Origin of the sequence: Mesorhizobium sp. M1006 (assembly GCF_040318825.1) — a bacterium.
GTDB lineage: Bacteria > Pseudomonadota > Alphaproteobacteria > Rhizobiales > Rhizobiaceae > Mesorhizobium.
The window spans coordinates 1-53,914 of record NZ_JAMYMZ010000020.1 but is presented as its reverse complement, the minus strand read 5'-3'; the positions used below and the strand labels follow the sequence as shown (position 1 = coordinate 53,914).

The window sequence follows — 53,914 nt, the reverse complement described above, 5'->3', positions numbered from 1 at the left end:
GCTGCAATTGGCCGATCGCCACCCGCACCAGGCGCAGCACCTCGATATCGTAGGCGCCAAGCAGCCGGCGGATGTGGCGGTTGCGGCCCTCGTCGAGCACGATCTCCAGCCAGGCGGTGCTGGTGCCGCTTCCACTCGATCGAAAATCAATCGCCTGAATTGCTACAGCGCCCTGTCGCCGGTAATGCCACGGGACAATTTGTTTTGTATAGTCCTGATGCCACGTGGCCGACGATGGTTCGATGACTTGGGAAGGGAAGATCATGCGAAGCGGATTGGCGAAATTCGTCGTGGCGGGTTGCGTCGCCGCTCAGGTCGTCCTGCAAGCGGCGCAGCCGGCGTTTGCCGCGCCGTGCGGCTGGACGGCGAAACTGGAGGAAGAGGAGGGCGGCAAAGTGCTGATGGCGTCGGTCTGCGGCGGATCGAATGGCGGCGCCCAGCTGACGCTGGCCTGTTTCGGCAAGCCGACGCTGAGCTATGATTTGGGCGACAGCGGTCCGCAACTGGAACCCGGCATCGCTTCGTTCGCGTTCAAGGCCGGCGGCAAGGCGGTGACCAAGACGCTTCAACTCGAAGAAATGTACAACACCTTCACCGTGGAATTGAGCAGCACCGACCCGCTGTTGGCCCTGCTGCGCTCCAAGGGCGAGGTCACGGTCGCCTCGGGCAAATATGGCGAGAACAGCTTTCCGCTTGCCGGCTCATCCGCCGCCATCGGCAAGGTGCTGGCCCAGTGCGGCAAAGCCAAGGCTTCTGCCGACAATGACAACTGATGAACCCCTTACATTTCAATTTGAATCGCGCGAGACGTTGGTTGCGAAGATAGAGCGTGATCCCGCTAACCTCGATCCCTGGACAGGGCTTGTCGAACTGGAGGCCGAGGAAAGCAGCCTGGACACCGCGGTGTCGGTTCTCTTGCGGGCAATTGATGCTGTATCCGACAGGGAACAGCTTTGGCGATTTGTCGACAATTTTGTCTGGTTTTGCGGAGTTGCCGAAGGGCCGACTATGGCTTTGAGCGAAGCGAGCGTCCATGCCTTCTACGAGCGGTGGAAAATCGATACGCACCGTAGCGCGCAGACGAGCCTTTTCTTCGCTCAGCAGTTCAAGAAGCTCAATCTCCCTGACTTATGTGCCGAGAACGTTACGCGCGCAGAGGGCGAGGTGCACACCGGGCGGGACTATATCCTGCTTGCCTTGTTCCTGCGCGACAAAATGGAAACGCCGCAGCTGGCTTTGGCCGCCTTGCAACGGGGAATAGCCGCGCACCCGCGCAACGCGATCATCTGGGATTGCGTCGCCGACACGCATCGCATTGGTAACTCGGCGCGCGAGATAGCGGAATCCAGCTATCAGTCATTCAAGCAATGCCGCCTCGATGCAACCACAGAAGATGCCTGCCTCGCCTGGGCATCGTTTGGGCTAATGCTCGATGAAATCGGCAACTATTTGTCGGCTGAAAAGGCCTATCGCCGGGCAATAGAAATCGATCCACGCTACCGCTGGGCGACAGGGAAATTGTCGGGACTGCTCCGTCGCCGGTTCGCCCGCTACCATGAAGCTGAGAAACTTGCGCTGCGGTGCGTTGAAATCGATCCGGAGCACGCATGGTCGTGGTTCAATCTCGGCTTTGTTTATCATCATCATCTGGCCCGTTTCGCCGACGCCAAAACGGCGTATCAGCGCGCGATCAAACTCAAGCCGGACTATGTTAAGGTGTGGGAGAATTTGGCCGCTCTGATGGCGTTCGAAACAGACGCGCCCATAGAGGCTCAAAAGGTGTTCGACAAGGTGTTCGGACTCTCGGGTGTTTCAGCTTGGACCTATAATCAATACGGTATTTTTCTTCGCGAATTGACAGACCGGTACGACGAGTCAGAAAAGGCCTTGTTGCACGCAATTGAAATGGAGCCAGCAGACTGGTGCCATCGGTTGGCGTTGGCGGTTCTGTATGAGAAGCGCTTGCTGAGGTTCGAGGAGGCTCGCAAATTTCTGCTCGAAGCAAAGGAGCGTGGCGCTCCGATCGACAATATCGACTATCGCCTGGCCTTGATTGCACAACGCCGTCGCCCTCTGAAGGTAGTCAAGTAAAGGAACGGCCGTGAAACGTTCGGCGTGCTCGATTTTTGCAATCCTATTTGCCACATGGGCGCACGCCCATGTTCCGCCAACAGGCCCGGCTTATGCGAAGGATTTGTTCGCCAAGTTCGATGAACTTTTGCAGCAGCGCCGGATTGAAGGCAAATTGCCAAATCTTGAAGATCCAACGGACTGGGATCTACTGCACAAGATTTGGGACGGCGAGGCTTTGATAGGTTCGCCGCCATACGATGAGGGCGACCTGGAAGCACTGTCTTTCGTAATGGACAGAAGTGGGTCGCTACTCGCGCTCTATAGCCAAAATAGCCCATTGCCTCTGCAGGATGAAGCTACGCAGACATTCGCGCTTTTGATTCGGGCTGCTGCCGCTTCGCAGATAGCTTTCAATGATTTCCTAGCGCACCAACCTAACGCTGCCGAAATGTTGCGCGCCAACGGAGCCAAAGCTCGAGGAGGCATAGAGAAAATGTTTCGTGGCGCCTCAATCTTTCTGGCTGACCCGGCTCTGAAGGAGGGAAACAAGATAGTTCTTGTTGAATCGCTGAGAGCAGATGGTCCCTATCTCGCGCAGAGCATCTCTCCAGACCATCGCCGGGCTCTGATCGATTTGTTTGTTCCGTCGGTTGGCCAGCTTCCCATGCCTGCCCAAGAATCGCTCAAGATATTTATGCAGGAAATCAATGTCGCCGGCTGCGATCTGTTGTGTGCTGACGGAATGTAATACCGACAGAGATTGATATCGGTCGAACCGGTGTGAGCGGTCAGTTAGGAATATCCGCCAGGAGTCGAAAGCGACCCTTGTCCGCGCGCGCCGCTTGCTGCGTCACGTGGGCTTCGACTGGCAGTTGGCTGACTGTCGAGTCGCCGCCAGCAGTTCAGGCCTGAAGCAGCGCCTGCTCTTCCGCGCTCAGATGGCGTGCCTTGCCTTTGGCAAGGTCGCCGAGTTGCAGAGATCCGATCGCGATCCGTACCAGGCGCAGCACCTCGATATCGTGGGCGGCGAGCAGCCGGCGGATATGGCGGTTGCGGCCCTCGTCGAGCACGATCTCCAGCCAGGCGGTGCTGGTGCCGCCGCGCAGCAGCTCGATCGAGCGGGCTGTCAGCAATTCGCCGTCGACGGTCGCGCCGGCGCGCAACCGCGCCAGCATGGCCTCGTCGGGCAGCGCACCGATCTGCACGTGATAGGTCTTGGCGACGTGCGAGGCGGGGTCGAGCAGGCGCTGCGCGAAGCGCGTGTCGTTGGTCATCAACAGCAGGCCTTCGCTCGCCTTGTCGAGCCGGCCGACCGGCGAGACGAAAGGCAGGTCGAGGCCTGCCAGGCAGTCGTAGACGGTGCCGCGGTCCTGCGGGTCGTCGCGGGTGGTGACCAGCCCGCGCGGCTTGTTGAGCATCAGATAGACCTTGCGCTCGGCGGCGACGCGGCGGCCGTCGACCTCGATGCGATCGCGGCCTGGATCGACGCGCATCGAGCCGTTGCGCACGATCTTGCCGGCGACCCGCACACGCCCCTCGGCAACCAGAAGCTCGGCCTGCTTGCGCGAGCACAGGCCAAGCTTCGACAGCGCGCGACAGAGGCTGACGCCGGGAGGATTGGCTGCGGGGGCAGGGCGTTGCCGGGCAAGGTTCGGTCGTGGCGACATGGCGTTGTCTGTGGATTCTTGTATACGAGCATCCCACTATAGCCGGCCGCCGGCTATGTCCACGGAAGGGAACTGCATATCGTTTGCGTCGTGCGCAGCGGCTGCGAGGACTTGCATGAAAACAGCCGTTCGCCTTTGCCTGCTGCTCGCCTTCCTGCCGACATCGCCGGCGCATGCCGGCTGGCAGGCGGTCGAGAAGGTCGAGACCTATGCCATCTCAGGGCAATCCGGGCCGGAGCTCTATGCCTCGATCGGCGGGCGCGGGCCGCTGCTCGGCGAGCGCCGCGTCATCGCGCATACCAATTTCAAGCTGACCTGGGTGAGGGACTACCAGCCGCAAGGCGACGCCTGCGTGCTGGTGTCGGCGCGACCGAAGCTGATCATCACCTACACCTTGCCGAAGCCGGCCGCGCGGCTGCCGGGCGCAATCCAGAAGAACTGGGAGGTTTTCGCAGCCGGCCTCGCCGCCCACGAGAAGGTGCACGGCGCCAGCATCGTCGACATGGTGCACAAGATCGAGGCGGCCACCATTGGCCTGACCGTCGCCGATGACCGTGGCTGCAGCAAGATCAGGATCGAAGTGACGAGACGGCTCGCCGGAATCTCGCAGGCACAACGGCAGGCGAGCCGCGATTTCGACCGGGTCGACTTCGGCCCGGGCGGCAAGTTGCGGCAGCTTGTGTTCACGCTGATGACCGGCGGATGACGCTGCAGGGCTGCGGGGGCGGCGCAGGGTACCACCTTTGCGGCCCTCACGCCTGCTCGGTCGGATAGAGCGTCAGGATGTTGACGTTGACCCGTGGCGGCTGGCTCACCGCATACAGGATGGCGGCGGCGATATCCTCGCTTTCCAGCTGCTCCATGTCGTCCAGCCTTTGCTCGACCGCCTGGCGCACATCGGCACGCATATTCTGGGTGAACTCGGTCTTGACGGCGCCAGGCTCGATGCAGGTGACGCGGATGCCATCCTTGCCGATCTCGCGGCGCAGCGATTCCGCCATCGCGCTCACCGCGTGCTTGGTGCCGGAATAGACCACCGAAGGGTGGATGTAACGGCCGGTGCCGGACGAGACCACGACGATGTGGCCGGCGCCTTGCCGCTGCATCGACGGCAGTGCCGCATGGATCGGATAAAGCAGGCCCAGGATGTTGACGTCGACCATCCGGCGGTATTCTTCCGGCGTCGTGTTGCGGAACGGCGCGGCGACGCCGACCCCGGCAACCGCAAGCAGCATGTCGAGCCGGCCGTACTCCTGCTGGACCCGCTCGACCATCGCCGTGGCTTGCGCTTCGTCGGCGACGTCGACGGCAATCGGCAGTGCCGCGCTGCCGGTCTCACGGATCCGCTTCGCCAGATCGTCCAGCCGCTCGGCGCGCCGCGCGGCAATCGCCAGCGTGGCGCCCTCGGCCGCCAGCGCCAGGGCGGTGGCCTCGCCGATGCCGGAGGAGGCGCCAGTCACCAAGGCGATCTTGCCGCTCAGTTTTCCTGTCTGCATCTTTTTCTCCTGACGCTTTGGACCCGCCGTGAAGCTAGGGCGCCGGCTTTCTGGAACAATGCTGATCGAAAAACCGAATCCACCGTTAGGGTTTTGGCCCCAGCAAGCCCACGTCTGCGCACGAACGGGCCTTGACGCGACCGGAGGTGTTGCGTCTTGATATGGGGGCTGCGGGGCTTCGCATGAAAACAGCTGATCGACTACGTCTGCGGGTGGCTTGTTTGCATGCGACGCTTGCATGCACCTCCGCGATCCTCTCGCGACCGACAGGTCTGAGCGCCAGATGAAGGTCCTCGTCGTCCATTGCCATCCCTGCGCCGACAGCTTCAACGGCGCCGTGCGCGACACAGTGCTGGAGACGCTTGCCGAAAGCGGCCACCAGGTCCACCTGCTCGACCTCTATGCGGCCGGCTTCGATCCGGTCATGCGCACGCAGGAATGGCGCGGTTACCACGACAAGGCGGCGAACCTGCAACCGGTGCACGAACATGCGCAGGAGCTGCTCTGGGCGGAGGCGGTCGTCTTCATCTATCCGACCTGGTGGTATGGCCTTCCGGCGATGCTGAAAGGCTGGCTGGAGCGTGTGCTGGTGCCGGGCTTCGCTTTCGAGATGCCGACGGCACGACGCGGCCCGCGGCCCAAATTGCGGCACATACGCCGGGTGATGGCAATGACCACATGTGGCGCCACGCCGCTGATGTCGTGGATCATGGGACAGCCCGGCCGGCGGACCCTGCTGCGCGGCTTCCGCTCCGTCTGCCATCCGCTGTGCCGGACCAAATTCCTGGCGCTCTACCGGATGGACAGCGTCTCGGCCGCCGGACGTCAGGCGCATCTGCAGCGGGTCAGAAAAGCGGTTGCCGGCCTTGGTCGCGCTGATGCGGTCGCCGCCACAGTGCCTGGCTGATTTGGACCAGGCGAGCCGCCGCTGTCTCCGCCGAATGTCACGGGCGGGTGTCGGTTTGGCAAAGGTCAAAAAAATCAAGTCTCACCTTGACCCAAGAATGGTTGCAGTGTTGGGTTGCAAAGATCAAGGCCTTCTTGATCAAGCGCACTGCGATGCAAATAAACGACATGATCCGTGAGCCGATGATTCGAAAATGGCATAGGTCTTTTTGTCGGTCGCTGCTGCGTGGGCTCGTGGTCTTGTTTGCCCTGAGCGGCCCAGCTTTGGCTGCCAGCAGCGATTGTGTCGGGGACGACGAGGCCGATACGGCTCGGCGAATTGCCGCTTGTACACTCATGATAGAGGATGTGACGGAGCCCGCCAGCAGCCGTTTGACGGCCTATTTCAAGCGCGGCGTCGCCTGGGCGAGGCAGAATGATTATGATCGCGCTATTGCCGATTTCGATAAGGCGATCAGCCTCGATCCGGAAGATGCCAGTGCTTATTACTACCGAGGCATCACCTGGGCACTCAAGAGCGACGCTGATCGCGCTATCGCCGATTTCGACCAGGCGATCAGCCTCGACCCGAAGAGCGATGCATACCGCATCCGAGGCTCTGCCTGGCTCGACAAAGGCGACAACGACCGAGCTATTGTCGACTACGATCAGGCCATCAGTCTCGAGCCCCGGAATGCCGGAGCTTATGGCGACCGGGGCCTGGCCTGGGCACGCAAGGGCGACAACGACCGCGCTATCGCCGATTTCGGCCAAGCGATCAGCCTCGATCCCCGCGATGGCCGAACTTATAACAACCGAGGTCTCGTGTGGAAAAGGAAGCGGGACTACGACCGTGCCATCGCCGATTATGACCAGGCGATCAGCCTCGATCCGAAGGAAACCAGCGCCTACGACAATCGGGGCATGGCCTGGCTACTCAAGGGCGACTATGACCATGCCATTTCCGATTTCGGACAGGCGATCAGCCTCGATCCGAATGTCGCCGGAGTCCATCATCATCGAGGCATGGCCTGGTCACTCAGAGGCGATTCTGATTATGCCATTGCCGACTACGATCAGGAAATCAGCCTCAATCCGAAGAACGCCCGTGCCTACCTCGATAGAGGCCTGACTTGGACAATCAAAGGCGATTACAATCGTGCGATCGCCGACTACGACCAAGCGATAAGCCTCGACCCGAAAGACGCCAGTGCCTATGGCAATCGAAGCCGGGCCTGGAAATATAAGGGCGACTACGACCGCGCCATCGCCGACGCCGACCAGGCGATCAGTCTCGATCCGGAACGCGCCAGTGCCTTCTACAACAGAGGCAACGTTTGGGCTGACAAAGGCGACTATGACCGCGCCATCGCCGACTTTGACCAGGCGATCGGCCTCGATTCGAAAGACCCCAATGCTTACGACGATCGAGGTACGGCTTGGGCACACAAAGGCGATGACGACCGCGCGATTGCCGACTTCGATCAGGCAATCCTGCTCGACCCGAAACACGCCAGTGCCTACAGGAAGCGCGGCTGGATATGGGACAAGAATGGCGAATACGACCGCGCCCTCGAGGACTATGGCAAAGCAATTGGGCTCGATCCGAAATATGCCCATGCTTATCTCAGCAGAGGTCTCGTCTGGTCGATAAAAGGCGAATACGTACGTGCAACGGCAGATTACGACCAGGCAATCAGCCTCGATCCGACGATTGTCTACGCCTATTTGGGCCGGGGTATCGTCCATTTCTACTCCGGTGCGATGGAGAAAGCCCAAGCCGATTTCGCGCAAGCCGCCACAGTCAAACCAGAGGATGCGTATGTTGCGATCTGGCTCGATTTTGCCGAGCGTCGCAATGGCGCAGCAGGGCATTTGCAGGAAGCGACCAAGAAGCTCGACATGACGCGATGGCCGGCGCCGGCTGTTCGAATGCTGCTTGGCGAGCAGACTCTCGCCGCGACAATTGCAGAAGCCGACGACCCTGATGCGATAAAGAAACGCGGAAACCTGTGCGAGACAAATATGTTCAGCGCCGAGCTGAGCCGACTGCAGGGGCACAGCGATGAAGCTTTGCGGCTCTATCGGCTCGCCGCCAGCGATTGCCCCAAAAACTCCTACGAATTTGTTGCCGCCAACGCAGCCCTGCGCGAGCTGTCGCCTTAGCTGCCGCCGCTACGGACTTCCCCGCCTTCGGTGAGATTTCGTTGCTCAACACAGTCTTCGCGCGTTGACTCTATTCCCCATTTCTGGAAATCTGGAAACATGGACAAGACGCTCGCCCTTTCGGCACTTGCCGCGCTCGGCCAGGAGACCCGGCTGGACGTTTTTCGCCTTTTGGTGCGGGCCGGCGCCGAGGGCGTGGCTGCGGGCGAGATCGCCTCACGGCTCGCCGCGTTCCCGAATACGATGTCGGCCCATCTCAAGATCCTGTCGCATGCCGGCCTGGTGCGGACCGAACGAGAGGGCCGCAGCGTGCGCTACTTCGCCGACATGACCAGGTTTCGCGATCTGCTGGCCTATCTCATGGAGGATTGCTGCAATGGCGCGCCGGAACTTTGCCAGCCTGTCATCCAGGCTGTGACCTGCAACTGCTAGCCAGATGAGCTCCGGCAATCTTCCCCGCCGCCTTGTTGCCGAAGCCCTCGGCACGGCTCTTCTGGTCGCCACCGTGGTCGGTTCCGGTATCATGGCCGATAAGCTGACCAACGAGGTCGCACTCACCTTGCTCGGCAACACCTTGCCGACCGGGGCGATCCTGGTCGTGCTCATCACCATATTCGGGCCGATATCCGGAGCGCACTTCAACCCGGCGGTGACGCTGGTATTCGCGCTTCGACGCGAGATCGAAACGAACGCAGCGCTGGCTTACGTCGCCGCCCAGATTGCCGGCGGCATCGCTGGAACATTCCTGGCGCATGCAATGTTCGAATTGCCGATCCTGCAAGTGTCGGCGACGGTGCGGACCGGAAGCGGGCAATGGATTGCGGAGCTGTTCGCCGCCTTCGGGCTGGTCTTCACCATCCTCGCCGGCCTGCGTTCCCGTCCGGATTCGATCCCCTGGCTGGTCGGGCTCTATATCACCGCCGCCTACTGGTTCACCGCATCGACATCCTTCGCCAATCCGGCCGTCGCCATCGCCCGTGCGTTCTCCAACACTTTTGCCGGGATCCTTGGCAGGGTGGCTGCTCGCCCAACCGAAACCAGCCGGACAGATGAAGGCCGCGCAATGACGGTCACCATCTACCACAACCCCGATTGCGGCACCTCGCGCAACACGCTGGCCATCATCAGGCAGTCCGGCGAGGAGCCTGAGGTGGTCGAATATCTAAAAAATCCGCCGTCGCGCGAAAAGCTCGTCGAGCTGATCGCAGCGATGGGCATGACGCCGCGCCAATTGCTGCGCGAAAAGGGCACGCCCTATGCCGAACTTGGCCTGGGCGACCCGAAGTGGAGCGACGACGAGATCCTCGATTTCATGCTGGCGCATCCGATCCTGATCAACCGGCCGATCGTGGTGACGCCGCTCGGCACCATGCTCGCCCGACCCTCCGAAGCCGTGCTCGATATCCTGCCCAATCCGGATATCGGCCCGTTCACCAAGGAGGACGGCGAGGTGGTCATCGACGCCAGCGGCAAGCGCGTCGGCTAGATATCGTCTTATTTCGATCTTTGTCGAAATTCTCTTGACGTGCAGCGATTCTGGAAATAGCTTATTTCCATGAAACTCGAAAAAGCAGCCTCGCAACTTGAAGCCCTCGGCAGCCCGACGCGGTTGCAGCTCTATCGGACGCTGGTGCGGGCGGGCGATGAGGGGCTGCCGGTCGGGCGTATCCAGGACAGATTGGGCATCGCTGCCTCGACGCTGTCGCATCACCTCAAGCGGCTGGTCGACACCGGCCTGGTGACACAGGAGCGCCAGGCGACCACGCTGATCTGCCGGGCCAACTATCCCGCCATGAACGGGCTCATCGGATACCTCGCGGACGAATGCTGCGCCGATGCCACCTGTGCGCCGGCATCGGCGGAAGCGGCCGCCAAAACGGCGGCATGATTTTTTTGCCATTATAATTCGAAATTACCGGAAGGATGGAAGACATGGAGATGATCGAAAAACTCCCCGTTGCGGTGATCGGCGCCGGGCCGGTCGGTCTGGCGGCAGCGGTCCACCTGATCGCGCGGGGCATTCCTGTCAAAGTCTACGAAGCCGGCAATGCGGTTGCATCCAATCTCAGGGATTGGCGCCATGTCCGTGTGTTCACGCCCTGGCGCTATTGCGTCGATCAGGCGGCCAGAAACCTGCTCGAGGCGCATGGCTGGCGGATGCCTGAGCCCGAGGCATTCCCAACCGCGGACGACCTCGTCGCGGATTATCTCGAGCCGCTTGCAAAGCTTCCGCAATTGTCGCCGTCGATCGAAACCGGCGCCCGGGTCGTCGGCATTTCGCGCTGGGGCGCCGACAAGGTGCTGAGCAAGGGACGCGAGAACCGGCCGTTCATGCTGGCGGTCGAGACTGCCGATGGTACAAGGCGCGACGGCGCACGTGCCGTCATCGATGCTTCGGGAACCTGGCAGATGCCGAACCCGCTCGGCGCCGGCGGAATTCCTGCAGAAGGCGAGGCCGAATTTGCCGACCGCATCGCCTACGGCATCCCCGATATTCTCGGCCGCGACCGCAGCCTTTATGCGGGGAAGACGACGCTGGTCGCCGGCTCCGGCCATTCGGCCGCCAATGCGGTGCTGGATCTCGCCAGGCTGGCAAATGTGGAGGCCGGCACCGCTTTCATCTGGACAACGCGCGGCACCGACCTGGTGCGCATCTACCGTGGCGGTGATGCCGACCAATTGCCGGCACGCGGCGAACTCGGCGCCGAAGTGCGCGAACTGGTGGAAAGCGGCGGCGTCAGGCTGGTGACGGGCTTTGCGGCTGTTTCGATCCGCGATGCCAACGGCCGGCTGGTCGTCGAAGGCCAGACCAGGGACGGTTTGCAGGCGCTTGGCCCGGTCGACCGCATCATCGCCGCGACCGGGCAACGCCCGGATCTGTCGCTGACCCGTGAGCTTCGGCTCGAGCTCGATCCATGGCTGGAAAGCGTCAAGGCACTGGGACCGTTGATCGATCCCAACGAGCACTCCTGCGGCGACGTGCCGCCGCACGGCCACCGTGAGCTCAGCCATCCAGAGCAAGGGTTCTACACAGTCGGCATCAAGAGCTATGGCCGCGCACCGACCTTCCTGCTGCTGACCGGGTATGAGCAGGTCCGCTCGGTCGCGGCGGCGATCGCCGGAGACATGGTGGCGGCCGACAATGTCCAGCTCGTGCTGCCCGAGACCGGCGTCTGCACCGTGCCGCGGATCGGCATTGCCGACAAGGGGTGCTGCGGCGGTCCGGCGCCGGCGGCTTCGAGCGCCTGCTGTGTCGCCGACGCCAAGGCGAAGGCGGTCGGCAAAGGCGGCTGTGGCTGCAGCGTCGCGGCATGAGTCTTTCGCCGCCTTCGCCGGCCATCGTGCGCAGCCGCGGCGCGATCATCACCGCGCTTGGCCTGACGCAGATCATGGCGTGGGGGTCTTCCTACTATCTTCCCGCGGTCATCGCGCCGGCAGTCTCCTCCGATACCGGCTGGCCGCTGGCATGGGTTGTCGGCGGCCTGTCTCTCGGCTTGCTCACGGCAGGATTGATCTCTCCGCGCGTCGGCTCGTCGATCGAGCGGCATGGCGGCCGCAACGTTCTGGCGTTCAGCGCCGGATGCATCGGGCTCGGCCAGATCGGGCTGGCTCTTGCCCCTAATCTTGCGGCCTATATCGCGGCCTGGCTGGTCATCGGCCTGGGCATGGGGGCAGGGCTCTACGATGCCGCTTTCGCGACGCTTGGCCGCCACTACGGCCAGGGCGCGCGCTCCGCCATCACCATGCTGACGCTGTTCGGCGGCCTTGCGAGCACCATCTGCTGGCCGATCTCAGCCTTGCTGCTGGGGGAGGTCGGCTGGCGCGGCACCTGCCTGGTTTACGCCGCCTTTCAGCTGGCAATTGCGCTGCCGCTCTATCTGGTGATCCTGCCCCGGGAGCCGCCGCAACCGGCAGTCAAACCGGGAGTGAAGAAGGCGGCACCCATTCTCGACAACCAAGCCGATCCGTCGATCATGATCGTTCTGGCCGCGACCCTGACACTCGCAGCGGTGATCTCGTCGACACTATCGGTGCATCTGCTCACAATCCTGCAAGGCAGCGGCATGGCGCTTGCCGCAGCCGTCGGGCTCGGCGTGCTGGTTGGTCCATCACAGGTGGCGGCGCGCGCGATCGAGATGATGATCGCGCGCTACCACCATCCGATTTTCACCAAGTTTGCCTCGGTTACGTTTGTGGCGATCGGCGTTTCGACGCTCTGGGCCGGCATGCCGATCATCCCGCTGGCGCTGGGCTTCTACGGCGCAGGGATCGGCCTGGAATCCATCGCGCGGGGGACGTTGCCGCTCGCGCTGGTCGGCTCGAACGGCTATGCGAAACTGATGGGCCGCCTCGCCATGCCGAGCCTGATCGCCCAGGCGGCGGCACCCTCGGCCGGCGCATTGCTGCTGGAGCGCTTCGGCCCGCACGGGACGTTGGCCGCGCTTTCCGGCCTGGCGCTGGCCAACGTCATCCTCGCATGCGGCTTGGGCTGGCGGATGCTCCGCCGACGGCAATCGCAGGTTCAAACCCGATAGGATTTCGACCTGCGTTCGGCGCCTTCAACTGGAGAGCGGGAGATCTTCCAAGGGATCGACAAGGAAGGACGCGGCGATCAGATCGTCCGCATCGAGGCGCAGTGAGCCTTTGGCGCCGCCCATAATGGCGGCAACCTTTTGAAACGTCTTGATCTCATGCTCGGTAATCTGGGCACTTTGCATTCTGGATTTGAGGTCAGCGACGCGCAGCCCCAAACTGTGGGACATTCCGATTTTACGGTTCGACATGGTAAGATGCTCCTCCCCGGCCCATGTTTGTTTTGCCACCCGCCCTTATTCGTATTTCCTCCGCCTGCCTAAATATGAGGCATCGCGATACAGCGCCCGAACGCCCGATGCAAGGGAAGGTTCCGGCGCGCAGCGGTCACGAAATAATAATACGTAGGAAGCACGGCCGATGGTCCGGCCGGAGGTAGGACTTAGGTATGACGCCCCGCCGGACAGAGGGCTCCGGTGGCTTAGCGGCTGGCGAGGACCATGCGGTTGCCTTCGCTGTCGCGAAACTCCGCCACCGTGCGGCCCGGCTGCCACGGCGCCTCATGCGGCTCGGTGACGATCTCGACGCCGTCCTTCTTCAGCGCCGCGATCATTGCCCCGACATTTTCGTCGACCAGCACCAATACGGGCTCCGCTCCGGGAGCGTCGTCGGCGCGCCTGACAAAATGCAGGTTCGTCACGGCATGCGGAAATGCCAGCTCGATCCAGCGCCAGCCGCCATCACCCATCTTCTGGTCGGCCATGACCTGGCAGGCGAGATGCCTGGTGTAGAACGCCTTGGCGCGGTCCTGCTCGAACACCGGAAGCTCGGCAAACTGGATATGCATGATCGTCTCTCCTGCTTGATGGCTGCCGCGCAGCCGCCCACGCGGGAAAGACGATGCGGGCAACCGAAAAGATTCTTCGGCAAGGAGAATCTTTTCAGCGCAGCCGGTCGTCCTTCGTTCATACCAACCAGTCAGGAGACGACGATGGACTACGCGCTCATTCGGTACGGTGTGAACCAAGCCGACCTGGCAGATAACCGCGTGCTGGTCGAAAAAGTATTTGAAGCGCTGGGCGAGGCGGCACCGCCGACGGTGCGTTATCTCGTGCTCGAGCTGGACGACGGCTCGTTCGTCCACATCGTCGGCCAGGACGGCGATTCGTCGGCGCTGACCGGGCTTGCCGCCTTCAAGGCATTTGCGGAAAACCACGCCCAGCGCCGTTCGACCCCGGCAATGCGATCGCCTGTCAAAGTCATCGGCAACTATCGTATGCTGGCGGATCAGAAAGCCGGGTAGCGCCCGCCATGCCGCTCGCGCAGAAATGGGAAGCTACGCCGAAAATGAACAGGGCGACTTTGGAGGTGCTGCTCGTCGGGTTGCGGCCAAGGCTGCATCGCTACTGCGCGCGTATGGCCGGCTCGGTGATCGACGGCGAGGACATCGTCCAGGAGGTCCTGATCAAGGCGCTGCAGGCGATCGACGGGGGTGCGATCGTCGAACGGCCCGAGCAATGGCTGTTTCGCATAGCCCACAATGCCGCGCAGGATCATCTGCGGCGGCGCAATCGGGAAAGGTCGCGCATGACCGAGGCCGACATGAGCGTCATCGAGGATCCCTCCGGCAGCGCCGACAGCCGGCTCGCCGCCCAGACCGGCCTGCGCTCCTTCATGCAGCTTTCGGTGCCGCAGCGCAGCGCCGTGATCCTGGTCGACGTGCTCGGCCTCAGCCTGCATGAGACCTGCGAAGTCACCGGCGCGACGCTCGCCGCCACCAAGGCCGCGCTGCATCGCGGGCGGGCGCAGCTCAAGTTGCTGGCGCTGCAGCCCGAACAGGCGCTTGCGCCGAGGCTCGACGCCGATGACGAGCGCCGGCTGCGGCGCTATGTCGACCTGTTCAACGCGCGCGACTTCGACGCGGTCAGGGCACTGATCGCCGAGGACGTGCGGCTCGACGTCGTCAACCGCGTCCGCCTGCGCGGCAAGGCCGAGGTGTCGACCTATTTCGGCAATTATGCCCGTATCAGCGACTGGACATTGTCGCTCGGCTTCGTCGACGACAGGCCGGCGATCCTGATCCGCCACCCGCAAGCGGCCGACGGCGCGGTGCGCGGCTTCATGCTGGTCGAGTGGCGGAACGATCAGGTCATCCAGATCCGCGACTTCCGCTATGCGCCCTGGTGCCTGGTCGACGCGGAGATCAGGGCCGTGGAGGGGTGAGGAGAGCGCTGGAAATGGTGCGAAATGGCGATCAGGCAGCCTCCTGCTGTTTGACCTAAACGCAATTGCCACATGGCAGCACGTTCTTAGAGCGGTTCCGGTTCTCTTAGAACCGGTAACTCGCTCTAACTATCTGTTTTGCCGCATTTATGCGGACGCCACATGACTCCATTTGGCGGCAGAATCCTCTAGCCGATACGCACGCGGCGCGTCACTTGGCCATTGCTTTCCCAGTATGTGTGTTTCTTGGCTATCAAGGGATCGTCCATCGCCGGTTGAATTTGTCCTGTGGTGCTGACCGCGCGCGAGGTCACGGTGTGTTCTCCAGGAGAGGGATTTGCCCAAGCCAGGGACCATATTTTCCAAGCGTGTTCGGCCTCCTCACTGTGGTCAATGGTCGCTGGTGTCCAAGGCCCTTGATCGATTTGCACTTCGACCCGGTCGATCGGCGCCCCCCAGGCTGCCCCAACGATGCGGTAATCTGAATCTTTCCGGGTAACCTTCGCAGGCGCGGACTTTATCAGCGCTCGCCCGACTGACGTCTCGGCCCATACGGTCTCGCCGTTGTGGTCTTCCTCCCGGATGGTGACATAGTCACGGGCCATCAGAAGGCTCATGAACCGCGTATCGCGAACCTCGATGCGCTTTAGCCACTTGACGTTGGCGATCCCGTACCAGCCTGGCGCAATGAGCCGTACCGGGAAGCCATTGGGCGCCGGCAAGGCGGCCCCGTTCATTTCATAGCAGAGGAGATTGTCGGGGTTCATCGCGTCGGCGAGCGACATGCTGCGAGCGAAGTTCTGCTGCATCTTGACGTCGCGTATCGGGATCTCGCCTGTGTCGGTACCGAAAAAGACGACCTCGATGCCCTTCTCCAGAACGCCGGCTTCCTCAAGGATCGGGGCGAGCGGCGTCCCTGCCCAGCGAGCATTGCCGATGCCGCCGGTGAAAAAGGGAAACCCGTGGTTGCCCGAGCATTCCACCGTGAAAACGACCTCCTGCCGCGGTCGCGCCCTGATGTCGGCGAGCGTTAACTCGAGGGGCTTCTTGACCAGGCCTCCGATCTCCATCGACCATGTCTTCTCGTCGATCGTTGGTCGGTTGAAATGCGAGATGCTGAAGAACTTGTCGTTTGGCGTTATCCAGCTATCCAAGTCCTCCCAGACAAGCTGCTTCTGGATACCCACCGGATCGGGATTTTCGGTCGGCTGATCCAGCCATCGAATAACTTCCTCGTTCGGCCGTGTTGGAAAAGCGTAAGCCCGGCGCGAGGTATAGAGAGCAGCAATTGCGGCAAGAGCCGCGCTTCCTTGAACAAGAAGTTCTCTGCGCTGAAAATCAGGCATGTTGTTTACCTCCCAGTTGATCCGGAACGGGCTGCAACGTGCCTTAGCCGTAGCCTGATCACGGATAGGCGACACAATGTGAGGTCTGCCCACCCGGAAGTATCCGGGTAGGTCAGACAATCACCGACGCAAGTCAAGCATGTGAAGCATTGCACGAAACGTTAGCTCGCGTTTCGCACGCTAAGAGTGCGCCTTTGAGAAGGAACTGTCCACAACTTGGACGGGACATGATGATGATTGCAGCATTCCATGCCGATTTCCGGTCCTGCCAAAATCGTTGCTGCTCTGATCGCTGCCGAACGCCCGCTTCTGGGTCATTTCCGGACTTTCGCGGGTTCTCGTCGAACCGGTGTTTCCTGCCGGCCCATGGGTTGGCCGTGCGGCCGGCACCGCCCTGGTCGCTTGGGGCGGCGCAACGCTTTTGGTCTGACGACCAGGGCCGCCTCGAATGTCGCATTTGCAGGAGGAGGCGGGCCCGGGCGGCACATCAGAACCAATCTGCATAACGAGGTGGCCAGCAAGCAGGCCGCCCGGCTCGGGCGCGGCTGAATCAATCACACGTGAACCATTCGCCGACCGAGCGGGGACACCCTAATTGGTGGTGACTTGCGTCACCGCCACGCCGGTTATCCTGCCGTTGCCGGCTGTGTAGGTGAGCGTCTGCGTGACCGTGGCGTCCTTCTGGTCGGGAGACGAAGCAGGATAAGAGGCGGCGAAGCCGAAATGGCCGTAACGATCGGGCTTGGCGGCGCCAAATTTCGCGGCCACGTCGCTCAGCGGCGCTCCGACGCCGGGCGTATCGAGTTCAATAGCTGTCAGGCTGGCAGGCGCGCCGGCGCATCCTTCCGGCACCTTGCCTTCCGGGTTCGGCTGCAGGGCGACGGACAGGACACCATGGTCGGAGCCACCCATCTCGCCGGATACGAACCAGAAGATCGACGGCGATCCGCCGGCGTCGGGGCCGGCATAGCAAAGCCAGTGGCGTGAATCTCCGGCGTCACCTTCATCGTGCATCGCTCCGCCGAAGGCTTTTTCGACATCGGCAAGCGTGGTTTCCTCAAGCTTTATCTCCAGCGGCCCGGCCTTGACCTGCTTGAACAGCGGGCTGGCCAGCGGCGAGTTGATATCGCCCAGGGATGGAATCGCCCGGTCCGGGTTGAGCGGCTTGGCCAGCGTCGTTGCATTGGTCACCAATCCGGCAACGATGAGTGCGAAATATCCGGCGTTCTGTCCCATGCCGATCTCCTGTCGTTCGAAGTGAGGGCGGAAGGATTTGCGAGCGGGTGCTACCCTGTCTGGTTGATACCCAAACCGGTGCACGACGAACTGGTCCCAAGATAAATTCACAACGGCGCAGCCTTCAACGTCATTCCGGCGACTTGGCAACCAAAGTGTAATCGAGGCTCACAATTCCTTTTCGGCCAGCTCGCGAAACGCGTCGGGAACCGACCGCTGTAGCTCGAGCGCGACCGAGGCGTAGCCCACCGCCTCCCAGCCGAAGCGGTCGCGGATCTTGTCGACGGCGCGATCCGCGGTCCAGCGCGCCGCGCCCTTGCTGGTGCCGGGGCGGCGGCGATCGTCGTCGAGCCCGAGCGGCAGTTCCAGTTGCAGGCCGGCATGCTGCTCCAGATGCGATACGGCGATCGCCAGCAGCGAGATTGTCTTTTCGTGCGGATGGTCGATGAGCACCTTGCGCACCAGCGCCTCGGCGATCTCGGCCAGCATGGCGGTCGCCGAAATCGGCTGATCGAGCGTGATCGAGCGCGTCACCGAGCGCAAATCGGCAAAGCGGACGCGAACCGTCACTGTACGGCCGGGCCGGGATTTCGCCCGCAATCTTGTGGCGACCCTGTCGGCCAGATGCAGCAAAGCCGGCACGAAGACCTGCTCCTCGGCCGGTTTTCGGCCAAGCGCCGACTGCGCACCCGCCGAGCGCGCCCGGCGCTGCGTCTCGAGCTTGCGCGGATCGCGGTTCCACGCCAGCGCGTTGAGTTTCTCTCCCGCCGCCGACCCGAGCAGGCGCTCAAGCGCCCCACCATTGGTCTTCGCCAGCTCGCCGATGGTGTTGACGCCGATGCCGGCCAGCCGCTGCCTGGTGACCGGGCCGACGCCCCACATCAGCTCGACCGGCAGGTGGTGCAGGAATTCCAGCTCGTGGCGCGGATCGACCACCACCAGCCCGTCCGGTTTTGCGACCTGTGAGGCGATCTTGGCCAGATGCTTGGTGCGGGCTACGCCGACCGAGATCGGCAGGCCGAGCTCGGCCCGCACGCGGCGGCGGATCTTGCCGGCGATCTCGGCCGGCGAGCCGAACAAATGGGTGCAGCCGGCGACGTCGGCAAAGGCCTCGTCGATCGAAATCCGCTCGACCACCGGCGTGAAATCGCCGAGCACCTTGATTGCCGCATCGCCCAGCCGCTGATAGTCCTTGAAATGGCCGCCGACGAAGACGAGTTGCGGGCAGAGTTCCCGCGCCCGCCGTCCCGGCATACCGCCGCGCACGCCGAACGCCTTGGCTTCATAGGATGCGGCAAGCACTACCCCGCCGCCGACGGCAATCGGCTTGCCGCGCAAGGCCGGGTCGAGCAACTGTTCGACCGAGGCATAGAAGGCATCCAGATCCGCGTGGAGGATGTTGGCTTCCATCCGGCCCGTTCGCCCGCGGCGGTTCGAACGCCGCATTGTCTCGAGTTGTGGTGAGAACATAAAGAGAACATTGTGGGTGGATTGTCAAGCAGCGCGGAGGCTGCCGCAGATGACGAGCGCACGGCAAATGTTCAGCCGCGCAGCCGATCGCGCGCCTGCATCAGCGCGAATCCCAACAGGTTCTCGCCGCGCCACAGCAGCGGGTTCACCGCCCTCTCGTCATCCGCCGCAAGGCCGATACCCCACACCCGGTCGACAGGGCTCGCCTCGACCAGCACCCGGTCATGCGTCGACAACAGATATTCGCGCAGCGCCGCGTTCTGACGGAACTTCTGAAAGCTCCCTTCAGTGACGATGCGATATTTGTCTGCATCCCATTTGGTGCCATCGAAGCCGCTCACCTGGCGGCCAAGCTGCTTTGCCTGCTTGGGGCTCGCCGCCCTGAGGATTTGTGTTGCCGTCGGAGCATCACCGAACAGTCGTGCCTTCTCGGCCATCATCCAGTGTTCGGCAGTCGGATAGCTCAAGCCATCGACGGTAAAAGGCGCATGCCACCACTGGCTGAAGCACGACGTGCTTATTCGGCCGTCCTTAGACGGCTGATGGCCCCAGAAGAACAGGAACTTCTGCCGGGGCTTTGCGCGAAAGGTTTTCTCAAGCCAGGTTCGGTCGTAAATCATGGGCGGATGGAGCAGGGCGAAAGGCCGGCTTGTCAATGCTCCATCCAGAGTGGGTAGCGAAGATGAGCGGTCGGCGCTGAATGCGATGAAATGCTGATCTACAGCGCCATCTTGTAGCCGAGATGACTGGCGGTGAAGCCGAGGCGCTCGTAAAAAGCGTGGGCCTCCCGTCGACCTTTGTCCGTGGTGAGCTGGACGAAGCTGCAATTGCGCGAACGGCATGTTTCAATCGCCCATTCGATCATCAGCTTGCCGACGCCGCGCGAGCGCCATTGCCGGGCGACGCGAACGCCTTCGATCTGGCCGCGCCAGGCGCCTTTTCTCGAAATGCCTGGAAGGAAGCTGAGCTGCAGCGTTCCGACCACTTGCCCGGCGTTGACCGCGACGGCCAGCAACTGGTTGGGATCGGTATCGATTGCGCTGAAGGCATCGAGATAGGATGGCGCAAGCGGCGTGGACGGGTCTTCCCGGTCTGCGCCGAGCACATCGTCCGCAAGCATTGCAACGATCGCCGGCAGGTCGGGCGCCTGCGCGCGACGGAATTCGATCTCGCTCATCGCGCGGAGACATACGGCGCGGTGTCGGCGATCGCAACATCCGTTTTGCAAGGGAGGCCCGCGCGCCTTCAGGTCGCCTCGAGCGCCCAGAGGCGATGGCCGTAGCGGCGGAAGAAGCGGGCGAAGAGGCGTTGCTGCCTGGCGCGGGCGAAGTCGGCGGTGCGCCTTTCCTGTCGCCAGCGCGGCATGTTGCGGAACATCGACAGGAAGCGGGCGGCGTCCTCGATCGCCTCCTCGGCCGACTGCGCCGGGCGGATCGCCGCCAGGAACAAAGCGCGGCTCGGCTTCATCCGGTCGATCGCCGACTTGCGCTGGCCATGGCCCTGGCGCGCCGTGCGGATGCCGTCCTGGCGGATGGCTGCGAAGGCAGCAAGCATGGCCGGGCTGTGGCCGGCATAACCGCAGGCCTGGGCGAACTGGGCGAGGTCCATCGTCACTCCCTTGCTTGCCGGCCGACGGAGCGGCCGCGGTTCTGTTGCTCGCGCCGATTTCCAGCCCTGCACGAGATAGAAGCATAACTCAAGTACCTGAACAAGTGAAACTTTCACGTTGGTGCAAGCGGAACCGACTCGACTCCGCCCCGAAAACCGATAATGATGTGAACAAAGCAGGAACAATGATGGGGATGGCTATGGCATTAGCGGGCAGGGAAGCGACGATCGCGGATGTTGTCTCGATTGCCGTCGAGTGCATCGATTGCGGCCGCAACAGGTGGTGGAAACCGGCCGAACTCAAGCGGCATGGGGTGAGGCCGGAGACACCGCTGGCCGCACTTTCGGGGCGCCTGATCTGCAAGGCCTGCCGGGCCGACGGCCTGCCGGGCGCCGCCGTCTCGATCCAGGCCGCCTTCATCGACGACCGGCAGCGGACCCGCGCCGAGGCGCGCCTGCTCAACGGTCGAGAGCTGCAGTCGAGGCGGGCTTGAGGGGGCGGGCGTGCTGCTCTTCCCTTCTCCCCTTGTGGGAGAAGGTGGCCGAGCGAAGCTCGGTCGGATGAGGGGTGTTGGACGGATCGCTACCTTGATGGCGTAAGTGCTTAAAAATCGCTTCTACATTTCCTCCGCCGCGTTCCTTCCAGCACCCCTCATCCGGCTCGGCGCTGTGCGCCGATCCACCTTCTCCCACAAGGGGAGAAGGCAACAAGCCCTCAATACCCCAGCAGTTCCTTGAGCGGGATGACGCGGAAGACGTTCTTGATGGCGTAGCGGTTGAAGGACAGCGTCTTGGGCGGGTTGTACTGTTCGACGATCAGCTCGGCGGCGGTGCGCTTGACCAGCTTCTTGATGAAGGCCTTGCCGTTTTGCTCGTTCTCCTCGGGCAGGGTCTCGATCACCACATGGTCGCCGGGCAACGCTTCGCGGCCGCCGCAATAGATCATCTCGCCGGGCTCGTAGCGCGGCACCATCGAATCGCTCAGCACGTGCAGCGCAAACACATTGCGCAGATGCCGGATCCCCGGCGGCCGCTGGACATAGCCGGCCGGCTGGCCGTTGAAGGTGAAGTCGCCATCGTCGCCGCCGACGGCGGTACCGAGAAGCTGGATGTCCATCGGCCCGGCGGGCAGGGGGCCGGGATCGGTGACGATCTCGGCATCGGCGACCGGTCCGGCATCTTCGAGGAAAACGACCTCGCCCTTGCCGAGCGCCACCGGGTCGACGCGCAGGAAAGCGGCGGTCTTCAAAAGGTTCTCGGTCTTGGGCAGGTTGCGCCCGGTCTCCCAATTGCCGACGGCAGCGACGTCGGTGTCGTTGTGCTCGGCAATGTGACGCATCACCAGGCCGCGCTGCTTGCGCGCCCGGCGGATCGCCGCTCCGACCTTGATCGACAGTGCAGTTTTCGCCATGGCTCCATCTGAGGCATAAGATTCGGTTTCGTCTATGCAAGAATCGCTTGCATTATGATTTGAGTTATGCTCTTATGTAGGCATGCACAAGTCGCTTCGCCAGCTTTCGGTCCTTGAATCCGCCGTTCAGCGCGCCGGCAGCGCTCGCCTGGAGGCGGTAGCGCAACCGATCGCCGGGGCCATGCATGTGCCAACCCTTTCCCCTTCGTCGCGGCTGTCCTCCTCCCCGGCCGGGACGATGCCCGAGGCTCGCGCCTCGGATCCGGCAGCGCAAGCGGCCGGAACGGCCGGAGCCGTTCCCCTCACGGCTCCGGCCACGAATTGCCTGCCGGCCGGCAATGCGGAAGCCGCGGTTTCCTGCATCCGCACCGAAGACGGCACGGTCATCGCCTTCGACAAGCGGACGGGCAAGGCAGCGTCCGGCGCAACAAGGCAGGGCGGCCGAGATGAAGCTCGATCGCAGCAGACCACGCGAAGGCTGACCGGCTTTCGAGCCTGAGGCCGGCAAAGCCGGCGCCGCACACAGCCATTTTTGCAGGGAATGAAACATCATGGCCGCCCGCTATTCCGCCTTGGAACTGGAACAAATCGAGAACTGGCTGACGAGCGGACTGTCGGCCGCGAAGATCGCCACCCGGTTGACCGCGCTGCGCGGCCGCCCGGCCTCGCGTGCAGCCATCATCGGCATCGTCCACCGCACCGCCCGTTTGCGCATCATCGGCCTTGCCAGATCGAAGGGCTGGTGTGGTGGACGCTCTGGCGGCCGGCTCGGAAATTCGGCGCCTGAGCCATCCAGCACTGCTGATCAGGCGGAGTCGGCTCCGAAGGCCGAGCCACGCTGCCGCCCGGCAAGGCTGTCGGCCAGGCTGGCGCCGCCGGCCTGGCAGCCGGGTCCGGCTCGGATCACCGGGACCGATGGCGCACCGCTCGAAATGCCGGCGCCGCGCCCGATCGCCGCCAGCGGCCGCCAGCCGCATTTCGCCGCCATGCGCTTCATCGATTGCCTGTTCGAGCGCTGCCGCGCGCCGCTCGACACGACGCCGCAGGAGGATGCGGAAAACGACGCTCCCGGCAGCCGGCCAGGTTTGGACATGCTGTGCTGCGGAATGCGCACGAACCCATCGAAAAGCTACTGCGCCTATCACGCTGCGCGCTTCCTGCGCACGCTGCCGGCCGAAGCGATTTGAGCCCGCTGCAATGAGGCTGGAAGTTAGCCAGAGCCCGACGACCAAAACCCAGGAGGACCGAGCCGATGAGCACCAAAACCGCCCAAAAGGTCAAAGCCAGGCCACCGAGATTGCCGAAAGGCGAGGCCGAGCAGGTGCGCATCCGCAAGGAGATCGGCCATGATTTCGCACTGAAGGACGATCGGTTCGGCCGCAAGCGGCTGGCGAAGGGGACGCAGGGGGGAGCGCGCCTCTATGAGGTCTCCAATGACGGCCACACAGCGGCCGGCGGCATCGTGCGGGTGCGCAACGTCGACCCGCTGAGCGGCCTCACCTCGCTGTCGCGCCAGCAGCGCGAGGCGGGCATGCGCTACCGCCAGGATTTCCGCAACTCGTCCGAGGCAACCGCCAAGCCGATGGCCTGGGCCGAGCGCGTCGACGGCGGCCGCACCGGCAGCGGCGTCGCCGAACACATCCTGTCCGCCGGCCGCGACCATGCCGAGGCCACCAGGGCGCTTGCCCACTGGGAGATCGCCGGCATCGTGCAAAAGGTCTGCTGTGCCGACGCAACGGTCAAGAGCCTGGCCGAACAGGCCGGCGAGCCGCGCGACGTGGTGGTGAAACTACTCAAGATCGGGCTCGACATATTGGCCGTGCATTACGGCATGATGCTGATGCGCAAGCCGAGGTGAGAAGCCCCGCCGATCCGGCCGGCACTACCGGCCGGATCGATCCGTCAACGACGGCAGACACGGATTCTTTCGATAATCCGGTGGTGATGACGCCAGTGCCTGATGACTTCGGTGTGGCAGCGCCGGTGGTACCGGTACCGGTAGCGCGGCGCGTAGTCCTCGTTATAGACATCATAGCGGTAACGGGGGACGTACTCATCGTCGTAATCGGAATACCGATGGTGGCGATAGTAATAGTCGTCGTCGTCATAGCCGTTGCCGATGCCGATTGTGACGCTGCCGCCGGCATTCGCCGGGCCGATCACGGAAGCCGCCGATGCGATGGCGATCACCGAGGCAAGCAGGAGCTTCTTCATAGCTACCTCCTTCTTTAACGTCCCTCTAATAGAAAAACCCCCGAGGGGCAGCCTCGTTCCATAGATTGGCAAGATGTAACGAACGGACGAGCCCGAAGTTTAGCGCGAAAACGCCGCTGGCTGCGCCGGGGTCGGATCGTCGACGCAGCGTGGCCGCTCCTCTCATCAAACAGCGGCAATCGCGCGTCAGTCCCGTTTTTTGCCGACGTCTGCCTACAGAACATGGCCCAATTCAAGCAAAACGAACGCGGTCGCACCCAGCACAGCGAGGGCGTAGGCCGCATAAAGAACAAGCAGCATTACCTCAAAGTCCCGGACGAAGCTTGCGGCAATCCTGGTCTCCTTAGGTTCCGTTTTCTCGATGCGGTCGGTTTCCAGCTCCTCCGTTGCCACGACGAGGCAAACAATTCTGTCGTTGTCGGCCGCCTGTAATATCCGTTCCGTCAAATCGACTGCAATCACTGGATCATCGGCCAACTGATCCCGCGATAGCCGGCTTTCAGTGACGGTCTGGATTTCACGCTTTCTCACGCACGCATAATTGCGTCGACTAAATTAGGTTCCACTAAAATAGATAGATTGCCTCGACCCGATCACGACGTGGTGAGGCGTGAGCCCAGCTGGGCGGGGAACTCCGCCTGAGGCCCCCATTTGCCGACCGTCGAGGCGAATCTCGATCGGCGCATCCTCCGATCAAACGGCGCGGGCTTCTTTATAGGCTGCTACGGTGCGCCATTGCTGGTAGGTCGCAATGCCAAAGCAGCCAAACTCTCATATCGCGAACGCAGCGCCGACGTCTTCGGTGCCGACCGGTTATGACGAAGATCGCATGCTTACTTATATCCGGCTGCTCGACGCGTCGGCTGAAGGGACTGATTGGCGTGAGGTCGCCCGCATCGTTCTGCACATTGATCCGGAGCAGGAGCCGGACAGGGCTTTCCGGGCGTGGGCGACACATCTGGCGCGTGCACGATGGATGACCAGGAAGCGGAACGAGCTTCGCCAATTGCATGATGAGTGGTGGGGATGAGCACCATCTAAGCGGAACTGCCGTCAGGTCTGGCCGTTGAGGGAGGAGGCCAATATGGAAAAGCGCCCAATGACTTCTTGGCCAGCCAATACTTTCGAGCTGTGCTGCCTTCTTGCAGTTCCGCTGTCGCTTATCCTTACCGTTTTACTGGCTGGTCTCATCCTTAGCTGACCCCGCATGGTTCCTTGCCGAGGGGCTGGGTCGTGATCCGATAAGATCCGGAACCGTTACTTTACAGCCGCCGCCATCACATCCGAAAACAGCGCCCGCTCCACCGCCGGTTCCAGCGTTTCGGCGAAGGGCGTCGCCAGGTGGTGGCGGTCGCGGAAGGCTAGTTTGCCGTCGATGAAGACGTGGCAGGTGGTCTGGTCGCAAAAGCGGTCGGTCATGTCGATGTAAGCAGCGTTCGGTGTCGAGCGCACGATATCGCGCTCGATGGTGGCGATGTCGTCGTTTGCCGCCATGATCCTCGGCGTGTCGCATGTCGCGGGCGTCTGGCCCCGCCACAGCGCCCGCGCCACGCACTTGTCGGCGTAGCTTGCATTGTAGGGAACGTCCCTGATGACCGCGACCTTGATGCCGGCCTGGCTGAAGGCCTGAAGCGTCCAGGTGAGGCCCGTCCGCCACTGCGCTTGCCAATCGGCGTGCCTCAACTCCTCGGGCGATTCCTTCATCACATTGCCGATCGAGAACTCCGAGATCACCACCAGTTGGGGGTGGAGCGCGATGATGTCCTTGACCGACTGCTCGCGCCATTGGTCGCATTCGGTGTAGTCGCGCTTCAGCCGCCAGTTCCAGGTCGTCACCCGCGAAGCCCGGCAGGAGGATTTGAGAAAGGTGACGACGCGAAAATTGTTCTTCTCGGCCGCCTTGATCAGCGGCGTCGACCAATGGTCGGCATGCGAGTCGCCGAACAGCACGACCGAGCGCTGGGCATCCTTGCGGCCGAACATGCAGGGTTTTGGCTTGACGGTCTCGAAATCGAGCACGCAGCCGCCATTGCTCGCGCGCACAGTGGAGAGCTGCGCGGCGCTGTCGGCGATGACGTGCTGTTCGGGGCTGAGATTGTGCTCGGCAAAGCGCGCATTGCCATAGGCCGCGACCACGCCGGCGCCGGTCAGCGCGACGGCGGGCACCAGCGCCCGCGCTGCTCCGGCCATCAGCCAGCCGTTGCGGCGGATCGGGTTCTCGATGAAATGATAGGTGAACATCGACAGAAACAGCGTCAGCGCCGCGCAGGTAAGGCGGTCCAGGATGGACAGGCTGGGAACCACCATCGCCGCATAGACGATGACCGGCCAGTGCCAGAGATAAAGCGAATAGGACAGCCGGCCCAACCATTGCATGGGCGGCAGCGCCAGCAGGGCGCTCGGCAGATTGCGGCCGCCGCTGCCGCTGAGCAGCAGCAGCACGGTGCCGACAACAGGCGCCAGCGCATTCACCCCGGGAAATGGCGAGTCTTCGTCCAGCATCAGATAGGCCCAGGCGATCAGCGCCAGACCGAGGCATGCCTGGAGCGTGGCCAGCAGCGGCCGGTCGCGCCAGATCTTTGCCGGCGCTATGGTCGCGAGGCCGCCGGCGGCGAATTCCCAGGCCCTGAGCGGCGAGAAATAGAAGGCCCAGGGCTGCGACACTTCGGTCAGCCAGGCGCAGGCGGCGAAGGAGGCCGCGCCGGCGACGCCGATGACGATTATAGCGGCGCGCTTGCCGGGACGCAGCCAGGCGGCGGCAAGAAGCAGCGCCGGCCATGCCAAATAGAACTGTTCCTCGACCGAGAGCGACCAGAAGTGGATGAACGGGTTGTTGGTGGCGTCGGCGGCGAAATAGTCGAACGACCAGCGGATCAGCCAAAGGTTGATCATGTAGGCGGAGGCGAACATGGCGCCTTTCGAATAAAGCGCCTGTTCCTCCGGCGACAGGATGAAGTAACCCGCGAACAGCGTGGCGAGGATGACGAACAGTGCCGCCGGCAACAGGCGCCGGGCGCGCCGGGCGTAGAAGCGCCAGAGGTTCAGCCGCCCGGTCTCGGTAATTTCCGTAACCAGGTGGCGGGTGATCAGATAGCCGGAGATGACGAAGAAGATGTCGACGCCGGCAAAGCCGCCGGGCAGGCCGGACAGACCAAAATGGAAGGCGATGACACCCGCCACCGCCAGCGCGCGCAGCCCTTCGATGTCAGGCCGAAATGATGCCGACACAATCACCTCATGCAAGGAATGCCCACCTCGCAGAGGCTCGACCCGATGCGACGATATTGCAATGCAACAAATCTAACGCAGTGCAACATAGGGGGAGGGCGCGGCTCCTCCAGTTCCTCGCGTGGGAGGTTCACTCACACGAGCGATTCGAGAGCCACTGATATGGAAGCGAAGCGAAGGGTGCCGAGGCGATCACGCCTTTTTCAAAAACTCGGTCTTCAGCACCAGGCCCTTCACCTGCCTGGTGCTGCATTCGATCTCGCCGGGATTGCCGGTGAGGCGAATATTCTTCACCAGCGTGCCGCGCTTGATCGTCTCCGACGTGCCTTTGACCTTGAGATCCTTGATCAGGGTCACGGAGTCGCCCTCGTGCAGCGCCGTGCCATTGCTGTCTCTTATGATCGCGTCGGTCATGGCAGGTCTTTCGTGGGACTCCGGTGGGAGGTGGTCGGGCCAGTCTCCGGCCTATCCCACGCTCGGCGACAAGGTCAAGCGTCAAGCGGGGTCAAGCGTCAAGCGGGCCGTCCGCCAATACTATGCGGGAACGGCCGACCGGAAAACCCAGGTTGCAAGCAGACGGTGCCCCTGGACCATAATGTCATTGCCGCTCCGGCCGGCGTCGCGATTTCAAATGGCTAGGCACCCGCCGGTATGAGTGCGGACTGGAAGGTCGCGAAAGGGCCGCCCGCCCTTTCGCTTGGCCCCCATTTCGCTTGGCAAGAAGCCGACGGTTACTTGTTGAGCTGCTTGGCCATCTTGCAGAAGTCGGCATGCATCTTGGCAATGCCTGCGTCGCTGCATTCCTTCAACATCATGGCCCGGTCGCTCGTGGACATGGCCATCCATGCCGCCTTGAATTCGGCTTCCGACTTCATGGTCTTCATGCCGGCGTCGGTGAAGAAGGGCGTCATTTTCTGCGGATCGTCGAGCGCCGAAGTGCCAGTGGCACCGGCGGCAAGCGCTGCGCCGGTCATCATCGAAAGGGCCATCGCGCCCATGCAAAGCGTCTTGAAGTTCATGATCATTCCTCCTGAGCTGCTGCTTTGAGGTTGTCCATCAGCGATCTACGAAGGAACGGTGTTTTGACCCAAAAGTTCCACGTTCTGGCGCAGACATGGAACAGGATTGCCCGTGACGTCATTAATGCAAAAAATTCTACCATGACTGAATTTGCCGCGCTGCCGACCAGGGCAATCGGCGTCCGGCTGGGTGAGACGCTGCGAAGTTGCAGGCCGGCTCAATATGCCCGATCATGGCGACGGCGGAGCGGAGGTATCAAGTGGCGGCAAATCGTCGAAACGACGCGCACCTGTCGGAGCCCCGGCGGGCGGGCATCGTTTCCGCGGCCAGGGCGCTTCCGCGCACATCGTTGCCCAGCGTAGCGTCGGTCGTGACGGCCGTCGCGGCGCTCTATTTCGGGCGCGAGGTCTTTCTGCCGATCGCAATCGCGCTGCTGCTTACCTTTGCGCTCGTGCCCATGGTGTCGGCACTCAAGCGAGCCGGCATTCCGCGTCTTCCGGCCGTGATCGCCAGTGTGCTCGGCGCATTCACGGTGCTGGCGCTGTTCTCCTTCATCGTCGCCACGCAGGTCAGTGAACTGGCGCAGAACATTCCGCTCTACCAGGCGAATATCCTGACCAAGGTCCGGTCGCTCAAGGAAACCGGCGTCGGCGGCGGCATCGTTTCCAGATTGAGCCGGGTGATCGAACGCGTCGGCCAGGAACTCGACAGACCCGAGCCCGTACAACCCGCCGCCGATCAGCCTCCGCGGGAACCGATCCCGGTCGAAATCGTCGCGCGCGAACGACCGCTCGAGGTCCTCCAGAATCTGATCGGCCCGCTGCTGAGCCCGCTGGCATCGGCCGGACTGATCGTCGTGGTCGTCATATTCATGCTGCTCGAGCGGGAGGACCTGCGCGATCGCTTCATACGCCTCGTCGGCTATGGCGATCTGCATCGAACCACCGAGGCGCTGCAGGATGCCGGCAAGCGCGTCGGCCGCTATCTGCTCATGCAACTGGTCGTGAACATCGTCTATGCCGTCCCGATTGCAATTGGACTTTGGCTGCTGGGCATACCCAATCCATTGCTGTGGGGTTTGCTGGCGCTGGCGCTGCGCTTCGTTCCCTATATCGGCCCGGTCATCGCGACGCTGTTGCCTCTGTTCCTGGCGCTTGCCGTGGCGCCCGGCTGGTCGCTCGTGCTCTGGACCGCAGGGCTTTTCGTCGTGGTCGAACTGATCACCGGCAACGTGATCGAACCCTGGCTCTACGGCTCGCGCACCGGGCTGTCGCCATTGGCCATCATCGTTGCGGCGATCTTCTGGACCTGGATCTGGGGGCCATTGGGCCTGGTTCTGTCGACGCCGCTCACGGTCTGTCTCGTCGTGCTCGGCCGCCATGTGCCGCAGTTCGAATTCCTCGACGTTCTGTTCGGCAACGAACCCGTGCTCGAACCGCACGCCCGGCTTTACCAGCGGCTGTTGGCCGGCGATCCCGAGGAAGCGACGGACCATGCCGAGGAGATGCTGGACGAAGAATATCTGGTCGAGTTCTACGACAAGGTCGCGATTCCCGCACTTCTGCTCGGCGAGCAGGACCGGGTGCGTGGTGTGCTGAGCGACGAGCAAAGACAGCAGGTCGCGGGCAGCGCGCTGACGATGGTGGCGAACCTCGACGACAGCGCGCAGGAGGAGGCGGAAGCGGACGACACGGCCGCGGCCGAGGACAACGGCTCACGCGAGGACAGGCACGTTCAGGGGGAGGTTCAGGGCGAGGAGTACACCGAACTGCCGGATGGCACGGGCATGTCGGTGCTGTGCGCCGGCGGGCGCGGCGAACTCGACGACGCGGCGGCCGCCATGCTGGCCCAGGTGCTCGAAGTCCAGGGCGCTACGGTGTTGAGAGCGAGCTTCGCCGAGATGGAACCGGGGAGCATTCGCCGCCTTGAGCTCGACGCCGTCGATAGTGTCGTCATCGGATTTTTGAACCGGGATTCCGTCAAGCACGGGCGGTTCCTGGTCCGTCGGCTGAAACGCACCAAACCAAGGTTGCGAGTGGGCATCGTGTTGTGGTCGGAAGCCGACAGCGACAACCAGGAGGCAGATGCCAGATTGGCCAACGAGATCAACGCCGATTTCGTCGCACGTGGCATGGTAGGCGCGGTGCTCGGTGCGTTGTCCAGCGCTCCGCCGGTGGCGCTGAAGACCACCGCCAAACGCCGCATGCGTCGCCTGACGCCGGCGCGCAAGAAAGAGCCGCTCGCCGCGGCAAAATGAGCGCGGCGAAGACCGCGGCAGGTTGGGTTATTACCGCTTTCGCGAAAGTGGTAATAACGAAACGGCTCAGGTCATCTTCGCAAGGTCGCCCTGAACCGTCCGCCGCGGCAAACGGCGCCAACCTTCATACAGTCCAGAAATAGCGCACCGTATGGAAGAAGACCGGAGCGGCGAAGACCAGGCTGTCGGCACGGTCCATCATGCCACCATGGCCTTCGATCAGATGGCCCCAGTCCTTGACGCCCTGATCGCGCTTGATGGCCGAGGCGACCAGCCCGCCAAGGAAGCCCATCAGGCAGGCGATGAAGGCGACGCCGGCTGCCTGCAGCGGCGAGAACGGCGTCAGGAACGACAGCAGCGCGCCGAGCAGGCTCGACGCCGCCAGCCCGCCGACCAGCCCCTCCCAGGTCTTCGACGGCGAGACCGTCGGCGCCAGGAGATGCCGGCCGAACAGCTTGCCGAAAATATATTGCAGCACGTCGCTGCCTTGCACGGTGATGATCAGGAAAGCGATCAGCAACAGGTTGCGGCCTTCGAAGCCTGGCACCTCGAGCGTCAGCAGCGCCGGCACGTGGCTGACGCAGTAGACCGAAATCATCACCGCCCATTGCTGCGCCGAGACGCGCTCGAGAAAGCGCTCGGTGTCGCCGTGCAGCGCGGTGATCGCCGGCATCAGCAGGAAGCAGTAGACCGGGATGAAGATGGTGAACAGGCCGTACCAGGCGGTCCACACCAGCCAGTACTGGAACGGGATGACGATGCCGAACATGCCGAGCAGCACCCAGTGGTCGCTGCGGCGGCTGTGCGTCAGCGTCACGAATTCGCGCAACGCGGCGAACGAAATCAGCGCGAACAGGATGGTCATGCCGGGGCGGCCGAAGAAGAAGGCAACGGTGATCGCCACCACCATCACCCACCAGGCATTGATGCGCTGGGTGAGGTTGACCAGCGTCGGCGACAACGGCTTTGGCGCGCGCCATGACAAGACGCCGGCGACGACGCTGGCGCTGATCAGCACCGCCAGCAGGCCGACAATCAGAATGAGGGTTTCGTGCATCATCGGCAGCATTTTGCCTTGGTCCTCAATCGTCTCGCTGCGGCCGGGGGTTCAGCGCCAGCAGCGTTTCGCGGGCGCGGTCGAGAAAGGCGCGGCGTTCCTCACCCGGTTGAATGGCGATCGGGGCGCCGAAGACGACGCGGCAAAGCAGCGGCACCGGCACGAATTGGCCCTTGGGCAGCACCCGCGACATGTTCTCGATCCAGCACGGGATGAGCTCGACATCGGGCCGCGCCATCGACAGATTGTAGAGGCCGGAGCGGAACGGCAGCAGCGGTTCGTCGGTCATGTTGCGCGTGCCTTCGGGAAACAGGATCAGCGAGTGGCCCTGGTCGAGCACCGACAGCATGATCGAGATCGGGTGCTGCGTTTCATCCGTCCACTGCCGGTGGATCAGCACGGAAGACAGCATGTCCTCGGCAATGAAACGGCGCAGCCGCGACTTGCTCCAATAATCGGCGGCCGCCACCGCATGGGTACGGGCGCGCTCCTTCTCGCTGAGGCAGGCCGACAGCAGGATGAAATCGCCGTGGCTGGCATGGTTGGCGAAGTAGATGCGCTGCCGGTCCGACGGCTGGCTGCCGTTCCAGATCGGCCGCACGCCGGTGACCACCCAGGCCAGTGCCGACAGGCCGACCGAGGTCACCGTCTGCAGCAGGGTATAGGTGCTGACGCGAAGCTTTGTCATGGACGGGCTCAAAAGAATGCCGCGACGACCGAGGCCGCCGCGAACAGGCTGAAGGCGATACGCTGCTTGGCGAGCAGACGGCGCGTGCCGGCCATCCGCTGGTCGAGCGAGCGGCCACCGGCCGCCGTGGGTTTCAGCCGCATGCGCGCCAGCACGTCGTCGATCGCCGCACCGCCGCCTGCTTCGCTGGCGTGGCTGGCCATCAGCCGGAACAGCAGCGCGTCGAACAAAAGCAGGGCCGAGAGAATAATTGTGGCTATGGCACCCGCGGCGGCGATCAGCCAGGCCGCCGCGGACAGCGACGATGTTTGCGGCGCAGTCGCCAGGCCGATGACCGGCGCCGCCAGCAAGGCAGCAGCAATCAACAGCAGCGGCCACGCCACCTGCACCATAAGTCCGGCGGCGAACGTCTCGGCCTTATCTCGAAAAGCAGTCATGTCGCCGCGTCCATGCCAAGATGCACAGGCCGGCCGGCGGCAGCGAGCTGGCCTCGCGCCTGATCCGACGTGGCGGCCCGGCCGCTGGCGACCAGCCATTCGGCGACGACGGCGGCGCTGCGCTGGAAGCCGAGCGCACAGCAGACCAGCACCGTGCCCTGGCTCCGCGCCGTCTCGATCGCCGCCACCGCTTGCGCACGCGCCTCGCGAGACGGCGGCAAAAGGTCGACCATGGGCAGGCTCAACCATCGGATCGAGGCGCCACGCGGCCGTTCCAATTCGCCGGCAAGGTCGATCACCGTGCCGAAGGCGTCGGCCTCGGCGGCGGTCGGAAAACGGCCAAGGGAAACACCGTCGGCGATGACGATCTGCGCCGGGAGCTTTCGCGTCCATGCCCACACATTGACCTTGGCGGCAACCCGGTAGGGCCACAGCAGAAGACGGCTGGCCAGCGACACGCGGCCATCGGCTGTTTTCTGGAACACCTTGGCGCCGGCGCCGGCATAGGCGAAAGCGATTATGGCCAGCGCCAGTGCCGGCCACAACAGGATGAGCCACAGCGCCGAGACCAATGCGCCGGCGGCAGCGCCGGCCAGCGCAAAGGCTGCGCCAAGCGCATAGAACAGCGCCAGAAGCCGCGCTTTCGGGTCCGCGGTCAGGCGGAAGCCGGCGAAAGGCAAGGCGCCGTCGCGCGGAAACAGCCACAGCGCGAAAAGGCCGAGCAGCGCGCCGGTCGGTATGTCGATGAAATGGTGCTGCCACGTCGTCAGCACCGAGGCGCCGATCAGGAAACACCAGACATGCCAGGCGACGCCGGCGATGCCGGCCAATCTGTGACGGCAATGGTCCCAGATGATGACCAGCAGCGCGATATGCAGCGACGGCGCCTGGTTGAAGGGTTTGTCGAAGCCGCCGAGTACGGCGAACATGAAGCCGGGCAGACCGCTCGTCTGCGGGCGCACGAACGTGGCAGTCAGCGGGAACAGGATGAAGCAGGCGACGGCGACGATCTGTGCCGTCAGATAGCGGCCGGCGAGGCGGTCGACGCCGCTCTTCGAATTGTTCAACACCAGCGACAAGCCGTAGAACAGGTTGATCGACCAGTAGGGCACGATCGTCCAGGCAAGGAACGGGATGCCATGCTCCCAGCCAAAGACGATGCTGCCGACGTCGTCGCGCCGCGACGCCAGCCAGTTGGCGAAGCCGTAGGTGGCGTAGAAGAACGGCGCCAGAAATGCCAGCCACAATGCGGCGCGCAGGACGATCCCGGGATACGGCTCGCGCGGCAAGGCCGGAAGGGCAGCGGCATCGCGAGGTGAGGCACAGGCAGGCAGGTCCATGCTCAGACGCGCCGCGCGACCGAAACGGTGAAGATGCCCCACTGGTCGATGCGCTGGTCGAGCTTCTCGAAGCCGGCGGCCGCCACCAGCTGGTCCATCTCGGCCTGCGTGCGGCGGCGCATCACCCAGGCCTGGCCGCCGCGGTGCGAGGTCAGGCTGCGCGCGATCATCTCGAGCTGCGGATGCCAGGGCTGGTTGGTGTAGACCAGCAGGCTTCCGGGCTGCATGGCGCTGGCCAGTCCACCGAGCGAGCGGGCGATCATGGCATTATCGGAAAACAATTCGTAGAGCCCCGAGACGATGGCGAGATCCGGCGCCGGGTCGAGCCCGGCCAGCAGCGTGGCGTCGAAGGCGTCACTTCGATGGAACGAGACGGTCGCCGGCAGATGGCGCTCGGCGATCAGCTTGCGGCCGAGCGAGACGTTGAGCTCGGAGAAATCCTGCAGCCGCACGCTTGCCGGCGGCGCGGCGCCTTTCTGCACGGCATCGAGCACATAGCGGCCATGGCCGGCGGCGATATCGACGATATGGACCGGCCGACCGGCGGCCTTCAGCGTCTCAACGGCGCTGCCTATCAGCTCCTCCAGATGCAGCTTGCGCTGGCGGATGCCGCGCCAGCCGATGGCATCGAGAAAGGTGCGGTCGATCATGCGGCCGATGGGGCTGATGCCGCGCGCCTCGTTCTCATAGACATAGTCGAGCGTCGAGCCGGAATCGAAGCCGGTGGCAATCCCCGTCTTCATGCCGGACGACAGCCAGGCGCCCATGCGGATCGAGGCGCGGCTCATTGCCCAGTAGAGCCCCCTGGGAGACAGCAGCGGCAGCGGCGAGGCCAGCCGGTCGGCCTCGTCGCGTGTGTAGCCGGCGCGGTCGGCCCAGGTCAGGTCGACCGGCTCTTCCGGCGCCGCGAACTGCTTTTCGAGGAAGGGCCTGATCAGGTCGAGTGCCTTGTGGCGGTCGCGCTCGCCCAGCGTGTCGTGGAAAAAGCCGGGCAGCACGTGCCGCTTCTTGGCCGGGCTCGCCAGATTGACGAAGAATTCGTGCTGCGGTCCATGGCGCACCACCCAGTCGCTGCCGGAGATCAGAAGCTGTGTCGGCACGGTGATGGCGCGGGCATCGGCGACGATGCGCGCGGCATGATCGTAGAGCTCGACCAGGATGTTGGAGGCGATCGGCCGGGTGATCAGCGGGTCGGCGTCGAAGGAGGCGATGCGCTCGGGATCATGCGTCAGGAATTTCGCCTTGACGTAGGAATTGACGAAGAAGCGGCCCTTCAGCTTCTGCCACAACGCAATGCCTTGCTTGGCGAAGGGCACGTAGAGCTTGACCGAGAAGGCCGGCGAGGCCAGCACCAGGGCGCGAATGTCGGGCGCGTAATCATGCACCCAGGCGGCGGCAAGCACGGCGCCGAAGGATTGCGCGATCAGCGCGATATCGCGCCGGGCAAAGCCGTCGCTGCCGATCTCGCGCACAAAACACTCGATGTCGCGCACCAGTGCCGCAAACGATGGCGCATAGCCGCGTTCGCCGGCGGAGCGGCCATTGCCGCGCGCGTCCCAGGCATAGAAGGCGTGGTCGGGCATCTGCAGCTCGTCGACCAGATGCGCCATGCGGCCGCCATGCTCGTGGCCGCGATGGAACAGCAGGATGGCACCCTTGCGGTTTTCCGACAGCGCCGGCCAATAGCGATAGAAGACCTCGGTGCCGTCATGGCTCTTGAAGCTGCGCTCCTGCGCCACCCGCTCGATATTGGCTGAAGCCACTGCGGCAACCGTCTGTTGGTGAAGCATGTTGTTCTCCCTGGCGAGACCGGAATTCAGCTGCTGCTCCCGTTAAGGCCGCTGCGTATCCGGTTGATGGCGGTCGCCAGCGAGAGTGTAGCCATGGCCGGAAACACGAGCGGCGTGAGCGCTGGGACCCACAGGCCGGACGCGATAAGCACGGCGAGGATGCCAAGCGCCAGCGCCCGGTCGCTTTTGCCGAACGGGCCGGCATAGTTGCGCCCGGTTCCGGCGGCGATGCCGAGCACGCCGGCGAACTCCGTGATCATAGCCGCGATCGCGAATGCAACGACGCCCCAGGCAGGAAAAATGACGGCAAAGGCCAGGATCAAAGCGAGATCGGAGACGACATCACAAAGCTCGTTGAGATACATGCCGAGCTTCGAGGCCTGGCCATGTTCCCTTGCGAGCATGCCGTCGATCGCATTCAGCGCCATTCGCGCAAACAGCACGAGCGGCATCAGCAGAAAGACCGCGCGATGGCCTGCAAGGACTGCCACCGCAAGGCCGGCGGCGAGCGAGAGGGCAGCGGCCAGCAGTGTGATCTGGTTGGCGGTGACGCCGGCCCTGGCCAGGCCATCGGCAAGCGGCCGCAGCCTGGCCTGGAAGGCCGGTTTCAGCGCATAAAGCGTCGGCATGTGCGAACCCCCCGGCCGCGGTGCAAATGATGTTGGCGAGGATGGTCAATTGGCGCGCAAGACGCAAGGGCGGCGCCCTGCCACTTTTCGACATCCGGATATGTCGGCGCTAGCTTTCCCTGCCATTGTCGCCCGGGAACCGTGCGGGCAAGCTTTCTTCGGCCGCCGCCCAGGCGCGACTATGATAGCGCCGCAGGATGAGAATGCATGTCGCGAAGACCGCCAGCCCGCAAATCACGCCGGGCGACATGCCCCCGCCGAAAGCGGACTTAACAACGATGCCGGTGAAGACGCCGGCAATGGCGCCGTTGATCGTGCCCACCATCCCCGCGGTGGTCATGAAATATTGCAGCGGCGAGGGTCTGAGGCCCTTGTCGACCAGCACCGCCGAGGGGTCGTCATGCGTGGAATTGACAAGGTATCTTTGCAGGACCGGCGCCAGTTCGACGAAATAGTGGCGGATCCTGGCCATGCCGCGGGCATGCACCATGTCCTCGATGGCAACCTGCACCGCGCGCACAAAGGTGACCAGTCCGATGAAGAAAAGGCAAGGCAGCAAGATCAGGCTGAACAACACGAACGGCCTGCCCATCTCCGTGACCTGCGCGACGAAGGACAAGGCAATCGTTGCGCTTGAGACCGAGGTCAGGAACAGATCGGCTCTCTGGTTCGCTTCCTGAATGGTCGCGGCGCGAGCGTTTTGCAGCACGAAATGCTCGGTCGTCAGGCACTGCAGGGCGTGCTGCGCCTGGTCAGGCGGAACCGGAGCGTCGGGAGAACGGGTCATCGACATTTGCCCGCTTCTGCCCGCCGGAACCGACAGGCAGAAGGGACGTCGTCCTACGAGCCGTCAGGACTTGCCGTCGCCGCCGGTGATGGCGATACGCTTGGCCTTTGCCTGGGCGCGCTCCGTCTTGGGCAGCGTCACGCTGAGCACACCGTTCCGGAACGCGGCGTTCACCTTGTCTTCGTCGACTTCGTAGCCGAGCGGGATACGCCGCTCGAAACGGCCATAGAAGCGTTCGGAGAACTGCCTGTCCTTGTCCTCGGTCTCTTCGCGCTTCTCGCCGCGCAGCGTCAGCACACCGTCATCGAGCAGCAACTCGACGTCTTTCTCGTCCATGCCGGGGATCTCGGCGGTGACGCGGATCTCCTTTTCGCTATCGGAGATTTCGACACTCGGCCAGCTGGCGCGGGCAGCGGAGAAGCCACCGAGCGACGGCAGCCTCGTGTCGAAGCCGCGGAACGCCTCGTCGAACAGGCGGTTCATTTCGCGATGCAGCGTCAGGAAGGGATCGCCGTCGCCGTTGCGGAACAGGCTGGGGGGCTGATTGTTCTCCCGGCCCCACGGAATGAGATCACGAATAGCCATTGCATAGTCTCCTTTCTCGACTGGTGCATTCAGGCAGCCTGCTTGTTTGCTTCGCCCTGCGCGACCTTCGACCCGATCTTCGGCGAGGCGACATCGGTCGCGATGGCGATGCGCCGAGGCTTCATCTCCTCTGGCACCTCACGTACCAGATCGATGCTGAGCAGGCCGTTGTCGAGCGAGGCGCCTGCGACCTTGACGTGATCGGCAAGCTCGAAACGGCGGGTAAAGGGCCGTGTGGCGAGGCCATGATGCAGATACTCCGCGTTGTCCGGCTCCTTGTGCTGGCCGGAGACAATGAGGAGGTTGGGTTCATGAGTGATTTCGAGGTCGTCCTCGGAAAACCCGGCTACGGCGATGGTGACGCGGTAGTTGTTCTCGCCGCTGCGCGCGATGTCATAGGGCGGCCAGGCGTCGAAGGCCTGCGGAGCATTTTCCAGCAGGTTGAAGACGCGGTCGAAGCCGATGCTCGACCGATAGAGCGGGGAAAAGTCGAATGCGGTTCTCATAGCTACATCCTCCATCGAGCAACATAGATACGAGGGGCGCCAAAGAGCTGGCGCTCCCTGGTTCCGCCGGCCCCATTTCGGCGACCGGTGCCTTCGATCTGGTTATTGTCCGCCGCAAGTCAAGACCCCGGTGGCTCTCGCGTTGCCGGTTTTTGGGCCGGTTTTCGGTCGGTTCGGCGGGGCTGCCAATCTCGCCACAAGTGGGGAGATGTCCGGCACGAGATTGCCTGTCTGGTTTCAATTGCCAACGCTGACTTCCCCGGCCGGTTATTGTCTGCAGCAGGTCAAGACCCAGATTTCTTGTGTTGCCGGGCCCGTTCCCGGCACTCGCAGATGGAGCTGACCATGACACGCGACGAGATCATTTCTGTGCTGGGCCCGGTCGACGAAGCCGTGATCGCCGACATTGCGGCGACGGACGGGACGGTCCAGGAATTGCGCGAGGCCCTGGCCTGGATCGCCGCCGACGAGGCGCTGGTGAACGAGGGCCGACCGCTGCCGACGGCAAGGGTAGCGACGCTGATCGAACTGCTGCAAGGGCCGGACGAGGAGGAATAACCGGCTGTTGCCGCGATGCTCTTGAACCGCGCAAAGGGACGAACCATGTCCTTCAGCGGCGCCGGCCGGCCGCCGGTGCCGCCAGCATAACGTTGCTTGCTCAAACAAGAAGACGATCAGAAAACAAGGAGGAAGTGATGGACGACGTCCGCTTCGCCGAGCCGATCACGTTGAAATTCCAATCGAGCGAGCGCAAGGTCGCCAGCAGTTGGGAAGCCATCGAATGCATGCGCCAGCAGTGGCCGGACCGTGCACGCGGCCGGAGCTGGCGCGCCGCCTATCGGACCTGCCGCGACGCGCTCGACGGCTGGCGCACCGCGCGTGATGCGCGCAAGGCCTTCGTCAGGGCGGCGCGCAAGGCTGGATTGCTCGCCCGCAAGCCTGTCGACCACGCCGGCTAGTCCGGACGCCCTCCGATATTGTGAGATCCAAAACAAGTGGGGGAGAGTCAGCTACCTCTTTCCCCCGCTTCGGAGGCACTTTGTTTGCTGTCTGGCGGCAGATCGGCTTGCTCCTCAGTGGACGGTGATAATGCCGTTTACGGCCCGCCATTCGGACGGTTGGATCAGACGGTGATGAGCCACGCGCACCGAATGTAGCGGGCCTTCGATCTCGCGCTCCCAGAAATCGAGGAAATGCTTCAGCGTCGGGAAATCAGGGGCGATATCGTATTCCTGCCAGATATAGAGCTGAAGCAGGCTTCGATGATCGGGCAGACGGTAGTGGATCTCCGCCGTGGTGAGGCCAAACCCTTGCATCTGGAGCTGAAAGTCCCTGCTGGTCATGCAATCCTTCCTTTCCCAATGAACCTCGGTCTGCAAAACGCCTCGCCTTCCACATAGGTTCCAGCCGCCGGCAAGCGGCTCAGGAGACGGACAGATTTGGAAATCCGGCCGGGTCATCGCGCCGGAAACGGCGAATGTGCGAACAATTACAGCGTATTGGCACTCTCAGGTGTCGAGTGCTAAAATTTTTGCATGATCCTCTTGAAAGCTGAAAAAAGCGCGACTAGTTCGTATGCGCGCGATGCCTGAAGAAGAGATCGCGCACCCCGTGCCGGGCCGATATTGCCGGTCCGGTCAGGAGGATGTTCGAAAATCTGTTTGTCCCGAGAGGAGAACGACATGGCGTTCCGTCCATTGCATGACCGCATCCTGGTCCGCCGCATCGAGGTCGACGAAAAGACCGCGGGCGGCATCATCATCCCCGACACCGCCAAGGAGAAGCCGCAGGAGGGCGAGGTCATTGCCGCCGGTCCGGGCGCGCGCGACGACAGCGGCCAATTGCAGCCGCTCGACGTCAAGGTCGGCGACCGCATTTTGTTCGGCAAATGGTCCGGCACCGAGATCAAGCTCAATGGCGAGGATCTGCTCATCATGAAAGAGAGCGACGTGCTGGGCGTGATCGAAGCCACGGGCGAGATGAAGAAGGCTGCCTGAGCGGGGCCTGAACAAGCATTCCAGTCAACGAAAAGCTGCCTATCGAGGAGTGTTCCAATGGCTGCCAAAGATGTGAAATTTCATACCGAAGCCCGCGAGAAGATGTTACGCGGTGTCGATATGCTTGCCAATGCGGTGAAGGTGACGCTTGGTCCCAAGGGCCGCAACGTTGTCTTCGACAAATCGTTCGGCGCGCCGCGCATCACCAAGGACGGCGTGACGGTGGCAAAAGAGATCGAGCTCGAGGACAAGTTCGAGAACATGGGCGCTCAGATGGTCCGCGAAGTTGCTTCGAAGACCAGCGACACCGCAGGCGATGGCACCACGACCGCGACGATTCTTGCTCAGGCCATTGTCAGGGAAGGGGCCAAGGCGGTCGCTGCCGGCATGAACCCGATGGATTTGAAGCGCGGCATCGACAAGGCGGTCGACGCCGTGGTCGCCGACCTGAAATCCAATGCCCGCAAGGTGACCAGGAACGACGAAATCGCTCAGGTCGGCGCCATCTCTGCCAATGGCGATGCCGAGATCGGCCGCTTCCTCGCAGAGGCGATGGAAAAGGTTGGCAATGAGGGTGTCATCACTGTCGAGGAAGCGAAGACCGCTGAGACCGAGTTGGAAGTGGTCGAAGGCATGCAGTTCGACCGTGGCTACCTCTCGCCCTATTTCATCACCAATCAGGATAAGATGCGCGTCGAACTCGAAGAACCCTATGTGCTGATCCACGAGAAGAAGCTGTCCAACCTGCAGGCCATGCTTCCTGTGCTCGAAGCCGCCGTGCAATCCGGCAAGCCGCTGTTGATCATCGCCGAGGACGTCGAGGGCGAGGCGCTGGCGACGCTGGTCGTCAACAAGCTGCGCGGCGGCCTGAAGGTCGCGGCCGTCAAGGCACCGGGCTTCGGCGATCGCCGCAAGGCCATGCTGGAGGATATTGCCATCCTGACCGGCGGCACGGCGATCTCGGAGGACCTCGGCATCAAGCTCGAGAACGTCACACTGGAGATGCTCGGCCGCGCCAAGAAGGTGCTGATCGAGAAGGAGAACACCACCATCGTCGACGGCGCCGGCCGCAAGGATGAAATCCATGCGCGCATCAGCCAGATCAAGGCGCAGATCGAGGAAACCACCTCCGACTACGACCGCGAAAAGCTGCAGGAGCGGTTGGCCAAGCTCGCCGGCGGCGTCGCCGTCATCCGTGTCGGCGGCTCGACCGAGATCGAGGTCAAGGAGCGCAAGGATCGCGTCGACGACGCCATGCACGCCACACGCGCGGCGGTTGAGGAGGGCATCCTGCCCGGCGGCGGCGTGGCGCTGTTGAGAGCGGCGAAGGCGCTCGATAATGTCGTCGTCGACAATCCCGATCAGAAGACCGGTGTCGACATCGTGCGTCGCGCCATCGAAGCGCCGGTGCGCCAGATCGCCGAGAATGCCGGCGCCGAAGGTTCGATCATCGTCGGCAAGCTGCGCGAGACGGGCGAGTTCGGCTATGGCTGGAACGCGCAGACCAACGAGTTCGGCGACCTCTACAGTCAAGGCGTCATCGACCCGGCCAAGGTCGTGCGCACTGCCCTGCAGGGTGCCGCCTCTGTTGCCGGCCTGCTGGTGACGACCGAGGCGATGGTGGCCGAGAAGCCGAAGAAGGAAGCTGCCGCGCCGGCCATGCCCGGCGGTGGCGGCATGGACTTCTAAGGCCAGGCTTCCAAAGCGCGACTTCGAAACGGCAGATGGACCGTGTCCGCCAAAAGCGGGCACGGTCTTGCCGGTCCGGGACTAATGCTGAGCAGGTGTTGCCATGGATATGATGGACAGTTTTGGAAAGATCGCGGCGCCGACCCGCCCGAAAAACGATTTCAACTATGAAGCCGACTGCAGGGCGGCGCTGGCGCCTTTGGTCGACGGCTTGCTGGATATGGCCGAGTCGGCCGGCTGGGACCGCCGCAAGGCGGCCTACACGCTGATGTTTCTGTCGGCTCAACGCGTGGGGGCCGGCACGGAGGAGCGCAAATGATCGCGGCGCGGATGCGCGAATGCCTGCGCCTGCTGCGTTGGTCGGAAACCGATTTCGCCGAAGAGGCGGGATACCCGCTCGCCAAGGCAAAGGCGTGGCTCTACGGGCGCGAACATCCGCCGCTGGGCGTGGCGGCCTGGCTCGAGGCGCTGGTCAAGGTGCATCGGCTGCTGCCGCGGCCGGGCATGCAAGCCGTATTGCATTCGCCGATCGACGCCGTCCTGCAGGCGGATCGAAGCGCCCGCGCGGTTGAGTTCCGCAAGGAGCCGATTGAGCCAGGAAAGGAGAGTGTCATCGATCGTGCTTCGTTCGACAAGCCGGTTACCATCCTCACCGGCCTCGGTACGCCGACGAAGATAGAAAGCGCGGCTGAGGCTTATGCACTTTTGGCTGAGTGGCCGGCAACGAGCCGGACGGCCGCGCATGACATCGCCGCAAAAGCGTGCCGTGCAGCACTGGAAGGAGAGATCGACGCCGAGACGGCGCGCGCCACCTTCGTTGCCTTCGCCCGCCGCAACGGCCTGCTTGCGCCGCAGACGAACGGGATGGTTGCCGGCGAGAGCGTTGCTGGCGCGACGGTTGCCGATTGGGCAACGCGCGCACAGCGCGTCAACGCCCCAGCCTGAGCGGTTGGAGAAGTCGCCAATCTCCCCCCTTGAGGGTCCCTTGAGGGGGAGATGTCGCCGAAGGCGACAGAGGGGGTCGGTACGTCCTGGCGCGACGCCATGTTGGACGAAAGAGAAAGTTGGCGCCTCACGCGCGGCTACCCCCTCTGGCCTGCCGGCCATCTCCCCCTCGAGGGGGGAGATTACGCGCTCAGCCGCTTTCGCCTACTAAGCCATCGGTAGCAGCCGGCGCATGATCAGCGAGGCATGGCCGCCCACCCCGTGTGCAGCCGGCCGGCGCTCGACGACCTCGAAGCCGTGCGTGCGATAGAAGGCGATTGCGCGGTCGTTGCCCCCGATCACTTCCAGGGCGATGCTGGGAATACCCGCATGCGCGGCAAGAACGGCATGCAGCAGGTCGGCGGCAAGGCCGGTGCCGTACTCGCTTTTGTCTATATGGAGCCGCTCGAGCATGACCTCGCCTTTGTCGTCCATCGCGGCCATCGCATAACCGGCGAGCGAGCCGTCAGCCCGCTCAGCGACGAAGGACATCTTGCTGTCGTCCCTGAGCTCGGCCGCCAACCGCTCCGGCGCGTGCCTCTCATCCGACAGCCGAGCCGTGGTCTCGGCACCCAGGATCGGCGAATAGGTGTGTCGCCAGGACCCTCCAAGCAGCCGCGACACCGCCGGAACGTCCTGTTCGGTCATGGTTCTTATTTGGGTCATTGGCACCTCGCCTCAGAAACCTGCCCCTTTTGAGCGGAGATGTCCGGCAAGACAGAGAGGTGCTGTCCCGCCGGCCCTGCACGGCTGAGTTCAGCGCACATCCGCGCCGGCCACCATGACTATGTGCTGGCAGACATTGTCGATATCGCGAATGACGTCGTCGTTCCAGAACCGCAGGATAGTCCAGCCCAGCGCTTCAAGCCGTGCGCTTCTGGTAGCGTCCGATATTGAGGCATCGGCCCGGGCATGCTGGGAGCCATCCAGTTCGACAATCAGCTTTTTGTCCGGGCAGGCAAAATCGACAATATGGCCTGCAATTGGCATCTGCCGCCGAAATGCCAGCCCCATGAGTCGATGCGCCCTGACCTCATTCCAGAGCTTCAGCTCGGCATCCGTCATGGCCTTGCGCATCTTGTGCGCATTGCCGCGGTTACGGGGAGGTACGGGATAGTGATTCACTACTTCTATTCCTCAGCGCGAACCTTGCCCATCTTCTCTATGCTGCGCTTGAACACCCCCCTCTGTCCTGCCGGACATCTCCCCCTCAAGGGGGGAGATTGGCAGCTTCGCCGAAAATTCTCCCTTCTTTAGAGATTGGCGAAAGCTGGAGCGACGTCCAATCTCCCCCCTTGAGGGGGAGATGGCCGGCAGGACAGAGGGGGGTGCTGACCCGCCGACCTGGATAGGCATGGCACCTGTATCACCGCCTTACCCGCGATTTCAGCCAGCGGTCGAAGGCCACGGCGAGGATGAGGATCAGGCCGATGACGATGCTTTGCGTGTAGGACGAGACGTTGTTGAACTGCAGCCCGTTCTGCAAGACGCCGATCAGTCCTGCACCGACCACCGTGCCGCCGACGCTGCCGATGCCGCCGAACAGCGAGGTGCCGCCGATGACGACCGCCGAGATCACCGTCAGCTCGTAGCCGATGCCGGCGACGGCTTCGGAGGAGTTGAGCCGCGCCGACAAAACGAAGGCGGCAAGGCCGGCGAAGAAGCCGACGATGATGTAGACCGAGATCAGGATGCGGTCGACACGCAGGCCGGAGAGTCGTGCCGCCTCGGCATTGCCGCCGACGGCATAGACCGCGCGGCCGTAACGTGTGTAGCGCAGCACGATATGGCAAAGGATCGCGGCAATCGCGAAGATGATCGCCGGCACCGGAACCGGGCCGATCAGGCCGGTACCGAACCAGCGCATCGAGGCGTCGAAGCCGGAGATCGGGCCGCCATTGGAAATCGTCAAGGTCAGGCCGCGAAACACGGTGAGGCCGCCAAGCGTGACGACGAAGGGCGGCACTTTCAGCCTGGTGATGGCAAAGCCCTGGACGCCGCCGGCCATGGCACCGACGACGACGGCGGCGAGAAGGGCGGCGAACCAGCCATAGCCCTGCGTGCCCGTTGTCGACAGCGACAGCGTGTTGGCGGTGCCGCCCTTGGCCACCACCGCCGCGACCATGCCGCAGAAGGCGAGCAGCGAGCCGACCGACAGGTCGATCCCGGCGGTGAGGATGACGAAGGTCATGCCGAGCGCGATCAGGCCGGTGATCGAGATCTGGCGCATGATGTTGAACAGGTTGATCGGGTCGATGAAGCTCGGCTTCAGCACGGTGAAGACGACGATCAGCAACGCCAGGAACATCAGTGGGCCGAAACTCATCAGCAGCCGCGCAATATTGACACCGCCGCGCTGGCTCCGTTCGGTCGTGCTGGTCATTGCGTTGCTTCCTGCTTCTGGTCGAGCGCCATCAGTTCCATCAATTTCTCCTCGGTCGCCTCGACGCCGGGCATCTCGCCGGTAATGCGCCCGCGCCGCATGGTGACGATCCTGTCCGACACCGCAAGCACTTCGGGCAGCTCGGACGAGATCATCATGATGGCGATGCCGCGCGCGGCGAGCTCCACCAGGATCTGGTGCACTTCCGCCTTGGCGCCGACATCGACGCCGCGCGTCGGTTCATCGACGATCAGTACCTTGGGATCGCGCGCCAGCCAGCGGGCAAGGATCACCTTCTGCTGGTTGCCGCCGGACAGGCCCTCGATCGCCTGCTCGGGCGAAGCCATGCGGATCGACAGCATCTTCCTGTAGTTCGCCAGCGCCTCGCGTTCGCGCCGCTCGGCCATGAAGCCGACACTGGAGTAGCGGTCGAGCGCGGCGATCGAGAAATTGGTGAGGATGGCGAGTGCTGCGAAGATTGCCTGGTGCTTGCGGTCCTCCGGCACCAGGCCGATGCCGAGCTCGATGGCGTCGGCGGGTGAGGCGGGCGCGATCGGCTTGCCGTCGAGCGTGATGGTGCCGGCGGCAATGCGGTCGGCGCCGAAGATGGCGCGGGCGAGCTCGGTGCGGCCGGAGCCGACGAGCCCGGCGACGCCGAGGATTTCGCCCGCCTTGAGGTCGAGATCGACGCCTTCGAGCACGATGGCGTGCGGCGCCTGCGGATCGCGCACCGTGCGCAGGCCGCGCACCGAGAGCCGGACGTCGCCGGCGACGTCGCGCTGCGTCGGCCTGGCATAGAGCTCGGAAGCGGCGCGGCCGACCATCTTCTCGATGATCTTCGGCAGTTTGATCGGCCCGCCTTCGCGGTCGAGATGGCCGGCCAGCCTGCCGTCGCGCAGCACCGTCATGCGGTCGCAGATCGCCGAGGCCTCCTCCAGCCGGTGGGTGACGAACATGATGGCGACGCCATCCTTGCGCAGCCGGTCCATGATCGACATCAGCCTGTGCACTTCGGTTTCGGTCAGCGCCGAGGTCGGCTCGTCCATGATGATCAAGCGGCTCTTCAGCGACAGCGCGCGGGCGATCTCGACCAGCTGCTGCTCGGCCACCGACAGCGCCGACACCGGCGTCGCCGGGTCGAGGTCGAGGCCGACGCGAGCGATGATCGCGCGCGAATCTTCCTCCATCTTCCGCCAGCTGACCAGCCCGAACCGGCCGAGCGGCGCGCGACCGATGAAGATATTCTCCGCCACGGTCAGCGTCGGGATCAGGCTCAGTTCCTGGTAGATTGTTACGATGCCGTGGCGCTTGGCATCCTGCGGATTGTGCGGGCTGAATTCGACCCCATCGAAGACGATGCGGCCGCTGGACGGCGGCATCACGCCGGACAGGATCTTGAGCAGCGTCGATTTGCCGGCTCCGTTCTCGCCGAGCAGGCCGAGAATCTCGCCGGGGCGGACTTCGAGCGAAACGTCGTTCAGCGCGGTGACGCCGGCAAAGCGCTTGGTCACGCCCTCGACGGTGAGCAGGGCGGGAGAGGGCGCGATGGCGGCTGCCTTGGGCAAAGTTTGCTCCTGGATTGCGATTGTCGGCGGGACAGCGCCCCCCTCTGTCCTGCCTGACATCTCCCCCACGAGGGGGGAGATTGGATGTCTTTCGCCAACCTTCCTGCGTTGCAGAAAAGGCGCCATCGGCGAAGCTTCCGATCTCCCCCCAAGTGGGGGAGATGCCCGGCAGGGCAGAGGGGGGGCGCGACAGAATGCTACTTTTGCCGCTGCGCGCCCTTTGTGCAACCTTACTTCGTCTCGCCCAGCCTCTCCGCCTTGTCGAGATTGTCCTTGCCGATGACGATCGGCGTCAAAAGCACCAGCTTTTCCTTCGGCTCGGTCTTGTCCCTGGCATAGGCGACCGCGATCTGCACCGCAGTGCGCGATTGTTCGCCGGGGAATTGCTCGACCGTTCCGGCCAGCTTGCCGTCGCGCACTGCGACCAGCGCTTCGGGAAGCGCGTCGAAGCCGTAGATCTTGACGTCGGTGAAGTTGCGCGCCGCGCAGGCTTCAACCGCGCCAAGCGCCATGTCGTCATTGGCGCAGATGATCGCGTCGGGCTTGCCGTTGGCGGCAAGGCCGGCCTCGGTGACGGACAGCGCCTCGGCGCGGGCGAAGTTGGCGGTCTGCTCGAAGATGATCTGGTACTTGTCCTTCATCGGATCGAGGACGTTGTGCACACCCTTGTTGCGGTCGATCGCCGGGCCGGCACCGGGCTGGCCCTGCAGATGGAAGATCTTGGCGCCGTTCGGGAATGCCGCCACCATGGCCTTCGCTTCGGCCTCGCCGCCCTTGACGTTGTCCGCGCCGACATGGGCAAGGATGCCCTCGACGCCTTCGACACGGCGGTCGATGGTGACGACGGGAACGCCGGCCTTGACCGCTTCCTCGATGGCTGGGGCCAGCGCATTGACGTCGAGCGGCGAGATGACGATGGCGTTGACCTTCTGCACGAGCGCCGCTTCGATATCGGCGGTCTGCTTGGGCGCCGAGTTCTGGCCGTCGCTTTCGACCAGGTTGACGCCCTGGGCCTGGGCTTCCGCCTTGATCTGGTTCAGCATGTGCACGAAGAACGGAAAGCCGAGGCTCGGCACCGAACCCAGGATGGTCAGCTTGTCCTGGGCAAAAGCCAGTTGCGGAGCGGCCAGCGCCAAAGCGCCCATCGCCGCGGTCGACAGCAGGAATTCACGTCTGTTGATCAATTTAGTCTCCTCCCAGATGAGCGCACGACCCCGAAACCGGAATGGGTTTTCCGGAAGGTTCCTTGCGTCGATTCAAAAATGGAGTGTCCTTCGAGCGCCCAACTCGTGTTTGAAGGGACGCAACGGCGCTCCAGCCGGTCCACCGCGACGTTCTCCTCCGCTCGGTGCCTGCCGGCGGATGCTAGCCAAGGCCGGAGCTTTGCGCAAGAACGCGCTACCGCGCGCGGCTCGCAGCGACCGCCAAATTGACAGCCGACACGCTCTCGGCCATCCTTAAGGCACGCCGCCTTGCGGCTTGTGCGTGAGTAACCAGCATGGCCAGTTCCGTCGCCAGTCAGAAATCCAAGCGCGCCGCGGTGCGGAACGCGCTCGACCGCCACAAGGTGTACATCACCGCGCAGCGTTTTTCGGCCGGCAGCTACAGCGCGCGGGTGCTGGTCAACGGCGAGGCCTATTGGGTCGACGAATTCCGGCTCAGCCAGCTGCAGCAGGGCCTGTCGCCGGCCGAGCTCGAATTGACGCCGGCCACCGACGATTGAGCGGCATGACGCCGACCTGCCGCATGCTGACAAAATGATTCAAGACATGCGCATCAAGCCGTTGTTTTTGCGCAAGAGCATGTGGCCGTGACCGCCCCGCCAAAGCTCAAGGCCTATCGCGCCAAGCGCGAGTTCACGAGGACGCCGGAACCCGCCGGCGGGCTGGTTGCCGGGGAAGGCAACCGCTTCGTCGTTCACAAGCACCACGCCACCGCCGACCACTACGACCTTCGCCTGCAGGTCGGCGACGTGCTGAAGAGCTGGGCGGTGCCGCGCGGCCCGTCGCTCAACCCCGCCGACAAACGGCTGGCGGTCGAGACCGAGGACCATCCGCTCGAGTATATCGACTTCGAAGGTGTCATTCCCGAAGGCGAATATGGCGGCGGGCCGATGATCGTCTGGGACACCGGCGTCTGGGCGCCGATGGACGATGTCGAGAAGAGCCTGCGCACCGGTTCCTTCAAGTTCCGCCTCGCCGGCGAAAAGCTGAATGGCGGCTGGATGCTGACGCGGCTGAAACCGAAGCCCGGCGAGGATGCGGGCAAGAAGAACTGGCTGCTGTTCAAGGAGCGCGATCTCGCCGCCGACGCCAAGCTCGACATACTGGAAGCCCGGCCGGAAAGCGTCAAATCCGGACGCCGCATCGAGGAACTGGCGGCAACGCCGAAGCCGGCCGCCAAGCCTGCCAGGCCGGTGGTGCTGAAGCCAGGTGCTTTGCCGGGCGCCGTCAAGGCGCCGCTGCCCACCCGCATCGAGCCGCAACTGGCGACGCAGGTTTCGAAACCGCCGGGCGGCGATGACCCAGCGGCCCGAACGGGCGAAGTCTGGCTGCACGAGATCAAATTCGATGGCTACCGCACCATGGCGCATCTCGCTAACGGCGCAGTCAGGCTGATCACCCGCGCCGGCCTCGACTGGACGAAGCGCTATGGCGACCTGCCCCTTGCCTTCGCCAGGCTGCCGTGCCGCGAGGCGATCATCGACGGCGAGGTCGTCGCGCTCGACGCCAAGGGCATCAGCCGCTTTGCCCTTTTGCAGAATGCGCTGGCCGAAGGCGCCGGCAACAAGCTCCACTTCTACGCCTTCGATCTTCTGTATCTCGACGGCTGGGACCTGAGACAAGCGCCGCTCCGCCGGCGCAAGGCGCTGCTTTCGCAATTGCTGTCCGGTCTCGGCGCCAATTCGGCCATCCAGCTCAGCGATCATGTCGAAGGAGACGGCCAGGCACTTTATGACCAGGCGTCCGAGATGGGGCTCGAGGGTGTCGTCTCCAAGCGCGCCACGGCAATCTACCAGAGCGGCCGTACCAAGACCTGGACCAAGACCAAGGCGCTTCAGACCGGCGACTTCGTCATCGCCGGCTACACAGTCTCCGATGCGGCCGAGGGGCTGGCCGCACTCGGCCTCGGCGAATTCGAGGATGGCGAATTGCACTATCGCGGCAAGGTCGGCACCGGCTTCGACGCCGCCACCGCCGGCGAGTTGCTGGCGCGGCTGGAGCCGTTGCGCGCCGGGGCGTCCGCGCCGGAAGGCGTTCCGCGCGAAATCATGCGCGAGATGAAATGGGTGCGGCCGCTGCTTTCGGCGCACATCCACTACGCCAACCGGACCACCGACAATGCGCTGCGCCATGCCGTGTTCCGCGGCCTGCGCGACGTCGGCCTGTCGACGCCGGTTTCGGCCAAGCGCAAGCGGCTGATCGCCGAGGCCGACCTCGCCACCATCTGGGTGACCAACCCGACGCGACGGCTGTTCGGCAAGACCGGCCCGACCAAGCTCGACATTGCCGTCTATTATGCGCTGGTCGGCGATTTCATGCTGCCGCACATTCTCGGCCGGCCGGTGTCGCTGGTGCGCTGCCCGACCGGCAGGCCGCAGGACTGTTTCTTCCAGCGCCACGCCTTCACCGGCATGCCGTCATCCGTGGCGACTTTCGAAGCGACCAATTCGGAGGGCGAGACCAAATCCTATCTCTCGGTGGAAGACGCCAAGGGCTATCTGGCGCTGGCGCAGTTCGGTGTCGTCGAGTTCCACACCTGGGGCACCCATCGCACGCGGCTCGACAAGCCGGACCTGATCGTTTTCGACCTCGACCCGGGCGAGGGGATCGCCTGGCGCGAGGTGGTTGAGGCGGCGGTGCACATTAAGGGCGAGCTGGAAGCGCTAGGGCTGGTGCCGTTCGCCAAGACGTCCGGCGGCCACGGCATCCACGTATCAGTGCCGGTGACGCAAAAGCAGAACTGGAAGAAACTGCACCAGGCGACCAGCGCCATCTCGACGCATCTTGCCGCCACCGCGCCCGACACTTTCACCACCACCATGGGCAAGGATAACCGCAAGCGGCGCATCTTCATCGATTATCACCGCAATGCGCGCGGCCACACCTCGGCGGCTCCCTATTCGCTGCGCGCCCGCACCAATTTGCCGGCCTCGACGCCGGTGAGCTGGAGCGACCTGGCGACCATCGACGCCCCGCAGGATCTGAATTATTCGTCATTGCCGGGCCTGCTGGCGACGTCAGGCGACCCTTGGGCCGACATGGAAGATTTCGCCCGGGATTTGCCGGTGATAGGCACCGCGAGGTAGTCGTGCCGGCGCGGCCCCAGACTCCATCGACGCTCCGGAAAATTTGAATTATTCTTCGCCACGGACCTCTTACCTGCAGGGGCTCCGGCGGAGGAAGATTTCGCTAGGGATTTGCCGGCATTGTAAGGGCAATGTAGGATTTCGGCAGCCGCATTCGTCCTCGGGACGAATGAACGCTGCGAACAGTTCGACAGCACAAGGCCGCGTAGGAGTATTCATGGCGCCCAGGGCAAGTTGGAAAGGTTACCTCAAGCTCAGTCTGGTCAGCTGTCCGGTCCGGCTCTATCCGGCGACGAGCGCGAGTGAACGCATCAGCTTCAACCAGCTGCACAAGAAGACGCACAACCGCATCAACATGAAGCCGGTCGACCCCGAGCTCGGGCTGGTCGAGCGTTCGGACCTGGTCAAGGGCTACGAATACGAGGACAAGCAGTACATCATCATCGAGGACTCCGATCTCGATGCGGTGCGCATCGAATCCAACCATACGATGAACATCGAGGCTTTTGTCGACGAGCATTCGGTCGACGTCATCTATCAGGACGCGCCCTATTACCTGGCGCCGGACGGCGCAATGGCCGAGGAGACCTTCGCCGTGCTGCGCGAAGCCATGCGCAAATCCGGCAAGCTGGCGATCGCCCGCCTGGTGCTGTCCAGCCGCGAGCGCGTGGTGACGATCGGCCCGCGCGAGAACGGCATGTTCGTCTGCACCTTGAGGAATCCGAACGAAGTGCGTGGCACGGCTGAGTATTTCGGCAATATCCCGGCCGGAAACCCCGATCCCGAAATGCTGCAATTGGCCGAGGCGCTGATCAAGCAAAAGGAAACCACCTTCGATCCGAAGAATTACGAGGACCGCTACGAGATCGCGCTGATGGCGATGATCCGCGAGAAGCTGAAGGGCCATAAGCCGATCATCGCGGCGGCCCCCGAGCGCGGCAATGTCATCAATCTCATGGATGCGCTGAAGGCGAGCCTGTCGCAATCGGCCAAACCGCCGGCCAAGTCGAAGAGCAAGGCCGATGAAACGGCCAAGCCCGCGGCGAAATCCGCCAAGGCCGGCGCTGGCGCGGCCAAGGAAAACCCGCTCAAGGCGAACCTTCTCAAAGCCGTCGGCAAGAGCAAGGCGTGACGGCTCTCGCCGGCACGGTCTTCGGCATCGTCGGCGCGCTGGCGGCCTTTCCGCTCAGGCTGGCGGCGCGCGAGGTCGAGCGCCAGCACGGCCAGTTGCGGCGCGGCGTCACTCGGCGCACCACACATGTCGTGTTGGGCCGCAAGTTGCTCGCCAAAGCCGGCGATGGCGAGATCGAGCGTCGGGCTGCTGCGGAGCGCGCGGCCGGGCGCAAGCTGGTCAGCGAGAACGGCTTCCTGCGCCTGCTCGGATTGATGAAGGCGCCGGAGGCTTCTGCGCTGTCGCGGCAGTCGCTGATCGACCAGTCGCGGCTGACCGGCGAGGATCTCGACCTTTTGTCGCTGTTCGATGCCTTCGAGCATGATTGCGAACCGTATTCCTTTCGCGACCTGATCCTCGCCCGCAAATATGCCGGGCTGGTTGCCGGCGGCGCCTCGTGGGGGGCGATTGCGCGCTCGGTGCACCGCTCAGGCCCGGTCGCCTCGCTCACCGCCAAGTCGCTCGCCGTCGGCTCGCAGCACGGGCGGGCCGATGCGATCTATCTCGAAGGCGGCCAGAGCGAACTCGACGGCCAGCTGCTGTTCGATCTGGGAACGCAGGATGACGACACGCTGGAAGAGCTGTTCGCCGATGCCGAGGCGGCGGAAGGGGCTGAAGAGCACGAGCAGGCGGCGGCGCTCTACCAGCGCTGCCTGGCCATCGACCCAAGCGATGCCATCGCCGCCTTCAACCGCGCCAACTGCCTGCGCGCCGCCGGCCAGGCGGCCGAGGCGGCGCACGACTATGCCCGCGCCATAAAGCTCGATCCCGGCTTCGTCGAGGCCTGGTTCAATCTCGCCGGGCTGATGAGCGAGGAGGGGCGGGTAGCCTCGGCGCGCCGCCATTTGCTCAAGGCGATCGCATTGGACGCTGATTATGCCGATGCGGTATTCAACCTTGCGAGGCTGGAGTTCGACGCCGGCAATCTCGCCGAGGCGCGGCGTCGCTGGGTGCGCTATCTCGAGCTCGACGCCAATTCCGAATGGGCGCGCACGGCCGCGCGGGGCATCCAGTTTGTCGATTTGCAGCTGGCGCGGATGTCGGCAGGGTGAGGTAGTAGCGCCTCCTTCTCCCCTTGTGAGATCTTTGCACAGAAGCCGATCAGTGATTCTGTTGTGAGGTTGGAGCAGGGAGATTCGCGATGGTGGATCGTGTTCTGGGTCA

At 63.6% G+C, this 53,914-nt stretch carries 60 protein-coding genes and 2 pseudogenes (1 of these 62 cut by a window edge); 30 read left to right on the top strand and 32 right to left on the bottom strand.

The window, feature by feature from the left end:
• Positions 1–130: pseudogene (locus NKH60_RS19920) on the bottom strand (pseudouridine synthase); its annotated part reaches 68 nt to the left of the window's first position; the annotation flags it as partial.
• A 133-nt stretch (positions 131–263) separates the two neighbouring features.
• On the opposite strand from NKH60_RS19920, the gene NKH60_RS19915 reads away from it, so the two are divergent.
• The 3 genes from NKH60_RS19915 to NKH60_RS19905 are packed head-to-tail and all read left to right on the top strand — an operon-like array spanning position 264 to position 2,821.
• Positions 264–773, top strand: a complete 510-nt coding sequence (locus NKH60_RS19915) for a hypothetical protein (protein ID WP_352834098.1) — start codon at positions 264–266, stop codon at positions 771–773.
• Positions 763–2,091 (top strand): tetratricopeptide repeat protein, encoded by a 1,329-nt coding sequence (locus NKH60_RS19910; protein ID WP_352834100.1) that lies wholly within the window; start codon positions 763–765, stop codon positions 2,089–2,091. The genes NKH60_RS19915 and NKH60_RS19910 overlap by 11 nt, the downstream gene beginning before the upstream one ends.
• Before the next feature lie 10 nt (positions 2,092–2,101).
• Positions 2,102–2,821, top strand: a complete 720-nt coding sequence (locus tag NKH60_RS19905) for a hypothetical protein (protein WP_352834103.1) — start codon at positions 2,102–2,104, stop codon at positions 2,819–2,821.
• Between the two features lie 154 nt (positions 2,822–2,975).
• Here the strand turns inward: NKH60_RS19905 and NKH60_RS19900 are convergent, their stop codons facing one another.
• Positions 2,976–3,740: a pseudouridine synthase gene (locus NKH60_RS19900; RefSeq protein ID WP_352834106.1), complete on the bottom strand. Its 765-nt coding sequence runs from the start codon at positions 3,738–3,740 to the stop codon at positions 2,976–2,978.
• A 115-nt stretch (positions 3,741–3,855) separates the two neighbouring features.
• Between NKH60_RS19900 and NKH60_RS19895 the strand changes: the two genes are divergently transcribed.
• Positions 3,856–4,446 (top strand): DUF922 domain-containing Zn-dependent protease, encoded by a 591-nt coding sequence (locus NKH60_RS19895; RefSeq protein ID WP_352834109.1) that lies wholly within the window; start codon positions 3,856–3,858, stop codon positions 4,444–4,446.
• A 46-nt stretch (positions 4,447–4,492) separates the two neighbouring features.
• On the opposite strand, the gene NKH60_RS19890 is transcribed toward NKH60_RS19895, so the two are convergent.
• The gene (locus NKH60_RS19890) at positions 4,493–5,236 is read right to left on the bottom strand and encodes an SDR family oxidoreductase (protein ID WP_352834112.1); all 744 of its coding nucleotides are present in this window, start codon (positions 5,234–5,236) and stop codon (positions 4,493–4,495) included.
• 283 nt (positions 5,237–5,519) lie between these two features.
• On the opposite strand from NKH60_RS19890, the gene NKH60_RS19885 reads away from it, so the two are divergent.
• The 8 genes and pseudogenes from NKH60_RS19885 (at position 5,520) to NKH60_RS19850 (ending at position 12,822) form a co-directional block, all read left to right on the top strand.
• Positions 5,520–6,143 (top strand): NAD(P)H-dependent oxidoreductase, encoded by a 624-nt coding sequence (locus NKH60_RS19885; RefSeq protein ID WP_352472165.1) that lies wholly within the window; start codon positions 5,520–5,522, stop codon positions 6,141–6,143.
• 134 nt (positions 6,144–6,277) lie between these two features.
• Positions 6,278–8,287 (top strand): tetratricopeptide repeat protein, encoded by a 2,010-nt coding sequence (locus tag NKH60_RS19880; protein ID WP_352850230.1) that lies wholly within the window; start codon positions 6,278–6,280, stop codon positions 8,285–8,287.
• A 99-nt stretch (positions 8,288–8,386) separates the two neighbouring features.
• Positions 8,387–8,719 (top strand): ArsR/SmtB family transcription factor, encoded by a 333-nt coding sequence (locus NKH60_RS19875; protein ID WP_352457336.1) that lies wholly within the window; start codon positions 8,387–8,389, stop codon positions 8,717–8,719.
• 4 nt (positions 8,720–8,723) lie between these two features.
• Positions 8,724–9,354: pseudogene (locus tag NKH60_RS19870) on the top strand (aquaporin).
• The gene (gene arsC / locus NKH60_RS19865) at positions 9,351–9,773 is read left to right on the top strand and encodes an arsenate reductase (glutaredoxin) (RefSeq protein ID WP_352834119.1); all 423 of its coding nucleotides are present in this window, start codon (positions 9,351–9,353) and stop codon (positions 9,771–9,773) included. Before NKH60_RS19870 ends, arsC begins: the two are co-directional and overlap by 4 nt.
• Before the next feature lie 69 nt (positions 9,774–9,842).
• Positions 9,843–10,175 carry an ArsR/SmtB family transcription factor gene (locus NKH60_RS19860; protein ID WP_352490030.1) on the top strand — a complete coding sequence of 111 codons (333 nt, stop codon included), beginning with the start codon at positions 9,843–9,845 and terminating at the stop codon, positions 10,173–10,175.
• Positions 10,176–10,225: 50 nt separating this feature from the next.
• On the top strand, positions 10,226–11,602 hold the full coding sequence (locus NKH60_RS19855) for an NAD(P)-binding domain-containing protein (protein WP_502898588.1): 1,377 nt from the start codon (positions 10,226–10,228) through the stop codon (positions 11,600–11,602).
• Positions 11,599–12,822: an MFS transporter gene (locus tag NKH60_RS19850; protein ID WP_352834124.1), complete on the top strand. Its 1,224-nt coding sequence runs from the start codon at positions 11,599–11,601 to the stop codon at positions 12,820–12,822. Before NKH60_RS19855 ends, NKH60_RS19850 begins: the two co-directional genes overlap by 4 nt.
• A 24-nt stretch (positions 12,823–12,846) precedes the next feature.
• On the opposite strand, the gene NKH60_RS19845 is transcribed toward NKH60_RS19850, so the two are convergent.
• Complete coding sequence (locus tag NKH60_RS19845) at positions 12,847–13,071, bottom strand: hypothetical protein (protein WP_031213090.1); 225 nt, start codon at positions 13,069–13,071, stop codon at positions 12,847–12,849.
• 230 nt (positions 13,072–13,301) lie between these two features.
• Positions 13,302–13,667 (bottom strand): VOC family protein, encoded by a 366-nt coding sequence (locus NKH60_RS19840; protein WP_352472157.1) that lies wholly within the window; start codon positions 13,665–13,667, stop codon positions 13,302–13,304.
• Positions 13,668–13,811: 144 nt separating this feature from the next.
• Between NKH60_RS19840 and NKH60_RS19835 the strand changes: the two genes are divergently transcribed.
• Positions 13,812–14,123, top strand: coding sequence for a hypothetical protein (locus NKH60_RS19835; RefSeq protein WP_352834127.1), 312 nt, complete (start codon positions 13,812–13,814; stop codon positions 14,121–14,123).
• A 44-nt stretch (positions 14,124–14,167) separates the two neighbouring features.
• Positions 14,168–15,043, top strand: coding sequence for a sigma-70 family RNA polymerase sigma factor (locus NKH60_RS19830; RefSeq protein WP_352834129.1), 876 nt, complete (start codon positions 14,168–14,170; stop codon positions 15,041–15,043).
• A 188-nt stretch (positions 15,044–15,231) separates the two neighbouring features.
• Here NKH60_RS19830 and NKH60_RS19825 read toward each other — a convergent pair whose 3' ends face one another.
• From NKH60_RS19825 to NKH60_RS19800, 6 genes are all read right to left on the bottom strand, one after another.
• Positions 15,232–16,389: a sulfite oxidase gene (locus NKH60_RS19825; protein ID WP_352472151.1), complete on the bottom strand. Its 1,158-nt coding sequence runs from the start codon at positions 16,387–16,389 to the stop codon at positions 15,232–15,234.
• Between the two features lie 591 nt (positions 16,390–16,980).
• A complete protein-coding gene (locus NKH60_RS19820) occupies positions 16,981–17,625 on the bottom strand; it encodes a hypothetical protein (protein WP_352453494.1) in 645 nt (214 codons plus the stop codon).
• A 168-nt stretch (positions 17,626–17,793) separates the two neighbouring features.
• Entirely contained in the window at positions 17,794–19,035 is a 1,242-nt protein-coding gene (gene dinB, locus NKH60_RS19815) for a DNA polymerase IV (RefSeq protein WP_352834132.1), read from the bottom strand.
• A 131-nt stretch (positions 19,036–19,166) separates the two neighbouring features.
• Positions 19,167–19,715 (bottom strand): riboflavin biosynthesis intermediates N-glycosidase, encoded by a 549-nt coding sequence (gene ybiA / locus NKH60_RS19810; RefSeq protein ID WP_352834135.1) that lies wholly within the window; start codon positions 19,713–19,715, stop codon positions 19,167–19,169.
• Between the two features lie 98 nt (positions 19,716–19,813).
• On the bottom strand, positions 19,814–20,272 hold the full coding sequence (locus tag NKH60_RS19805; RefSeq protein WP_352472143.1) for a GNAT family N-acetyltransferase: 459 nt from the start codon (positions 20,270–20,272) through the stop codon (positions 19,814–19,816).
• A gap of 68 nt (positions 20,273–20,340) precedes the next feature.
• The gene (locus tag NKH60_RS19800) at positions 20,341–20,703 is read right to left on the bottom strand and encodes a hypothetical protein (protein WP_352834138.1); all 363 of its coding nucleotides are present in this window, start codon (positions 20,701–20,703) and stop codon (positions 20,341–20,343) included.
• 194 nt (positions 20,704–20,897) lie between these two features.
• On the opposite strand from NKH60_RS19800, the gene NKH60_RS19795 reads away from it, so the two are divergent.
• Positions 20,898–21,197, top strand: a complete 300-nt coding sequence (locus NKH60_RS19795) for a hypothetical protein (RefSeq protein WP_352638087.1) — start codon at positions 20,898–20,900, stop codon at positions 21,195–21,197.
• 221 nt (positions 21,198–21,418) lie between these two features.
• On the opposite strand, the gene NKH60_RS19790 is transcribed toward NKH60_RS19795, so the two are convergent.
• Positions 21,419–22,114, bottom strand: a complete 696-nt coding sequence (locus NKH60_RS19790; RefSeq protein WP_352457320.1) for an XRE family transcriptional regulator — start codon at positions 22,112–22,114, stop codon at positions 21,419–21,421.
• Between the two features lie 238 nt (positions 22,115–22,352).
• Between NKH60_RS19790 and NKH60_RS19785 the strand changes: the two genes are divergently transcribed.
• From NKH60_RS19785 to NKH60_RS19775, 3 genes are all read left to right on the top strand, one after another.
• Positions 22,353–22,613: a hypothetical protein gene (locus NKH60_RS19785; protein WP_352834141.1), complete on the top strand. Its 261-nt coding sequence runs from the start codon at positions 22,353–22,355 to the stop codon at positions 22,611–22,613.
• A gap of 52 nt (positions 22,614–22,665) precedes the next feature.
• Entirely contained in the window at positions 22,666–23,301 is a 636-nt protein-coding gene (locus tag NKH60_RS19780; RefSeq protein ID WP_352834143.1) for a high mobility group family protein, read from the top strand.
• Positions 23,302–23,366: 65 nt separating this feature from the next.
• Complete coding sequence (locus NKH60_RS19775) at positions 23,367–23,972, top strand: DUF6456 domain-containing protein (protein WP_352873077.1); 606 nt, start codon at positions 23,367–23,369, stop codon at positions 23,970–23,972.
• 44 nt (positions 23,973–24,016) lie between these two features.
• On the opposite strand, the gene NKH60_RS19770 is transcribed toward NKH60_RS19775, so the two are convergent.
• Both NKH60_RS19770 and NKH60_RS19765 read right to left on the bottom strand, forming a co-directional pair.
• Complete coding sequence (locus tag NKH60_RS19770; RefSeq protein ID WP_352467934.1) at positions 24,017–24,328, bottom strand: hypothetical protein; 312 nt, start codon at positions 24,326–24,328, stop codon at positions 24,017–24,019.
• Positions 24,329–24,541: 213 nt separating this feature from the next.
• Positions 24,542–24,859, bottom strand: a complete 318-nt coding sequence (locus NKH60_RS19765) for a hypothetical protein (RefSeq protein WP_352501222.1) — start codon at positions 24,857–24,859, stop codon at positions 24,542–24,544.
• 220 nt (positions 24,860–25,079) lie between these two features.
• Between NKH60_RS19765 and NKH60_RS19760 the strand changes: the two genes are divergently transcribed.
• Complete coding sequence (locus NKH60_RS19760) at positions 25,080–25,358, top strand: hypothetical protein (protein WP_352457314.1); 279 nt, start codon at positions 25,080–25,082, stop codon at positions 25,356–25,358.
• Between the two features lie 227 nt (positions 25,359–25,585).
• On the opposite strand, the gene NKH60_RS19755 is transcribed toward NKH60_RS19760, so the two are convergent.
• From NKH60_RS19755 to NKH60_RS19745, 3 genes are all read right to left on the bottom strand, one after another.
• Positions 25,586–27,556, bottom strand: a complete 1,971-nt coding sequence (locus NKH60_RS19755; RefSeq protein WP_352873075.1) for an acyltransferase family protein — start codon at positions 27,554–27,556, stop codon at positions 25,586–25,588.
• Between the two features lie 192 nt (positions 27,557–27,748).
• Positions 27,749–27,970, bottom strand: coding sequence for an alkylphosphonate utilization protein (locus tag NKH60_RS19750; protein ID WP_023675660.1), 222 nt, complete (start codon positions 27,968–27,970; stop codon positions 27,749–27,751).
• A gap of 317 nt (positions 27,971–28,287) precedes the next feature.
• Complete coding sequence (locus NKH60_RS19745; protein ID WP_352501220.1) at positions 28,288–28,575, bottom strand: hypothetical protein; 288 nt, start codon at positions 28,573–28,575, stop codon at positions 28,288–28,290.
• A 260-nt stretch (positions 28,576–28,835) separates the two neighbouring features.
• On the opposite strand from NKH60_RS19745, the gene NKH60_RS19740 reads away from it, so the two are divergent.
• Complete coding sequence (locus NKH60_RS19740) at positions 28,836–30,833, top strand: AI-2E family transporter (protein WP_502907758.1); 1,998 nt, start codon at positions 28,836–28,838, stop codon at positions 30,831–30,833.
• Positions 30,834–30,957: 124 nt separating this feature from the next.
• Here NKH60_RS19740 and NKH60_RS19735 read toward each other — a convergent pair whose 3' ends face one another.
• The 9 genes from NKH60_RS19735 to NKH60_RS19695 form a co-directional block, all read right to left on the bottom strand.
• Positions 30,958–31,893, bottom strand: a complete 936-nt coding sequence (locus NKH60_RS19735; RefSeq protein ID WP_023675663.1) for a phosphatidate cytidylyltransferase — start codon at positions 31,891–31,893, stop codon at positions 30,958–30,960.
• 22 nt (positions 31,894–31,915) lie between these two features.
• Positions 31,916–32,578, bottom strand: coding sequence for a lysophospholipid acyltransferase family protein (locus NKH60_RS19730; protein ID WP_352775642.1), 663 nt, complete (start codon positions 32,576–32,578; stop codon positions 31,916–31,918).
• 8 nt (positions 32,579–32,586) lie between these two features.
• A complete protein-coding gene (locus tag NKH60_RS19725; RefSeq protein WP_352541170.1) occupies positions 32,587–33,015 on the bottom strand; it encodes a hypothetical protein in 429 nt (142 codons plus the stop codon).
• On the bottom strand, positions 33,012–34,355 hold the full coding sequence (locus NKH60_RS19720) for a phosphatase PAP2/dual specificity phosphatase family protein (protein ID WP_352834151.1): 1,344 nt from the start codon (positions 34,353–34,355) through the stop codon (positions 33,012–33,014). The genes NKH60_RS19725 and NKH60_RS19720 overlap by 4 nt, the downstream gene beginning before the upstream one ends.
• A 2-nt stretch (positions 34,356–34,357) precedes the next feature.
• Complete coding sequence (locus tag NKH60_RS19715; protein WP_352850224.1) at positions 34,358–36,145, bottom strand: bifunctional alpha/beta hydrolase/class I SAM-dependent methyltransferase; 1,788 nt, start codon at positions 36,143–36,145, stop codon at positions 34,358–34,360.
• A 26-nt stretch (positions 36,146–36,171) separates the two neighbouring features.
• Positions 36,172–36,774 carry a CDP-alcohol phosphatidyltransferase family protein gene (locus NKH60_RS19710; protein ID WP_352834157.1) on the bottom strand — a complete coding sequence of 201 codons (603 nt, stop codon included), beginning with the start codon at positions 36,772–36,774 and terminating at the stop codon, positions 36,172–36,174.
• Between the two features lie 109 nt (positions 36,775–36,883).
• Positions 36,884–37,561 (bottom strand): hypothetical protein, encoded by a 678-nt coding sequence (locus NKH60_RS19705; protein WP_352775650.1) that lies wholly within the window; start codon positions 37,559–37,561, stop codon positions 36,884–36,886.
• A 63-nt stretch (positions 37,562–37,624) separates the two neighbouring features.
• Complete coding sequence (locus tag NKH60_RS19700; RefSeq protein ID WP_352541166.1) at positions 37,625–38,146, bottom strand: Hsp20/alpha crystallin family protein; 522 nt, start codon at positions 38,144–38,146, stop codon at positions 37,625–37,627.
• Between the two features lie 29 nt (positions 38,147–38,175).
• Complete coding sequence (locus NKH60_RS19695; RefSeq protein ID WP_352834163.1) at positions 38,176–38,652, bottom strand: Hsp20 family protein; 477 nt, start codon at positions 38,650–38,652, stop codon at positions 38,176–38,178.
• A 345-nt stretch (positions 38,653–38,997) separates the two neighbouring features.
• Between NKH60_RS19695 and NKH60_RS19690 the strand changes: the two genes are divergently transcribed.
• Positions 38,998–39,210 (top strand): hypothetical protein, encoded by a 213-nt coding sequence (locus NKH60_RS19690; protein ID WP_245274651.1) that lies wholly within the window; start codon positions 38,998–39,000, stop codon positions 39,208–39,210.
• A 137-nt stretch (positions 39,211–39,347) separates the two neighbouring features.
• Entirely contained in the window at positions 39,348–39,611 is a 264-nt protein-coding gene (locus NKH60_RS19685; RefSeq protein ID WP_352501214.1) for a DUF982 domain-containing protein, read from the top strand.
• Positions 39,612–39,725: 114 nt separating this feature from the next.
• On the opposite strand, the gene NKH60_RS19680 is transcribed toward NKH60_RS19685, so the two are convergent.
• Entirely contained in the window at positions 39,726–39,995 is a 270-nt protein-coding gene (locus NKH60_RS19680; protein WP_352457304.1) for an usg protein, read from the bottom strand.
• A 339-nt stretch (positions 39,996–40,334) separates the two neighbouring features.
• Between NKH60_RS19680 and NKH60_RS19675 the strand changes: the two genes are divergently transcribed.
• The 4 genes from NKH60_RS19675 to NKH60_RS35170 all read left to right on the top strand — a co-directional run bounded on the left by NKH60_RS19675 (position 40,335) and on the right by NKH60_RS35170 (position 43,283).
• Entirely contained in the window at positions 40,335–40,649 is a 315-nt protein-coding gene (locus NKH60_RS19675; protein ID WP_352457303.1) for a co-chaperone GroES, read from the top strand.
• 57 nt (positions 40,650–40,706) lie between these two features.
• The gene (groL, locus tag NKH60_RS19670) at positions 40,707–42,338 is read left to right on the top strand and encodes a chaperonin GroEL (RefSeq protein WP_352472117.1); all 1,632 of its coding nucleotides are present in this window, start codon (positions 40,707–40,709) and stop codon (positions 42,336–42,338) included.
• A gap of 103 nt (positions 42,339–42,441) precedes the next feature.
• Positions 42,442–42,657 carry a hypothetical protein gene (locus NKH60_RS19665; protein ID WP_254819654.1) on the top strand — a complete coding sequence of 72 codons (216 nt, stop codon included), beginning with the start codon at positions 42,442–42,444 and terminating at the stop codon, positions 42,655–42,657.
• Entirely contained in the window at positions 42,654–43,283 is a 630-nt protein-coding gene (locus NKH60_RS35170) for a DUF982 domain-containing protein (protein WP_502898586.1), read from the top strand. The genes NKH60_RS19665 and NKH60_RS35170 overlap by 4 nt, the downstream gene beginning before the upstream one ends.
• Before the next feature lie 207 nt (positions 43,284–43,490).
• Here the strand turns inward: NKH60_RS35170 and NKH60_RS19655 are convergent, their stop codons facing one another.
• From NKH60_RS19655 to NKH60_RS19635, 5 genes are all read right to left on the bottom strand, one after another.
• The gene (locus NKH60_RS19655) at positions 43,491–43,988 is read right to left on the bottom strand and encodes a GNAT family N-acetyltransferase (RefSeq protein ID WP_352834166.1); all 498 of its coding nucleotides are present in this window, start codon (positions 43,986–43,988) and stop codon (positions 43,491–43,493) included.
• 90 nt (positions 43,989–44,078) lie between these two features.
• Positions 44,079–44,447, bottom strand: a complete 369-nt coding sequence (locus tag NKH60_RS19650) for an endonuclease domain-containing protein (RefSeq protein WP_352834169.1) — start codon at positions 44,445–44,447, stop codon at positions 44,079–44,081.
• A gap of 241 nt (positions 44,448–44,688) precedes the next feature.
• The gene (locus NKH60_RS19645; RefSeq protein WP_352834172.1) at positions 44,689–45,705 is read right to left on the bottom strand and encodes an ABC transporter permease; all 1,017 of its coding nucleotides are present in this window, start codon (positions 45,703–45,705) and stop codon (positions 44,689–44,691) included.
• Entirely contained in the window at positions 45,702–47,270 is a 1,569-nt protein-coding gene (locus tag NKH60_RS19640) for a sugar ABC transporter ATP-binding protein (protein ID WP_352834175.1), read from the bottom strand. Before NKH60_RS19640 ends, NKH60_RS19645 begins: the two co-directional genes overlap by 4 nt.
• A 230-nt stretch (positions 47,271–47,500) precedes the next feature.
• Positions 47,501–48,451, bottom strand: coding sequence for a substrate-binding domain-containing protein (locus tag NKH60_RS19635; RefSeq protein ID WP_352472200.1), 951 nt, complete (start codon positions 48,449–48,451; stop codon positions 47,501–47,503).
• 317 nt (positions 48,452–48,768) lie between these two features.
• Here NKH60_RS19635 and NKH60_RS19630 point away from each other — a divergent pair, with 317 nt between their 5' ends.
• The 4 genes from NKH60_RS19630 to NKH60_RS19615 all read left to right on the top strand — a co-directional run bounded on the left by NKH60_RS19630 (position 48,769) and on the right by NKH60_RS19615 (position 53,802).
• On the top strand, positions 48,769–48,993 hold the full coding sequence (locus NKH60_RS19630) for a hypothetical protein (RefSeq protein ID WP_352472112.1): 225 nt from the start codon (positions 48,769–48,771) through the stop codon (positions 48,991–48,993).
• Positions 48,994–49,080: 87 nt separating this feature from the next.
• Complete coding sequence (gene ligD, locus NKH60_RS19625) at positions 49,081–51,579, top strand: DNA ligase D (protein ID WP_352834178.1); 2,499 nt, start codon at positions 49,081–49,083, stop codon at positions 51,577–51,579.
• Between the two features lie 217 nt (positions 51,580–51,796).
• Positions 51,797–52,711, top strand: coding sequence for a non-homologous end joining protein Ku (gene ku, locus NKH60_RS19620; protein WP_352834181.1), 915 nt, complete (start codon positions 51,797–51,799; stop codon positions 52,709–52,711).
• On the top strand, positions 52,708–53,802 hold the full coding sequence (locus tag NKH60_RS19615) for a tetratricopeptide repeat protein (RefSeq protein WP_352820026.1): 1,095 nt from the start codon (positions 52,708–52,710) through the stop codon (positions 53,800–53,802). The genes ku and NKH60_RS19615 overlap by 4 nt, the downstream gene beginning before the upstream one ends.
• Positions 53,803–53,914: the final 112 nt, after the last annotated feature.

What these genes read in the sequence shown, in the direction of transcription:
- NKH60_RS35170 (WP_502898586.1), top strand. Translation starts at nt 42,654, where the DNA reads ATGATCGCGGCGCGGATGCGCGAATGCCTGCGCCTGCTGCGTTGGTCG.
- arsC (WP_352834119.1), top strand. Translation starts at nt 9,351, where the DNA reads ATGACGGTCACCATCTACCACAACCCCGATTGCGGCACCTCGCGCAAC.
- NKH60_RS19850 (WP_352834124.1), top strand. Translation starts at nt 11,599, where the DNA reads ATGAGTCTTTCGCCGCCTTCGCCGGCCATCGTGCGCAGCCGCGGCGCG.
- NKH60_RS19705 (WP_352775650.1), bottom strand. Translation starts at nt 37,561, where the DNA reads ATGACCCGTTCTCCCGACGCTCCGGTTCCGCCTGACCAGGCGCAGCAC.
- NKH60_RS19730 (WP_352775642.1), bottom strand. Translation starts at nt 32,578, where the DNA reads ATGACAAAGCTTCGCGTCAGCACCTATACCCTGCTGCAGACGGTGACC.
- NKH60_RS19845 (WP_031213090.1), bottom strand. Translation starts at nt 13,071, where the DNA reads ATGTCGAACCGTAAAATCGGAATGTCCCACAGTTTGGGGCTGCGCGTC.
- ku (WP_352834181.1), top strand. Translation starts at nt 51,797, where the DNA reads ATGGCGCCCAGGGCAAGTTGGAAAGGTTACCTCAAGCTCAGTCTGGTC.
- NKH60_RS19800 (WP_352834138.1), bottom strand. Translation starts at nt 20,703, where the DNA reads ATGGACCTCGCCCAGTTCGCCCAGGCCTGCGGTTATGCCGGCCACAGC.
- NKH60_RS19825 (WP_352472151.1), bottom strand. Translation starts at nt 16,389, where the DNA reads ATGCCTGATTTTCAGCGCAGAGAACTTCTTGTTCAAGGAAGCGCGGCT.
- NKH60_RS19745 (WP_352501220.1), bottom strand. Translation starts at nt 28,575, where the DNA reads ATGAACTTCAAGACGCTTTGCATGGGCGCGATGGCCCTTTCGATGATG.
- NKH60_RS19725 (WP_352541170.1), bottom strand. Translation starts at nt 33,015, where the DNA reads ATGACTGCTTTTCGAGATAAGGCCGAGACGTTCGCCGCCGGACTTATG.
- NKH60_RS19750 (WP_023675660.1), bottom strand. Translation starts at nt 27,970, where the DNA reads ATGACCGACGCGATCATAAGAGACAGCAATGGCACGGCGCTGCACGAG.
- NKH60_RS19860 (WP_352490030.1), top strand. Translation starts at nt 9,843, where the DNA reads ATGAAACTCGAAAAAGCAGCCTCGCAACTTGAAGCCCTCGGCAGCCCG.
- NKH60_RS19700 (WP_352541166.1), bottom strand. Translation starts at nt 38,146, where the DNA reads ATGGCTATTCGTGATCTCATTCCGTGGGGCCGGGAGAACAATCAGCCC.
- dinB (WP_352834132.1), bottom strand. Translation starts at nt 19,035, where the DNA reads ATGGAAGCCAACATCCTCCACGCGGATCTGGATGCCTTCTATGCCTCG.
- NKH60_RS19900 (WP_352834106.1), bottom strand. Translation starts at nt 3,740, where the DNA reads ATGTCGCCACGACCGAACCTTGCCCGGCAACGCCCTGCCCCCGCAGCC.
- NKH60_RS19710 (WP_352834157.1), bottom strand. Translation starts at nt 36,774, where the DNA reads ATGCCGACGCTTTATGCGCTGAAACCGGCCTTCCAGGCCAGGCTGCGG.
- NKH60_RS19875 (WP_352457336.1), top strand. Translation starts at nt 8,387, where the DNA reads ATGGACAAGACGCTCGCCCTTTCGGCACTTGCCGCGCTCGGCCAGGAG.
- NKH60_RS19785 (WP_352834141.1), top strand. Translation starts at nt 22,353, where the DNA reads ATGCCCGAGGCTCGCGCCTCGGATCCGGCAGCGCAAGCGGCCGGAACG.
- NKH60_RS19630 (WP_352472112.1), top strand. Translation starts at nt 48,769, where the DNA reads ATGGCCAGTTCCGTCGCCAGTCAGAAATCCAAGCGCGCCGCGGTGCGG.
- NKH60_RS19680 (WP_352457304.1), bottom strand. Translation starts at nt 39,995, where the DNA reads ATGACCAGCAGGGACTTTCAGCTCCAGATGCAAGGGTTTGGCCTCACC.
- NKH60_RS19690 (WP_245274651.1), top strand. Translation starts at nt 38,998, where the DNA reads ATGACACGCGACGAGATCATTTCTGTGCTGGGCCCGGTCGACGAAGCC.
- NKH60_RS19835 (WP_352834127.1), top strand. Translation starts at nt 13,812, where the DNA reads ATGGACTACGCGCTCATTCGGTACGGTGTGAACCAAGCCGACCTGGCA.
- NKH60_RS19830 (WP_352834129.1), top strand. Translation starts at nt 14,168, where the DNA reads ATGAACAGGGCGACTTTGGAGGTGCTGCTCGTCGGGTTGCGGCCAAGG.
- groL (WP_352472117.1), top strand. Translation starts at nt 40,707, where the DNA reads ATGGCTGCCAAAGATGTGAAATTTCATACCGAAGCCCGCGAGAAGATG.
- NKH60_RS19655 (WP_352834166.1), bottom strand. Translation starts at nt 43,988, where the DNA reads ATGACCCAAATAAGAACCATGACCGAACAGGACGTTCCGGCGGTGTCG.
- NKH60_RS19735 (WP_023675663.1), bottom strand. Translation starts at nt 31,893, where the DNA reads ATGATGCACGAAACCCTCATTCTGATTGTCGGCCTGCTGGCGGTGCTG.
- NKH60_RS19795 (WP_352638087.1), top strand. Translation starts at nt 20,898, where the DNA reads ATGGCTATGGCATTAGCGGGCAGGGAAGCGACGATCGCGGATGTTGTC.
- NKH60_RS19645 (WP_352834172.1), bottom strand. Translation starts at nt 45,705, where the DNA reads ATGACCAGCACGACCGAACGGAGCCAGCGCGGCGGTGTCAATATTGCG.
- NKH60_RS19760 (WP_352457314.1), top strand. Translation starts at nt 25,080, where the DNA reads ATGCCAAAGCAGCCAAACTCTCATATCGCGAACGCAGCGCCGACGTCT.
- NKH60_RS19775 (WP_352873077.1), top strand. Translation starts at nt 23,367, where the DNA reads ATGAGCACCAAAACCGCCCAAAAGGTCAAAGCCAGGCCACCGAGATTG.
- NKH60_RS19820 (WP_352453494.1), bottom strand. Translation starts at nt 17,625, where the DNA reads ATGGGACAGAACGCCGGATATTTCGCACTCATCGTTGCCGGATTGGTG.
- ybiA (WP_352834135.1), bottom strand. Translation starts at nt 19,715, where the DNA reads ATGATTTACGACCGAACCTGGCTTGAGAAAACCTTTCGCGCAAAGCCC.
- NKH60_RS19915 (WP_352834098.1), top strand. Translation starts at nt 264, where the DNA reads ATGCGAAGCGGATTGGCGAAATTCGTCGTGGCGGGTTGCGTCGCCGCT.
- NKH60_RS19855 (WP_502898588.1), top strand. Translation starts at nt 10,226, where the DNA reads ATGATCGAAAAACTCCCCGTTGCGGTGATCGGCGCCGGGCCGGTCGGT.
- NKH60_RS19805 (WP_352472143.1), bottom strand. Translation starts at nt 20,272, where the DNA reads ATGAGCGAGATCGAATTCCGTCGCGCGCAGGCGCCCGACCTGCCGGCG.
- NKH60_RS19685 (WP_352501214.1), top strand. Translation starts at nt 39,348, where the DNA reads ATGGACGACGTCCGCTTCGCCGAGCCGATCACGTTGAAATTCCAATCG.
- NKH60_RS19840 (WP_352472157.1), bottom strand. Translation starts at nt 13,667, where the DNA reads ATGCATATCCAGTTTGCCGAGCTTCCGGTGTTCGAGCAGGACCGCGCC.
- NKH60_RS19885 (WP_352472165.1), top strand. Translation starts at nt 5,520, where the DNA reads ATGAAGGTCCTCGTCGTCCATTGCCATCCCTGCGCCGACAGCTTCAAC.
- NKH60_RS19910 (WP_352834100.1), top strand. Translation starts at nt 763, where the DNA reads ATGACAACTGATGAACCCCTTACATTTCAATTTGAATCGCGCGAGACG.
- NKH60_RS19720 (WP_352834151.1), bottom strand. Translation starts at nt 34,355, where the DNA reads ATGGACCTGCCTGCCTGTGCCTCACCTCGCGATGCCGCTGCCCTTCCG.
- NKH60_RS19890 (WP_352834112.1), bottom strand. Translation starts at nt 5,236, where the DNA reads ATGCAGACAGGAAAACTGAGCGGCAAGATCGCCTTGGTGACTGGCGCC.
- NKH60_RS19790 (WP_352457320.1), bottom strand. Translation starts at nt 22,114, where the DNA reads ATGGCGAAAACTGCACTGTCGATCAAGGTCGGAGCGGCGATCCGCCGG.
- NKH60_RS19780 (WP_352834143.1), top strand. Translation starts at nt 22,666, where the DNA reads ATGGCCGCCCGCTATTCCGCCTTGGAACTGGAACAAATCGAGAACTGG.
- NKH60_RS19770 (WP_352467934.1), bottom strand. Translation starts at nt 24,328, where the DNA reads ATGAAGAAGCTCCTGCTTGCCTCGGTGATCGCCATCGCATCGGCGGCT.
- NKH60_RS19715 (WP_352850224.1), bottom strand. Translation starts at nt 36,145, where the DNA reads ATGCTTCACCAACAGACGGTTGCCGCAGTGGCTTCAGCCAATATCGAG.
- NKH60_RS19675 (WP_352457303.1), top strand. Translation starts at nt 40,335, where the DNA reads ATGGCGTTCCGTCCATTGCATGACCGCATCCTGGTCCGCCGCATCGAG.
- NKH60_RS19695 (WP_352834163.1), bottom strand. Translation starts at nt 38,652, where the DNA reads ATGAGAACCGCATTCGACTTTTCCCCGCTCTATCGGTCGAGCATCGGC.
- NKH60_RS19665 (WP_254819654.1), top strand. Translation starts at nt 42,442, where the DNA reads ATGGATATGATGGACAGTTTTGGAAAGATCGCGGCGCCGACCCGCCCG.
- NKH60_RS19895 (WP_352834109.1), top strand. Translation starts at nt 3,856, where the DNA reads ATGAAAACAGCCGTTCGCCTTTGCCTGCTGCTCGCCTTCCTGCCGACA.